General features: G+C 36.3%; 50 protein-coding genes, 2 pseudogenes and 1 riboswitch (1 of these 53 cut by a window edge). Of the genes and pseudogenes, 32 read left to right on the forward strand and 20 right to left on the reverse strand.

All coding sequences use genetic code 11. The features are described from left to right. Positions 1–1,012 carry the end of an ATP-binding cassette domain-containing protein gene (locus tag LQ188_RS21395; protein WP_230178142.1) on the forward strand. Its footprint begins 2,159 nt before the window's first position, so 1,012 of the gene's 3,171 nt are visible here — the last part of the coding sequence; its start codon lies beyond the left edge, outside the window; its stop codon occupies positions 1,010–1,012. A 494-nt stretch (positions 1,013–1,506) separates the two neighbouring features. Here the strand turns inward: LQ188_RS21395 and LQ188_RS21400 are convergent, their stop codons facing one another. Next, the gene (locus tag LQ188_RS21400; RefSeq protein WP_230178144.1) at positions 1,507–2,775 is read right to left on the reverse strand and encodes an ATP-binding protein; all 1,269 of its coding nucleotides are present in this window, start codon (positions 2,773–2,775) and stop codon (positions 1,507–1,509) included. Between the two features lie 214 nt (positions 2,776–2,989). Between LQ188_RS21400 and LQ188_RS21405 the strand changes: the two genes are divergently transcribed. The 5 genes from LQ188_RS21405 (at position 2,990) to LQ188_RS21425 (ending at position 6,028) form a co-directional block, all read left to right on the forward strand. Further along, positions 2,990–3,448 (forward strand): SRPBCC family protein, encoded by a 459-nt coding sequence (locus LQ188_RS21405; protein WP_230178146.1) that lies wholly within the window; start codon positions 2,990–2,992, stop codon positions 3,446–3,448. Between the two features lie 478 nt (positions 3,449–3,926). After that, on the forward strand, positions 3,927–4,166 hold the full coding sequence (locus LQ188_RS21410) for a hypothetical protein (RefSeq protein ID WP_230178148.1): 240 nt from the start codon (positions 3,927–3,929) through the stop codon (positions 4,164–4,166). Positions 4,167–4,435: 269 nt separating this feature from the next. Then, positions 4,436–5,026: a hypothetical protein gene (locus tag LQ188_RS21415; protein WP_230178149.1), complete on the forward strand. Its 591-nt coding sequence runs from the start codon at positions 4,436–4,438 to the stop codon at positions 5,024–5,026. Between the two features lie 13 nt (positions 5,027–5,039). Then, a complete protein-coding gene (locus LQ188_RS21420) occupies positions 5,040–5,351 on the forward strand; it encodes a hypothetical protein (protein WP_230178150.1) in 312 nt (103 codons plus the stop codon). A gap of 140 nt (positions 5,352–5,491) precedes the next feature. Beyond that, a complete protein-coding gene (locus LQ188_RS21425; RefSeq protein ID WP_230178151.1) occupies positions 5,492–6,028 on the forward strand; it encodes a hypothetical protein in 537 nt (178 codons plus the stop codon). 435 nt (positions 6,029–6,463) lie between these two features. On the opposite strand, the gene LQ188_RS21430 is transcribed toward LQ188_RS21425, so the two are convergent. Together LQ188_RS21430 and LQ188_RS21435 are read right to left on the reverse strand one after the other, a co-directional pair. After that, entirely contained in the window at positions 6,464–7,447 is a 984-nt protein-coding gene (locus tag LQ188_RS21430) for an ornithine cyclodeaminase family protein (protein WP_230178152.1), read from the reverse strand. A 34-nt stretch (positions 7,448–7,481) separates the two neighbouring features. Beyond that, positions 7,482–8,780 (reverse strand): MFS transporter, encoded by a 1,299-nt coding sequence (locus LQ188_RS21435; protein WP_230178233.1) that lies wholly within the window; start codon positions 8,778–8,780, stop codon positions 7,482–7,484. A 173-nt stretch (positions 8,781–8,953) separates the two neighbouring features. On the opposite strand from LQ188_RS21435, the gene LQ188_RS21440 reads away from it, so the two are divergent. Both LQ188_RS21440 and LQ188_RS21445 read left to right on the forward strand, forming a co-directional pair. Next, entirely contained in the window at positions 8,954–9,466 is a 513-nt protein-coding gene (locus LQ188_RS21440) for an XRE family transcriptional regulator (protein WP_230178153.1), read from the forward strand. 743 nt (positions 9,467–10,209) lie between these two features. Beyond that, positions 10,210–10,536, forward strand: coding sequence for a hypothetical protein (locus tag LQ188_RS21445; RefSeq protein ID WP_230178154.1), 327 nt, complete (start codon positions 10,210–10,212; stop codon positions 10,534–10,536). Between the two features lie 192 nt (positions 10,537–10,728). Here LQ188_RS21445 and LQ188_RS21450 read toward each other — a convergent pair whose 3' ends face one another. Continuing rightward, positions 10,729–11,919, reverse strand: coding sequence for an MFS transporter (locus LQ188_RS21450; protein ID WP_230178155.1), 1,191 nt, complete (start codon positions 11,917–11,919; stop codon positions 10,729–10,731). Positions 11,920–12,342: 423 nt separating this feature from the next. Further along, complete coding sequence (locus LQ188_RS21455; protein WP_230178156.1) at positions 12,343–13,137, reverse strand: alpha/beta hydrolase-fold protein; 795 nt, start codon at positions 13,135–13,137, stop codon at positions 12,343–12,345. Positions 13,138–13,434: 297 nt separating this feature from the next. Between LQ188_RS21455 and LQ188_RS21460 the strand changes: the two genes are divergently transcribed. From LQ188_RS21460 to LQ188_RS21495, 8 genes are all read left to right on the forward strand, one after another. Beyond that, positions 13,435–14,184: an ATP-binding cassette domain-containing protein gene (locus tag LQ188_RS21460; RefSeq protein WP_230178157.1), complete on the forward strand. Its 750-nt coding sequence runs from the start codon at positions 13,435–13,437 to the stop codon at positions 14,182–14,184. Beyond that, positions 14,177–14,839, forward strand: coding sequence for a methionine ABC transporter permease (locus LQ188_RS21465; RefSeq protein ID WP_101223248.1), 663 nt, complete (start codon positions 14,177–14,179; stop codon positions 14,837–14,839). Before LQ188_RS21460 ends, LQ188_RS21465 begins: the two co-directional genes overlap by 8 nt. 18 nt (positions 14,840–14,857) lie before the next feature. Then, on the forward strand, positions 14,858–15,685 hold the full coding sequence (locus LQ188_RS21470) for a MetQ/NlpA family ABC transporter substrate-binding protein (protein WP_230178158.1): 828 nt from the start codon (positions 14,858–14,860) through the stop codon (positions 15,683–15,685). Between the two features lie 334 nt (positions 15,686–16,019). Then, positions 16,020–17,894, forward strand: coding sequence for a T7SS effector LXG polymorphic toxin (locus tag LQ188_RS21475; protein WP_230178159.1), 1,875 nt, complete (start codon positions 16,020–16,022; stop codon positions 17,892–17,894). Between the two features lie 18 nt (positions 17,895–17,912). Then, a complete protein-coding gene (locus tag LQ188_RS21480) occupies positions 17,913–18,269 on the forward strand; it encodes a hypothetical protein (protein WP_230178160.1) in 357 nt (118 codons plus the stop codon). A 303-nt stretch (positions 18,270–18,572) separates the two neighbouring features. Then, positions 18,573–18,908 carry a tRNA-Val4 gene (locus tag LQ188_RS21485; RefSeq protein ID WP_230178161.1) on the forward strand — a complete coding sequence of 112 codons (336 nt, stop codon included), beginning with the start codon at positions 18,573–18,575 and terminating at the stop codon, positions 18,906–18,908. Between the two features lie 171 nt (positions 18,909–19,079). After that, the gene (locus LQ188_RS21490) at positions 19,080–19,535 is read left to right on the forward strand and encodes an SMI1/KNR4 family protein (RefSeq protein WP_230178162.1); all 456 of its coding nucleotides are present in this window, start codon (positions 19,080–19,082) and stop codon (positions 19,533–19,535) included. Between the two features lie 501 nt (positions 19,536–20,036). Next, positions 20,037–21,767: a hypothetical protein gene (locus LQ188_RS21495; RefSeq protein WP_230178163.1), complete on the forward strand. Its 1,731-nt coding sequence runs from the start codon at positions 20,037–20,039 to the stop codon at positions 21,765–21,767. 507 nt (positions 21,768–22,274) lie between these two features. Here LQ188_RS21495 and LQ188_RS21500 read toward each other — a convergent pair. Together LQ188_RS21500 and LQ188_RS21505 are read right to left on the reverse strand one after the other, a co-directional pair. Then, entirely contained in the window at positions 22,275–23,567 is a 1,293-nt protein-coding gene (locus tag LQ188_RS21500; RefSeq protein ID WP_230178165.1) for a DNA cytosine methyltransferase, read from the reverse strand. Positions 23,568–23,912: 345 nt separating this feature from the next. After that, complete coding sequence (locus LQ188_RS21505) at positions 23,913–24,335, reverse strand: very short patch repair endonuclease (protein WP_230178167.1); 423 nt, start codon at positions 24,333–24,335, stop codon at positions 23,913–23,915. Between the two features lie 1,345 nt (positions 24,336–25,680). On the opposite strand from LQ188_RS21505, the gene LQ188_RS21510 reads away from it, so the two are divergent. Genes LQ188_RS21510 through LQ188_RS21530 form a run of 5 tightly spaced genes read left to right on the forward strand, consistent with a single transcriptional unit; the run spans position 25,681 to position 35,632 of the window. Next, the gene (locus LQ188_RS21510; protein WP_230178168.1) at positions 25,681–26,643 is read left to right on the forward strand and encodes a hypothetical protein; all 963 of its coding nucleotides are present in this window, start codon (positions 25,681–25,683) and stop codon (positions 26,641–26,643) included. Then, a complete protein-coding gene (locus LQ188_RS21515) occupies positions 26,621–28,132 on the forward strand; it encodes a hypothetical protein (protein ID WP_230178169.1) in 1,512 nt (503 codons plus the stop codon). The genes LQ188_RS21510 and LQ188_RS21515 overlap by 23 nt, the downstream gene beginning before the upstream one ends. Positions 28,133–28,142: 10 nt before the next feature. Then, complete coding sequence (locus tag LQ188_RS21520; protein ID WP_230178170.1) at positions 28,143–31,706, forward strand: helicase-related protein; 3,564 nt, start codon at positions 28,143–28,145, stop codon at positions 31,704–31,706. Then, on the forward strand, positions 31,707–33,575 hold the full coding sequence (locus tag LQ188_RS21525; protein ID WP_230178171.1) for a DUF1998 domain-containing protein: 1,869 nt from the start codon (positions 31,707–31,709) through the stop codon (positions 33,573–33,575). It begins immediately after the preceding gene. Positions 33,576–33,622: 47 nt separating this feature from the next. Beyond that, positions 33,623–35,632: a DNA cytosine methyltransferase gene (locus LQ188_RS21530; protein WP_230178172.1), complete on the forward strand. Its 2,010-nt coding sequence runs from the start codon at positions 33,623–33,625 to the stop codon at positions 35,630–35,632. Between the two features lie 744 nt (positions 35,633–36,376). Here the strand turns inward: LQ188_RS21530 and LQ188_RS21535 are convergent. Next, the gene (locus LQ188_RS21535) at positions 36,377–38,041 is read right to left on the reverse strand and encodes an AIPR family protein (RefSeq protein ID WP_230178173.1); all 1,665 of its coding nucleotides are present in this window, start codon (positions 38,039–38,041) and stop codon (positions 36,377–36,379) included. Positions 38,042–39,592: 1,551 nt separating this feature from the next. Next, positions 39,593–40,048: a hypothetical protein gene (locus LQ188_RS21540; protein ID WP_230178174.1), complete on the reverse strand. Its 456-nt coding sequence runs from the start codon at positions 40,046–40,048 to the stop codon at positions 39,593–39,595. A gap of 98 nt (positions 40,049–40,146) precedes the next feature. On the opposite strand from LQ188_RS21540, the gene LQ188_RS21545 reads away from it, so the two are divergent. Beyond that, the gene (locus LQ188_RS21545) at positions 40,147–40,350 is read left to right on the forward strand and encodes a hypothetical protein (protein WP_230178175.1); all 204 of its coding nucleotides are present in this window, start codon (positions 40,147–40,149) and stop codon (positions 40,348–40,350) included. 431 nt (positions 40,351–40,781) lie between these two features. Further along, positions 40,782–42,243: pseudogene (locus LQ188_RS21550) on the forward strand (Msr family ABC-F type ribosomal protection protein). Between the two features lie 73 nt (positions 42,244–42,316). On the opposite strand, the gene LQ188_RS21555 reads toward LQ188_RS21550, so the two are convergent. Next, positions 42,317–42,811 (reverse strand): L,D-transpeptidase family protein, encoded by a 495-nt coding sequence (locus LQ188_RS21555; protein WP_101223517.1) that lies wholly within the window; start codon positions 42,809–42,811, stop codon positions 42,317–42,319. A gap of 204 nt (positions 42,812–43,015) precedes the next feature. On the opposite strand from LQ188_RS21555, the gene LQ188_RS21560 reads away from it, so the two are divergent. From LQ188_RS21560 to LQ188_RS21570, 3 genes are all read left to right on the forward strand, one after another. Further along, positions 43,016–43,354: a hypothetical protein gene (locus LQ188_RS21560; protein WP_101223228.1), complete on the forward strand. Its 339-nt coding sequence runs from the start codon at positions 43,016–43,018 to the stop codon at positions 43,352–43,354. 156 nt (positions 43,355–43,510) lie between these two features. Next, entirely contained in the window at positions 43,511–44,236 is a 726-nt protein-coding gene (locus LQ188_RS21565; protein ID WP_101223227.1) for a hypothetical protein, read from the forward strand. A gap of 163 nt (positions 44,237–44,399) precedes the next feature. Further along, positions 44,400–44,780, forward strand: a complete 381-nt coding sequence (locus tag LQ188_RS21570) for a hypothetical protein (protein WP_230178177.1) — start codon at positions 44,400–44,402, stop codon at positions 44,778–44,780. A gap of 105 nt (positions 44,781–44,885) precedes the next feature. On the opposite strand, the gene LQ188_RS21575 is transcribed toward LQ188_RS21570, so the two are convergent. After that, positions 44,886–45,755, reverse strand: a complete 870-nt coding sequence (locus LQ188_RS21575) for a 5'-methylthioadenosine/S-adenosylhomocysteine nucleosidase (protein WP_230178179.1) — start codon at positions 45,753–45,755, stop codon at positions 44,886–44,888. 182 nt (positions 45,756–45,937) lie between these two features. Next, a riboswitch (purine riboswitch) is annotated at positions 45,938–46,041 on the reverse strand. Between the two features lie 539 nt (positions 46,042–46,580). On the opposite strand from LQ188_RS21575, the gene LQ188_RS21580 reads away from it, so the two are divergent. After that, positions 46,581–46,919 carry a hypothetical protein gene (locus LQ188_RS21580; RefSeq protein ID WP_230178181.1) on the forward strand — a complete coding sequence of 113 codons (339 nt, stop codon included), beginning with the start codon at positions 46,581–46,583 and terminating at the stop codon, positions 46,917–46,919. A 103-nt stretch (positions 46,920–47,022) separates the two neighbouring features. Here LQ188_RS21580 and LQ188_RS21585 read toward each other — a convergent pair whose 3' ends face one another. Both LQ188_RS21585 and LQ188_RS21590 read right to left on the reverse strand, forming a co-directional pair. Continuing rightward, positions 47,023–47,376: a hypothetical protein gene (locus tag LQ188_RS21585; protein WP_230178182.1), complete on the reverse strand. Its 354-nt coding sequence runs from the start codon at positions 47,374–47,376 to the stop codon at positions 47,023–47,025. 156 nt (positions 47,377–47,532) lie between these two features. Next, on the reverse strand, positions 47,533–48,453 hold the full coding sequence (locus LQ188_RS21590) for an NAD(P)-dependent alcohol dehydrogenase (RefSeq protein WP_230178183.1): 921 nt from the start codon (positions 48,451–48,453) through the stop codon (positions 47,533–47,535). A 213-nt stretch (positions 48,454–48,666) separates the two neighbouring features. Here LQ188_RS21590 and LQ188_RS21595 point away from each other — a divergent pair. Then, positions 48,667–49,217, forward strand: a pseudogene (locus LQ188_RS21595) (dihydrofolate reductase family protein). Positions 49,218–49,433: 216 nt separating this feature from the next. Here the strand turns inward: LQ188_RS21595 and LQ188_RS21600 are convergent. The 5 genes from LQ188_RS21600 to LQ188_RS21620 form a co-directional block, all read right to left on the reverse strand. Next, positions 49,434–50,066 (reverse strand): NAD(P)H-binding protein, encoded by a 633-nt coding sequence (locus LQ188_RS21600; RefSeq protein ID WP_230178184.1) that lies wholly within the window; start codon positions 50,064–50,066, stop codon positions 49,434–49,436. Between the two features lie 64 nt (positions 50,067–50,130). After that, complete coding sequence (locus tag LQ188_RS21605) at positions 50,131–50,520, reverse strand: MerR family transcriptional regulator (protein ID WP_230178185.1); 390 nt, start codon at positions 50,518–50,520, stop codon at positions 50,131–50,133. Positions 50,521–50,546: 26 nt separating this feature from the next. Continuing rightward, complete coding sequence (locus LQ188_RS21610; RefSeq protein ID WP_230178186.1) at positions 50,547–51,293, reverse strand: SDR family oxidoreductase; 747 nt, start codon at positions 51,291–51,293, stop codon at positions 50,547–50,549. An 18-nt stretch (positions 51,294–51,311) separates the two neighbouring features. Then, a complete protein-coding gene (locus LQ188_RS21615) occupies positions 51,312–52,163 on the reverse strand; it encodes an aldo/keto reductase (protein ID WP_230178187.1) in 852 nt (283 codons plus the stop codon). A 73-nt stretch (positions 52,164–52,236) separates the two neighbouring features. After that, positions 52,237–53,607 (reverse strand): MFS transporter, encoded by a 1,371-nt coding sequence (locus tag LQ188_RS21620; protein WP_230178189.1) that lies wholly within the window; start codon positions 53,605–53,607, stop codon positions 52,237–52,239. A 775-nt stretch (positions 53,608–54,382) separates the two neighbouring features. Between LQ188_RS21620 and LQ188_RS21625 the strand changes: the two genes are divergently transcribed. The 3 genes from LQ188_RS21625 (at position 54,383) to LQ188_RS21635 (ending at position 55,463) form a co-directional block, all read left to right on the forward strand. Continuing rightward, complete coding sequence (locus tag LQ188_RS21625; RefSeq protein ID WP_101223218.1) at positions 54,383–54,874, forward strand: DUF6773 family protein; 492 nt, start codon at positions 54,383–54,385, stop codon at positions 54,872–54,874. A gap of 28 nt (positions 54,875–54,902) precedes the next feature. Further along, positions 54,903–55,100: a helix-turn-helix transcriptional regulator gene (locus LQ188_RS21630; protein ID WP_034309784.1), complete on the forward strand. Its 198-nt coding sequence runs from the start codon at positions 54,903–54,905 to the stop codon at positions 55,098–55,100. Positions 55,101–55,208: 108 nt separating this feature from the next. After that, the gene (locus LQ188_RS21635; RefSeq protein ID WP_101223217.1) at positions 55,209–55,463 is read left to right on the forward strand and encodes a sigma-G-dependent sporulation-specific acid-soluble spore protein CsgA; all 255 of its coding nucleotides are present in this window, start codon (positions 55,209–55,211) and stop codon (positions 55,461–55,463) included. A 43-nt stretch (positions 55,464–55,506) separates the two neighbouring features. On the opposite strand, the gene LQ188_RS21640 is transcribed toward LQ188_RS21635, so the two are convergent. Then, complete coding sequence (locus LQ188_RS21640; protein ID WP_101223216.1) at positions 55,507–56,148, reverse strand: hypothetical protein; 642 nt, start codon at positions 56,146–56,148, stop codon at positions 55,507–55,509. Between the two features lie 146 nt (positions 56,149–56,294). Continuing rightward, positions 56,295–57,158, reverse strand: a complete 864-nt coding sequence (locus tag LQ188_RS21645; protein WP_230178190.1) for a LysR family transcriptional regulator — start codon at positions 57,156–57,158, stop codon at positions 56,295–56,297. A 159-nt stretch (positions 57,159–57,317) separates the two neighbouring features. Here LQ188_RS21645 and LQ188_RS21650 point away from each other — a divergent pair, with 159 nt between their 5' ends. Beyond that, positions 57,318–57,596, forward strand: coding sequence for a DUF2798 domain-containing protein (locus LQ188_RS21650; RefSeq protein WP_230178191.1), 279 nt, complete (start codon positions 57,318–57,320; stop codon positions 57,594–57,596). Positions 57,597–57,671 lie beyond the last annotated feature (75 nt).

The following is a 57,671-nucleotide window of genomic DNA, read 5'->3' on the forward strand; positions in this document are numbered from 1 at the left end:
TGATGAGATCAAGAATGAACTCGGTCACGACATTAGTAAAAGCTATAATGAGATGACAGATGCCGAAAAGCACACCTTCTTATATGGGTATTGGGAAAAGTCCTTTTACGATAAAGCAGGCAAGGCATCGCGAATTTGGGAAGGATTCAATTTCATCATAGGGCGTTATATCTTCGTATCGAAATCAATCATTAAAGAGCAGATGAAAGAAACAAAAGAGATGATCGACTGTCCTGTCTGTCAAGGAACGGTCCTGAACCATCATAAAAAACTGATGTTTGGTGATACGGACATTCGCGAGCTCATCCAACAGCCGATTGATCAAGTCATCAAAATTGTAGGGAAGCTGCCGGAACTGGAAAAACTAAAAGCGATTGTGGGCGGCGATATCGCACTTACTGATGATGTCTCATTCCTTCCACGTGAAACAAAAGCGGCGTTAAAAATGCTCGAACTCGAACTAGCAAGCTTCGTCGGGTATGAAGTGGTTTTACAAAATACCCAGCCATTCTGGGGCAGCATTAAAGGCAATGTCGAAGCAATCAGCAGTAAAAATCAGATTACCATCTGTGACTTTGCCAATATTAACGAAACAAGAGAAACCATTATTGATAAATATTTCACCAATGGCAAATACAAAAAACTAACCTATGTCTATGAAGCATTCGGCTACAAAAAAATCGTCACCCAAATCAATAAAATTAAAGCAAGTCATAAATGCCCATTCTGTAATGGCAAGAAAGTCATTTCAGAAGACAACATCCATGACGGTGTGTATAAATTAACGATCCCTTGTGTGAGCTGTCATGCCAGTGGCATCGATGATGAAGGGCGTAAAGAAATCGTCGAAAGCATCGACGTGCAGACCTGGCTGACAGGGAAAGTGAAGGATGTCGTGGCTGAAAGTGAACGTACCGAGGCCGTTGCCGATATCCCCATATTCGCCCGGATTCGTGAATTGAACAAACGAGACATGATGGCGGTTTATCAATGCCTTGACCAGAAAAAATAAAATAAAAGTCCGCCGATAATGGCGGACTTTTATTTTGCGGACATAAGGGGTTAAGAGTCCGAATAGTGAGGTGAAGGTCGAAAAAAATTCGCGAACGGTCGTATATAGTGCAGGGTAGGTCGAATACTATGCCGGGTAGGTCGGATACTGAGCGTGAACGGTCGGATACTATGTGGTTTAGGTCGAATAATGTGCGTGAACGGTCGAATTCTATGTGGTTTAGGTTGATAAACTGCGTCATTGACCCAAAACAGTGCAGACAGTCGGCGGAAAGTGATTTAAAACAAAGTTGATTGGAACGGAAGGTGCGAGACTCCTGCGGGAAAAGCGTGTCCAAGGGAGACCCCGCAGGCGCAAAGGCGCCGAGGAGGCTCCCGGACCGCCCGCGGAAAGCGAGTGCCTGGAGTGGAAATCAACGGTCAATTTTAAAAACCTAAAAAACCTTAGACAAACTAAAAGTCCGCCGTAAATGGCGGACTTTTTTTATATGAGTGTTATTTTGCAGAATGATCTTCATGATAAACGGGAAGTGTTACTGAAATCGTTGTTCCCTTATTCAAAGCGCTTGTTATATGAAGTGTACCTTTCATCGTTTGGATGGTCTTAACAGCCACCATTGATCCTAACCCAGTTCCTTTTTCTTTGGAACTGTAATAAGGCTCGCCAAAACGATTTATTTGTTCTTTGTTCATTCCCACCCCGTTGTCACTGATTTCGATAATGATATCGAAATTATTTACATAGGAAACAATACTAAGCTCCCCGCCGTTTGGCATTGCCTCTATACCATTCTTGATGAGGTTTAGGAAGCATTGCTTGAAATGTTGAATATTCCCCCGGGTAATGCCTGGAGTCAACTGATTAGATATAGTAACTAAATTCATGCTAGCCAATGGTTTGATCATTTCAATTACATACCCTATTTCACGGTTAATTGAAATATTATCCACTTTCTCAAGTGCAGGTTTTGCAAATGCTAAATATTCACTAATAATGGCTTCTGCACTATTAAGCTCCCTGACAACATGCTCTATATATTGTTCTTTTACTCCCTGAGTGAGATCAGGAGTCTTCAGCAGTTGAACAAATCCTTTCACAACCGTTAAAGGATTTCTAACTTCATGTGAGATGCTAGCTGCAAGCTGACTGACTACCTCCATTTTTTCAAGCCTTATCATTTGCGTCCGGATTAAAATGGCATCTTTTAAAATTTCCATTATATATACAGCTAAACCGATAATGAAAGGAGGGAGGATGATAAAGTAAAATAAATACGCCTCCGTTATTCGAAAGTAATCAGACATAGCGAGTGAAATAAAGCTGGTTAGGATTCCTAGAAACAATATTAATAGTATGGAGCTATTTAGCTTATTTTTTCGATTGAAATTTTTGAATTTGGAAGAAAATAGAGCCGTTATAATATAGATAACGATATATACAATTAACGTAAGTAAATTGAAACCATAAAAAGCAAACCTAAAAGATAATATGATGACTAACAGGGCAGCGCCTACAGGCCAGCCACCATAAAGGGTTCCTATTATAAAAGGGATTTGCCGGAGATCATGGACACAATATTCATCAATATAAATAGGAAACTTCATACATAATATAATAGGAAAGCTCATGCATGCAGTGATAAGGGTCTTGCCATATTGACTTAACTTTTTGCCATGATCTAATAAAATGTAATAAATCAAAATGCTTACTAAGATATAAAAGAGATTATCTAATATGTTTTGATTAATATAAATAAAATTCATAGGATTCTCCTAAAAAAGTAACCGTTTGGTTTATTATACAAGAATAACACTAAAAAAGAGAGTCTTAATAAAGTAATTTTTTTACAGAAAGACATTTAAATTCTAAAAGAGTTGGTTAATGTATCTAATTTTATTAGAATTATTTAACGATTTATCAGTTCGAATTTGGTTTTACATAATATAGGAAATATAATAGAGGCAGAGGTGATTTTCATTGAAAAAATGGACAAAAGAAATAGAAATAAATGCTCCAATTGAACAGGTATGGAAGTTTCTTGATGGTTCTGTAGAAAATATGCAAAAAATCATGCCTCAAGTAGTTGAACAAAAGCCGGTTAAAATAACGGAAGAAGTGGTTGGAAGTGTATATCGCCAAAAATATAGAGAAGGAAAACGAACAGAAGAGTATGATATAGAAACATTGGAATATTTGAATGAGACTAATGAGAAAAAGCTTAAAGTAGGATTTATACTTGCTAAAATGTTTGAAATTACAGCTTTTTATGAACTAAATAAAATCAATGACAATAGAACTTCCTTTACATATACAGTCACCAGTCGCCCGTTAAAGTGGTTTTTAAAAATATTATTATTATTTGCTACCGATAAAGTGGTCGTTGAATTTTTAGACCGTGTCAAAAAGGTTGCTGAAGCCGAAACGGGTAACAATTAACTCCTCTTCGATAAAGCCAGAAAAATCTTCCCAGCCGGGCACGATTGTGGAGGAGTACAGATAGAAAATGATCCATCTTCTTTTGTGAAATTGTGACGTTCATTTCCACTCCAGGCACTCGCTTTCCGCAGGCGGTCCGGGAGCCTCCTCGGCGCTTTCGCCTGCGCGGTCCCTTGGACGCGTATTCCCGCAGGAGTCTCGCACCTTCCGTTTCAATCAACTCTGCATGAAAACTGAATCGACACAGCAACACAGATAGAAAATGATCCATCTTTTTTCAAGATGGATTCTTTTTATTTGTCGTAAAATATAGGGTCTGAGGAGGAGTTTTTGACTGGTGCTTACTCCAAATAGGGAGTTGCTTGAAGTTGTTTTTCTAAAGTTACGGTATCGGAGTAGGAGTAAAGGCAGGATTAGAAGATGATAAGTAATTCTAAAAAACAGTGGTTAAAACAAAATTAAAATTAGGTGGTGAATTTTGATATTGATGTCTACAAATAAAGAGAATTATAAAAAGGCTTTAAATTTCGGATTATTATTTTATGCGATATTCGTGGGGTTAAGTGGAACAATTTCCTTTGCAGTTCTATTATTTTGGGTTGTTCCAAAAGATCAAATATCAACAATATTAGTACCTTTACTTTTCATAGCTTTATTTCTCTATGGTACTTGTGCTTTATCTATACTTATTCGTTCAAAAATCAATAAAAATGAGTGATTATTAGTTGAAACTTTTACCAATATAAAAAGTGATTGATGGTGGCTAAATTTGATTACATAAAAAATAGTAATCATAGTTTTTTTCTTCAATGCATCTGATAACACATGAATATTTGGTTTAATTAATATTATTAAATATTCCATATATGAAAATCCTGAATTCAATTTTGGAATCTTTTAATCTGAGATTTTGGTTATTATGCCATTATGATAGAGCGTCTTACCGCTGCTTATAAGAAATACTAACAGGAAGAGGAGGGGGGGAAAATGGGTAAGAAAAAAGTTCGGTTACTTGCTTCACTATTATTTATAGTTAGTCTTTCTTTGATAGCTTCAGCTTGTTCTAATTCCAAGAAAGATGTAAATTCGGAGGATAAAAAGAATCTAAAGGTAATTCAAATGGATGGTACTTTTGCTGTAGATGTGGATGATCCAAATGAAACTGTAGGTGATGCAGATTACGTTTTTATAGGCCGAGTCGATGAAGATGTTGACACTCTATACAAAGATCCTGTAACAATTGAAACTAGTGACAGTGCTAAAGAGGTTTCAACACCGTATACAAATTACCAAGTTACTGTCCTGCAAAATATAAAGGGTGATCTAGTTACAGATACTTCCATACCTATTCAAAAGGCTGGAGGGATAAATGAAGATGGCTCTTCTGTTGTTTTGTATGAAGATGACACATTACCGGAAGAAGGAAAATCATATGTGTTTTTAGCGTATGCACAAGATGATGGTTCATTATTAGTATCAGGTCCCAATTCGAATGAATACGTTGAAGGTATTAAGCAAGATGTGAATAGCGGACAAATAGGGAAAGGTAAAGCTTCTTTGAACGAGGAAGCCACATAGGTAGTTTCTGAGTATGAAAATGCATATAAAAATGAAATACCTACAGATAGAGACCGTTCAGAATCTGAATTTGATGCTGAGCAATAAAAATTTAAATGCAGGTGCATTATGGGTAGCAGGTAAGGTAGCTAATGATAACACAAAAAATAAGAGGTATGTGCATTATGAAGCAATGAGAACTTCAAACTCTAAGGGGTTATGGGTTGGTCCAGGTAGATCTAAATCGAAAGCAATTTCAAGATTAAAAAGTGGATTAGATACTTGGAGTATTGGCTCATCAAATGCACTCAGTATAGCAAAAGGTGCTTCACCAACTGGACGATAAAGATTTGATTCAGCACATACTGCTGGTAAAGGAAAAGGTACATTTGCACATTATCATCCTCATGAATATGGTACTCACTCATTCTACGGAGGAGGTAAGCTCTGGTAATTTATCAAATTTATTTATAAAGGAAGTATTCTATGGAAAAAAAGCACGACTTCGCAAGGTTATTCCCTCCTAAAAGAATTGAGGAAGTAGCCTATATTTTAGGGCATGATTTAGAGGGAATAGAGATTCCTAAAGAAGATGAACGTATAAAATATATACTGGCTGATCCTTATGCTCCAGAAATGAAGCTGATTAAAGGAGTATATATAATCTATAATAAAACGATACTAGAATTACTCACAGGAAAAATTCATTCTATTAATAGCTATGAATTTAAATACCCTAAGAAAAAGAAAAGAAAGATTTCAGATACAGACATAGAATATGCACTGGACATGGCAACAATTGTACTACTTGCAAGCACAAATAATAAAATACTCACGACCTATTTTATTAGTGGTTCTGCTGAAAAACTAAACAGTATATTAAACTTATGTATTGGCTACTCCAAAGATTTAGAATGCGATGAATATAAAGCTAGTTTACAAAATTTTAAAAATGATATTGAAATAGTTAGTCAGATGGGATTATTAGAGAAAATATTTGGAAATGATTCTGGCGTAATTTAAGTAATTAAAGATTTCTGTATATTAAATAGTTAAACACATCTATTGCCTTACAATCCTAAAACCAACTGTTGTTGGCAGGGGTACGGTTAAAGCTAAAACTAAAACATTTGGTAAGTATTCTACAGCAATTGATGAAGTAAAAGTGATTAAAAAAGTTAGCAGTGATGCTGTATGTAGCAATGGATGAAAATCATGCGTCTGTAGTGCCGACCGCCATGAGCATTCCGTACCATTCGCCGATAAATAAAGAAAAACCAGCCGCCGAGACTTGGTGAACATCACCATTCTTTGCGGCTATTTTAATGATTAACGATCCATCGTTTCTATTTTTTCAATGCCAAATAACCGACGAGGCGACTTAATGAAGTAATTGAAAAGAATAAGTTATCATGAATTTCTTCTGGATTTAAATCAAATAATAGACCGCAGCTTCTGTTATACCTCAATCTCCATCCCGATGTTCCGTTCTTTCGATTGGCGGTAAACACCTTTTGCGACAGCGAGGTCAAAGTAAGCAGCACCGACCGATTTAAAGAAGGTAATTTCCTCTTCATTTTCCCTGCCTGTTTTGGTCCGCATTACAAGTTCAAAAAGCTCACCATGAATATCATTAAACGACCAATTTCCCTGATTGGCTGCAGAAATGAGTTCTCCTGCTTCATCCTTCACACCCGCCAAATCGTCAACGATAATTTTAGCAGCGCGTGAAACCGTGGTATTATCCACTTCTTTCATATCCGGCAAATAAGACCCGACCCCGTTAATGTGTGTGCCCGGCTTTACATCTTGTCCATTAAATACAGGCTCGTTCGAGCGGGTTGCACAGCATATAATATCTGCTTGACGAACTGCAGCTGAAACATCTTCGTAAACTTCTAAAGGAACGGTTACTCCGAATGCGCGCAGCTTTTTACCGAATTTCTCCGCTTTCTCTCGTGTGCGATTGACTAATAAAATACGTTCAATGTCCCTTACGGCTAACACACCAATTGCTTGTTCAAATCCCATAGCTCCTGTTCCAATAATCGTGAGAACCCGGGCATCTTTACGAGCAAGAAAGTCTGTGGCAATGCCACTCAATGCCCCCGTTCTGAGACGTGTTAAATAGGAGGCATTCAACAGTGCTAAATGTTCACCATTTTCTGCATCTGACAGTAAGATGACTCCCTGTGTCGTTGCCATCCCCCTTGAAGGATTCTTTGGAAAAATGGTAACGACTTTGACCGCCGAAACTATTTCAGATAAATCAGCGCTTGGCATGTAAAGTGCCGATGCCTCGTGTTGAGGGAAAGCAAGAACTGTGCGATGAGGGTTGTCTATTTTTCTAGCACCATGTGCACGTAATACGGCCTTTACATCCGATATTGCGTCCTTCATTCCATATGATTGTTGAATTTCCTTCTCATTTATTACCAACATTCAATTGTCCTCCTTGAAGTAAAAGAACCATGGATTACATGGCACTAGTATTATGCGTTTCGTCTAATTTCTGATTGCTGCGATCCTTAACTGCCCAAATCGCCACTAGGGAAAGGACAGATGCAAAAATAATATAGATGGCGACAGGAACATAGGAGTTATTAAATTTATTAAGTAAAGCAGTAGCAACTAGCGGCGCTGTTCCTCCTGCCAGAGCAGCCCCGATTTGATATCCAAGCGTGATGCCGGTATAACGAATCCTTGCATCGAAAATTTCCGAGAACATCGTTCCAAGAACAGCTGTGATGGGAGCCCAAATTACCCCTAAACCTATCACTGTTGCAATGATTAATAGGAGTACCGATTTTTGCTGCAGCAACCAGAAGTATGGGAATGCAAACAGTGCCATCCCAATCGTTCCGCCTATAAACAGCTTTTTGCGGCCCATTTTATCAGAAAGCATCCCCATGAATGGTATTAATATTGTCGTTATAATTGTTGCAATCATGACTGCAGTCAATGTAGCTGTCCGTGAGAAACCGAGATTCGAAGTAGCATATGATACGACAAATGTGCTGAAAATATAAAATGGCGCTGTTTCTACCACCTTGGCTCCCACGGCGATAATCACTTCACGCCAATAATTTTTAAGAGTTTCTACAATCGGCAGCTTTGGAACTTCTCCAGATTCCTTTACTTTTTTGAAAGACGGTGTTTCATCGATTCCTTTACGAATCCATAGGCCAAAAAATACAAGGAAAGCACTAAAAATAAATGGTAAACGCCATCCCCAAGTCATGAATGCGCTTTCAGGAAGCAGTGTCATAATAGATAAGGCAATGGTTCCAAGCAGCATTCCTATTGTAACACCCATCTGGGGAATAGCTCCGAACAAGCCCCGTTTTTCAGCGGGAGCATATTCAACGGCCAATAAAAGCGCGCCTCCCCATTCACCGCCAATTCCTAGACCTTGAACTAAGCGCAACGTGATTAATAAAATCGGCGCCCAAATACCAACGGCTTGATACGTAGGAAGAAGCCCCATCCCAAATGTTGCGACCCCCATTAAACTAAGTGTTATAACAAGTGTTTTCTTTCTCCCGATGCGATCGCCAATATGACTAAAGATCACTCCGCCAAAAGGGCGGATGAAGAATGCTAACGCAAAGGATGCATAGGAAAGCAACAGCCCTATTGTCGGATCCTCATTCACGAAGAATAGCTGGTTAAACACGAGAGCTGCAACGGTTCCATATAAAAAATAGTCAAACCACTCAATCGAACTTCCTACTAAACTCGCGATTAATATTCGCCGCATTTGTTTCTTTTCCATCATGAGTCACCCCTCTGAAATTGAAGTGTCACTTCAATTTATTATTTTCTTCATTTTAAATAATTTGAAATTTTCTGTCAACTATTTTTTAATAAGTTATTAATGACGGAGCATTCATCAAATTTTGTACTGTATAATGAAGATAGATACTATGTAAAAAAGGGGGCATCTGTATGCCTTTTGATTCAATTGGGAAAAAACTCAAATTATTGAGGAAAGAGCGAAAACTAACATTAAAGTGCCTTGCTGAACAAACAGGCGTTTCGATCAGCTTTTTATCACAAGTAGAACGAGGAAAATCAAGCGTCACATTAGAGTCATTAAAAAAAATCGCCGATACATTAGATGTCAGCCCAAGCTTCTTTTTTTCTGAGGACCGCTCCCAAGAAAATTCAGATTACAATCATGAACAATTTCATTATCAGAATTTATCCAGCGGCATTCGTGATGCTGTTTTTTCGCCTATTCTAGTCACGTTAAAGCCAGGGGAGAATAAAGGAAGCGCTTTTTCTCATAGCGGACATGAATTCTTATTCATTATCGAAGGGAGGTTAACAGTGGAAATAGAGGGGGAAAGAATAAAACTCCATGAACAGCAGTCGTTCATGTTCGATGCTAGAAAAGCCCATTACTGGTTTAACTTCTCGGATCAAATTGTCCGTTTTTTGGTGGTGTCGTCGAAATAACGTCACGGTATATGTCCAGTTAACGAAATAGTTGGTTGTTGTTGTAAATGAGGTCATATGTCGTACAAAAGGATAGATGTTAACAGGGATTGCTCACTGTTCATCTATCCTTTCTTTTTACCTTGTTAAATGTGAAAAAGTAAATCAAATTATTAAAGTAATAAATTATTTATCAAAGAATGCGGAGTTTTCCATATTTGAAAATCCTGAATTCAATTTTGGGATCTTTTAATCTGGATTTATGGTTATTATACCATTATAAAAAATTGAAAATGGATGGAGAGAAGAAAATGAAAATCAGTGGATGATTTGCCTAAGGAGTTACTCGAGGAACTTGAAGGTATTTATACCTTTTAAGAGAACCATGTATGAAGTAGAGTTTGAACAATTTTAGAGATGAAGATAGATACTTTGGATAATATGAATTAAGTTTCAGTCTCACTCTCACTCATATTTACTAAGGGTCAGGGGGATAACATATTGAAAAAGTTTTTATTATCATTATTAGGTGAAAACGACTCCGCCATTTTAATTGGCAGTGTTTTTGGATAGTCATAATTGTGAATAAAAGTAATTTTAATAGGGTTACAGGGTCAATACTTGGACGGCAACATCGGAATAAATATCTTCCACTTTATAAAAGTTCATGGAATTTAGAACCGTGGCAACCGGATAAAACAAAGGCTGGTATTTATATTAATACTTGTAATCCAACATAATTAATTTTTTGAAAGGGATATAAGATGCTAATTGAAAGTATGAGTGATTTTTTTTATGAGCCAGTATACATACCTATTTTAGTGCTGCTGCTTGGATTATTATATGTAGGTATTTTAGTAGATAGTTTTACAAAAGTTAAGTTTAATATCATAGGATATTTTTTAATAGGAATATCTATAACAACATATCTTCTTGTTGGCTTGTATATGACCGGAAAAGGATATTATTTAGACGGGCACGCTCCGGAAATGTTGGTTTTTGGGGGTTTTGGGTTTTTAGAGCTTACCTTATTAACTTATCCTTATATATTCCTTACATTGGCGGTAACTCTAGGAAAAAAGGGCATATAATTCAGGCGGCGTAAATCGCAATTGTCCGCTTGGTTTTTAGCACCTAGTTTTTTTAAAAAAAGAAGTATCAAAGAACAACTAACGTTCTTGATACTTCTTTCTCCATTTTATTTGAAGGATTAACTGTAATCTCGTTTGCCATGAAATGATGAGGTACCAAAGGAAGCATACCAAAGCGTTCTTAGCTTTCTCTTATGCTGCTTTCTTTTGTTTTTGGTCTAAGCGATAACTTAGGAATGTTAGAAGACTTGCAAAGATTGCAACCAGCCCACCGACCCATGTCACATTCAGCAAATTTCCCTGATGGTAAACAACTCCGCCCAGTGCAGAACCAAAGGCGATACCGACATTGCTTGCTACTGGCATTAGTGAAGCAGCTAGCCCTGTAGCTTTTGGTTGATAAATACCGGCAAGGTCTATCAAATAAAGCTGGGTGGATGTTGTTAAAAGGATGGCCATTAACGACATCAAGCCAATGTTAATCAATCCAAAGATAAAATGGTTTGTCGTCCAATATAAACTGATCAGAACGATTGCCTGCACGAGGAAAACAAACCGGAGGCGTCCGATAGGATTGTAGCTGGCAATTTTACCAGCAAGTATGTTGCTGAAAATGGAAATGAATCCGTAGCCAAACAAGATCAAACTGATTGAACTGCCTGGTGCTTCCATTCCTTTCAGGATCGGAACAAGATACGTATAAACGGCATACGTCGCTCCAAATCCAAGAGATGGAATGAAAAAAGCCATTAAAATTCGCGGGTGTGTTAACAAAGAAAATTGATCACGCATCGAACTGCGAATTGTACTTTGCATAGTAGGCAATACGAAGAAGGATGCCAAAAACGCAATAGCCCCGAGAAAAGTCGTTAACAGGAAGGATGCATTCCAGTCGTACCATTCAGCGATGACAGTGCCTATCGGTACTCCAATCACGTTTGCAAGCGTAAAGCCACCGAAAACGAATGAAATAGCAAGTCCGCGTTTAGCGATCGGCATGGTTTCACTTGCAACAACCATGGCAAGGGAAATTAAAACGCCTGTTACAATCGCAGTCAGCATCCGAAGTGCTAGGAGCATGATGTAGCTCGTCGAAATCACGCACAAAGCATTCAGGACGATGAACGAACCTATCAAAAACAACATCCATTTACGCTTTGGAAAATGACTCGTTGCCGACATCACGAGCGGTGTGGCAACGGCAAACGTAAGCGCAAACGCAGAAACGAGTGTGCCTGCTTTGGCATTTGTGATATGGAGACTCGAGGAAATATCGGTTAAGATCCCGACGATAACAAATTCGCTTGTCCCGAGAACAAATGTTAATAAAGTAAGTGTTAAGATGAGCAACCAATGTCGCTTGGTTAATTCTGTGGCGTGCATAAATACCTCTTTTCTTAGATGAATGTAAATGTGTCACAGGGTAGATAAACAATTTAACTATCATACCACAAAACATTTTTACGAGGAAAACCCTTGCTTGGTTATCGTTTGTTATTTCTTGCTAGAAAGCTTGTAGCTGAATCATTCACTAATTTTACCGTAACAGAACGAGCATGAGGTTACGCTGCATGCTGATTGCGATCATTGTATCGATCAAATGCGTTTGATAACTGTTGGAAGTATGAAGGGTTTATGGTAGGGGATGCAAGGTTATATATGCCATGCTGAATAGACTATCATTAAAGGAATTAGCAGTTGAGCTGTATGTTTCGCCAATAGATAAGGACCTTTGAAAAAGCAGTCCCCAAGACTGGAGGAAATTATCATTCTTGGGGGCTATTGTGATGCAATCGATAAGGCCAATTAACGATCCAACTTTTCGTTTTTAGTTTCTCTGCCATATAACCAACGAAGTGACTGAATGAAGTAGTTAGTAAAGAATAGGTCATCATGAGTTCCTTCTGGATCTGAGGCAAATAATAGATTAGATTCCAAATAGCCTTCCTTGATAAATTCTAGGTGGGCTTTCTTCGTGTAGTCAACCATATGCTTTTGTATCGTTTCTTTATAAATTCCCTCTAATTCCCCGACATATAAATAGAGCTGATGGCTTTGACGATTCACTGATGGTTTTAGATGGATATTTCCTTGTCGTTCAATCTTTTCTCCTTGAAGATAGCGAAGAACGTCCTCGTACCAAAAGGAAGCAGATAATGAGATAAATTGATGGAATACCTCTGGATAATAATAGGAGGCGAAAATCGAAACAAGTCCTCCAAGTGAGCAGCCGGAAATAGCTGTATGTGAAGGCTCGGGATTGGTAGCATAATGGGCATCTATATATGGCTTTATTTCGGTTACGACAGTATGTAAATAAACCTGCGCTCGTCCTTCAAAGGTGGAAGCATGCGGTGCAAGTGATGGTGCTTCCCATGGCGTATAGTCATTTTTGCGATCAATGGGTTCAATTCCAATAACGATAAGTGGTTCAATTTGCCCTGAAAGAATTAAATGATCGATATAGTTTGCAGCTTGCTTGGCAGTTTTACCGCCATCATGCATATAGATCGTTCGGTATGTCTTGGTTTGATCGTAACCTGAGGGCAAGATGACACATACCTCATAGTTGGCAATTTTCTCATCAAGGTACTGAATCATGTATTTTCTCCCCGTCCTTTAAGAATAATCATATTTTGAAGATTAGAAAACAACATTTGATAATGATAACCATTATCAATTATAATGTACACTCTAATATTTTGAAAGGAATAATCCGATTAATAGAAAAATCTAGTCATAAGGATGATAATAGGGTTGGAAGTCTTTAACTGTTAATTTGTGTCTTTGCATTAGGTCCTCCTTAGTTGATAAAATGATTTATCAGCTGTGTTTCTTTGATGAAACGATAATGTGGAGCGCTATACTTACCTTTCAACAAACAGAAAGTGGGATTTTATGATTAACCTGCATCAAGTGAGTAAAAAATTTTCACAATTTCAGGCTATTAAGTCTGTTACTTTAAAAATACCTAAAGGTGAAATTCATGGAATAATCGGAGCAAGCGGAGCAGGGAAATCAACCTTGCTGCGGCTAATGAATTTGTTGGAGACCCCAGATGCGGGCGAAGTGGAGGTGAACGGCCAAAGATTGACCACATTGAACAAAAAAGCACTTCGAGGGGCACGGAAGTCGATTGGCATGATTTTTCAGCATTTTAATCTTGTGGCAAATAAAACGGTTTATGACAATGTGGCAGCCTCTTTAGAGCTGGCAAATTATCCAAAGAAGGAACGTCGGAGCCGTGTTGTAGAGTGTCTCCAATTTGTCGGATTGGAGGGTGAGATGGAGAGATATCCTGCACAATTAAGCGGGGGGCAAAAACAGCGTGTTGCCATTGCAAGGGCATTGGCAAATAACCCGCAAGTGTTGTTATGTGATGAACCGACCTCTTCGCTTGATCCAAATACAACGGCTGAAATATTAGATGTGCTAGAGAACATAAACAAACGCTTCGGTGTGACGATTGTCATTGTTAGTCATGAGTTGGATGTCATTAAAAGTATATGTAATCGTGTATCGATCATGGCAGAGGGAGAGATTTATGACACGGTCTTAATCGAACCAACTGGGATTCAAAAAAGGAATAATCGTCCAGAATACTTTATCGAACAATTAGCAGAGAATGGTGGGCTAGGTCATGCCTGAGATTTTAGTTCAATATGAGGCAGAAATTTGGCAGTCAATTGGCGAAACCATTACCATGGTTGGTGTGTCCATTTTAGCTGCGATTTTGATTGGATTGCCAGTCGGGACCTTGCTATTTCTTTGTAGGAAGGGTCATTTGCTTGAAAATCCGTGGGCTTTCTCGATTTTAAATTTACTTGTGAATATTATCCGTTCATTCCCATTTTTGTTATTGGTTGTTTTTTTAATCCCGTTTACAAGGCTCATAATCGGCACAGCCATTGGTACAGCAGCTGCTTGCGTTCCATTAGCGATCATTGCCATTGCCCATTATTCGCGATTGGTCGAGCAATCTTTATTGGATGTGCCAAAGGGTGTGATCGAGGCAGCCATTTCCATGGGGGCTTCCGTTAAGGATGTCATATTTAAATTTCTTTACGTGGAGGCTCGTTCAGGGCTTGTCCTCGGACTAACAACATCGATTATCAGCTTTATTTCCTATTCAACGATCATGGGAGTGGTCGGAGGCGGCGGTATCGGCGACTTTGCCATCAGGTATGGCTATCAGCAGTTTAAAACAGAGCTAATGATTTATATGATTATCATTATGATTATTCTAGTACAGCTTATCCAATTTATTGGCACGGCAGTAGCCAGAATGATTGATAAAAGATAAATAATGGAGGGAAACATCATGAAAAAAATACTCTTTCTCATGGCAGCAATTATGTTGTTTTTAGTAGGATGTGGAAAGACGAATGAAGTAAAAGAGAAAGAAAATGCGCAGAATCAGGAGAAGGAAGAGGTAACATTGAAAGTGGCCTCACTCATTCCCCCAATGACGGAAATTCTTGAGCTTGTTAAACCAAAGCTGGCAGAGGAGGGCATTAACCTGGAAATGGTTGTATTAGGTGATAATGTGCAGCCTAACACCGCACTAGCGGCAAAAGAAGTGGATGTGAATTTCTTCCAACACGTTCCATATATGGAGGAATTCAATCGAAACAAAAATGCCGAGCTTGTACCGGTGAAACCAATTTATTTTGCCAATTATGGGGTGTATTCCAAAGAATACGATTCAATGGATAAATTGCCAGAGGGTGCCGTTATTGCCATTGCAAATGATGTGTCGAATATCGATCGTTCATTGGCATTGCTGGCACAGCATAAAGTCATCACTTTAAAGGAAAAAAAGGGTCCATACTATACAATGTCTGATATCACTGAGAACCCTAAAAACTATAAGTTTAAAGAAGTCGATTTATTAATGCTAGCGAGAACGTATGATGAAGCAGATGCGATCGTGATAACACCTGCTTACGCTGCACCGCTTGGTTTGACACCAAAAAATGACGCCCTTCTCACAGAAGGTGTTGAAAATGACTTTGCGATTACATTAGTGGCACGCAAGGATAACGTGGATTCTGAGCCAGTCCAAAAGTTGGCCAAGGCCATGACAAGCCCAGAGGTACGCAAATTTTTAGAAGAGAAATATAGTGAAACGGCCATTCCGGCATTTTAAGTTTGATACAAAAAAAGGGCTATTCCTTCAACAGGAATAGCCCTTTTTTTACGTGTCGGTTTAACTATGTGATCACCCATCGTCTAGTTGGCTCCTGGACAGCCCATTTTTGTACAATATTACAAAGCTTAAAGAAATATACTATTACCTATCCTCTTTGTACTAAAAACTATTTCCTTCATTATTAATCCGTTTAGTAAAAAGTCCCTTCATTTCTTGAATAAATATAGAAGCTCTTCTAAAATATATTTAGTCCATAATTTTACAGTGGATAAAAATATTACATACAAATGAAGTCTAGTTATAAGAAAAGAAGTTGAAAGGACTTTCCATTATGTCTATGATTTACGAATCTCAAACATTAGTTTCTGCCATGCAAACGCGTGTCGGACAATATAAGGACCTGAATGAACAGCTCACGGAATTAAAAAAAGGATTTGAGAGTATCGTTAATTTGGATGATGAGCTCCAGGGTCAAGGTGCAGAGGCCATTAAAGGGTTTTACAAAGCACAGATCGATGTCGTGGATTCTTGGCTGCGCCTGATCAATCGGCATGTTGCCTTTTTAAGTGGAATTCAAGGAGATACAATCGAAGCTAACCTGAGTGAAACCGTGGTTACGGTTCCTTTTTTAGAGGAAGAGCTGGAAAGCGCCAGTCGAAATTCCAAGGAAATGGTCACAGCCCAAAAAAATGATCTGAAAAAAATATTGACTGGAATTGATGATATCATTCAATTAGAACCTTTTTCCGATGATGCGTTCTTTGAAAATATCGAGAAGGCTGACAAGAAACGGACCGAAACGATAGACAAAGTAAACGAGATTGATCATAAGTGGACGGCTGAATATGCTAAATCCGAAGCAGACCAAGCGGCAGTGACGGCACTCATGGAGCAATTGAAAGTATCCAGTACAAGGGGAGGAGCAGTATCCCCGCTCTATTTTAATGCAGCAGCCTATAAAAATAGTGAAGCCTATAGAAACCTAGAAGTAAGGAAAAAAGAAACCGCGGAATATCTGAAGGTTAAGCAAGAGGAAGCGGAGAATCGCCGGATCAAAGAATTAAAGGCACAACTCGATCATGTAACAGATCCAGATGAGTTCCTCAAAATCGCCAAGCAGATCGGGTATGAAAACTTAGCGCCCACCCAGCAGCAATACGTCATGCAGCTAGAAGCGGCTAAGCAAACCGCAGACATTGCAAAGGGAATCGGCGTAGGCCTTTATGATGTAGGAAAAGACTTTGTGACAGGAGTTTGGGACTTTGTCACAGATCCAGGGGAAACGGTTGAAGGCGTAGCCAATTCGATCATGCACCCGATAAAAACCTATAAATATATATCCAAATCCATCTCCGACTCATATGAACGGGAAATGGTAAATGGCGATGCCTACTCGCGGGCTCACTGGGTATCCTATGCCCTCGGAACAGTCGTCACATCAGTAGTAGGAACAAAAGGCGCAGGAGCTGTTGCGAAGACCGGGGTAGCCACTACAAAAGCGGCTGCAGTAAATGGCGTTACGAAGGCAAAAGAATTCTCTATTCCTAACCTATTGCCATACAATCCTAAAAACCAACTGTCGTTGGCAGGTGGAGTACCTTATAATGTGGTTAATAGTACTGGATTAAAAGAACAGTTAATTTCAATGGCGAAAGTGGAGTCTGAGATTAGTTTTAGGGGTACAAGTGATGCTCTAGGTGTTAAAAAAGTATCAGTAGGAGAAGAGATTATTGCCCAAAGGGTACTGAAAGCAGAACTTGATTTAACACCTAAGCTTACACCATACAAATCTTTAAGTAGGGATCAGCAGAAAAAAATAAAAGAAAAAATAGAAAATCGTACAGTAACAAAAGAAGAATATAATAGATATCAATGGGATAAAAGATTTTCAAAAAGAAGAGCTGCAGGAGTTAATGAATTTTGGAAGCAAGAAAAGAAAAGGGTTTTAGATGCTAAACCTACAACAAGGGATTGGACTAATGAGCAGATACAAGAGATCTTAAAAGGAAAAAAACCTAAATATAATGAGCAATCAATAATTGGGCATCATACTTACAACGCTATGAATTACCCACATATAAGTAACAGAGGAGAGTTAATTTATCCTGTAACTAGCAGGGAACATTTAAAGGGGTGGCATGGTGGAAGCTATAGTAAAAATGCACCTGGTAGACCTGTTAATCCAAATTATTTAGAAGAATTTTAATGGAAAGGAGAATAATAGATGAGTAAAATGGCAATTAAGATAAATACTAATGGTCCATTTAGTAAATGTGTAGTACCTTTAAGAAAGTACACTGGTTTAGGAATTACAGACATAAAAAATAAAATTGAAAACAAAGATTTTTTTGCCGAAACGGATGCGAATGATATTGATGAAATGGAGAATTTAAAAGGGTTAGTTGATAATTTGTTGAAGTTAGGTGCAGAAGTAAAAATATTTGACAGTGATGAATATGGAGAAGGAATTTTCGATTATCAAGAAATTTCTTACGAAGAATTTATTAATAATATTGACCGATTAAAAGAAATTATGGAAGAATTACAAGATTACAATGATGCATTGTCAGACGAAGTTTAATTCGAAAAGATAATGCTATGAATTGGTCTCAATAACATTATTGTAAAAGTCATATGTTAAGAGTTTGTGTTAGAAATGCAACATAAGCGAGTGAAACTTTAAAGCACTTGATTGCCTTTTAGGCAACAGGTGTTTTTTATTAGATATTTATTATTTGGACGTTATGAGTGATGCTTTACTGATATTCATAGCTCATGAAGGTTGTACCATCATGGCTTTATGCTTTGTATTAAAGTAGAAATGTACATGAATAAGATGAATGAATAGCAACGGCATAAAAAAATCAAAAGGGGGTCATCGCGTATGAAGTATTCATATGAGTGTAAGAAAGATCCATTTGGCGATTTAGGAATAATTTTGCCGGAAGAAATTTGTCTTTTCTCAGATTTCATTGAGAATATTGCAACAGTAGACCAAGTAGATGAATATATAGAATATATCGAAAAGGTTTTAAACGGAACATATGAAGACTTTGAAATTGAATTAAATGCTACAAGTGTACTCATAAAAAAAGATGTAACAATTGTTGAAAACTTTTTTAGAATTGAAGAACCTCATGAAAATACGATAGAAACAAAGCAATTTATAGAATTACTATTAGTTTGGCGAGATAAAATTCCAGAAATATTCAAAGGATAAATTCTGCATACCTTGATTGATAAAAAGGATTTTTTTATAACTTATATAGAGATGTAAAGTTGCCCGAAAGGAATGAACGAAATAGTATAAATATCATCATCTCAAGGATTTCAAAGTATTAGAGCTGGAGAGCCTTGCGATACGGTATCTAAGATTAGAAGGGTGATTTGGTTGAATTATTCTAAGTTACAAGAATTTATAAAGGAATATGGTCAAGGTGATGATTTTACAGGTGGAGTAAGTGAAGAGAAAGTAAAAGAAACTGAACAAAAATTACAGTTCTCATTACCGGAAAGTTACAAATGGTTTTTAAAAAACTATGGTTCAGGAGGAAGTTTTGGTATTGATATAATTGGTTATGACTTAGTAGGTGCATCAGTAGTAGATGCCACTAAAGATTATCAAAAACACTATAAATTAATAGACGGGATAGTGGTTATAGAAAGTGTTGATGAATTTGCTTACTGTCTCGATACTAATAAAATGCAAAATGGAGAATGCCCAGTGATTATTTGGGATAACCAAGAAGGATATGGTTTTACCGCAGCTGATAATTTCATAGACTATTTGATTGAAAGTCTTGAAGAGGCAAAAGAAAACTGGGATGAAGATGAAGAAGATTGGTGAAAGCTGAGGGTAATAGTTATTTATCATGCTTTGTTATAAAGTAAGAAATATTTTTATATAAGAAGTGGATAGAGGCTTTCGAAAATCGAAGGGACTATATATTTCTATATTCATTTAGATTTATCGTACTCGGGATTTATATTAACATTGGGGATGATTTTAAGAAATTTAAAGTTTCGGGGATATCACAATTGTAACTGAAGATTTATATTCAATTTCAAATCTAACGATTGTTAGGAAGTTAGTTATGATTGTTTTAATTCTTTGATGGAATTTCTACAAAAAGTTAATAATTCTGTTCGGGATTTTACTAGTCATCTTTCTTGAAGTTTCAAACCCTATTATTCCTCACATGATAAAATAAACATTAATTTTATCATCAATTTTTGAATAAGACCAGTTTTGTTAATTTTGACCAATAATTAGCTGTATGCCATTAGATGTAATTTCAAATACGCTGTTAGCTAATATATAATAAATTGTTATAGAGGTGTGGTAAAAATGAAGAAAAACCCCAGACTTATTGGTGATAAACATGTAGAACTTGTTTATACAGCGTTATCTCAAACTTTAAAACAAAAAGATAATGATTTTTTTCCAAGTACGGTTAAACAAACTGTGCTTTTTATAAAATCTCGCTATCCAAATATTATATCTGTAACCTCAAAATTTGAAACTCAAAACCCAGACCGGTCGAAAGACCTGTATTTACATTTAGACAATCATAAAACGATAAGTGTTAATTTATTTTCATTAAGTAAGGGTCGGAGAATACAGCCGAAAAATCCAGGAGCCAAAAGCTTTTTTTCTAAATATTTTTTATCTGAACAATTACAGGATATGTTTAATGAAGCATTTGAAAAACATTATTTAAAGTTTTTAAAGGATCTAGTTGAATTAAAGGAAGAAAGTACACTTATCACCAATAAAAAAGAATTAAAAAGAATTGTAAAGAATTACTTTCCAAAATTCACAGAGGAAATAAACCATTATAGAAATAAATTTCTGTATAGCTTGCGTGAGAATTGCTTTTTTTTAATGAAAAATTTTTATAATGAAAGAAATGCAGGATTCTTTCATGCTTTTAACGAACTGTTTATGACTGAGGATTTTAACGTCATTACGTATTACGGTAAAAATGACGATGATGTAGTTGTTGAAGAATTTAATCCAGGCACCCCACAATTTACTGATATTAGATTATATAATTCTGGAAATGATTCAGTAGGAATTAAGTTTGGAGAGGTTGCATTAACACTTAGATTCAAGTTTGAAAGTAGTCCGACTTCATCAATAAAACTTGCTGTAAGTTTTGCGAACTTTCCAAATGAACCTGAAATAGAACACATCAATGATATTACTATTAAAAAAATGATGGTTTTGCTCGATACACATCAAAGTACTTCCAATAAGAATGATAGTAATGCTATTGGTAAGTGTCACGAGTCTCTTACATATTTTTATTTTTTGAAAGAATATCCTTCCATTGCTCAGGTAGATGGGAATAAATGTATAGGGTTGTTAAATAAATATTACTCCCTTGTAAGTGCAGAAACATTAGAAAGATTATATAGTTCGACTTCCACTATCGTTCCTGTTATAAAAGAAAAATTGAAAGAAAAATACAATACATACATGGTTGAAAGTATTGACTTAGTTCCAGATAGCTACATTAGTGATGCGCTTGATACAGGTGATATTAAATTAATTCTGAGAGTAAATGATGATTATATTACTGAAAGTATTTCGTTAAAAGCAATATCAAGAAAGAGTGCTAAGATCACTACGAAGAACCCTGGGATAGGGACGATTCTAGGACCAACATTTTTTAATATCGGCGATTTAAGGTCTAATGTTCAAGAGGTAAAAGCAAGATACTTAAACGGTGAGTTAACACATATGGAAAGTTTAGAGGTTATTGCAACAGAATTGGGTACCCCGCTTGAAAGGGCAACGCAGGAACAGTTGAGGCAAGGGATTGAGAACCTTTTCGGAAAGGCTATGATGGCAATTACAATTTATAATGAGAACGTAAGTTACTGCAGAGAACACAACGAGATTAATGGTCAAATAAAAGTATACACTAAGAAACCTACTGCAATACAAAATACTTTAACTTGGAATGAGGATTCGGAATCAGTTAGCCTTCGGGTAAAGTTTAGTAAAGGTAAACAACACGGATGGTCATCAATTAAATTGACTTCAGAATACAAATTAGGTTCATTTAAGTGAGTAATTCAAAATAGAAGCTTGTTGCATCTCTTAAAGAGGAGAATAAAAATGAGTAAGATAGATTTAAGAAAAATAAAATTTGTTAAAAGTCCGCTTAACTGAGGTTAAGGGAAGGGTAATTTATGTTTCTAGAGAACAAAACGTAACTTAACATCGAAAGGATAGTTAATGAACTTGAAATAGTTGGATAGTTGGCAAGCTTGTTATTTGATTCATTTCTATGGGTATGATAGAAGTAGTAAAGCTCAATATTACACTAAAACTAATAAAAGATATATCGGATTAATAAATAAGAATGATTTATTACCAAAGACAGTAAAAATGGGTAAAATGATGTAAAAGGCATTTAATCTGTGAAGAAAGTGAAGTAAAAGGCTGAGACGCTACTATATACAGTGCCTCAGCCTTTTGTTTTTTTATGCACTTTTTCAGCGCTCTTGAATAGAGCCTTTTTAGAGAGTTGCGCTATTTGGGGTACAGTTCATTCAATTATTGCAATTAGTTTTATCAAAAAAGATTTAATTGAAACTCTTCATTTTCTATTTGGATTTGTTCATTAGGAGACTTCTTTAAGTATTCAATTGCCCAGTCCGCAATAGGCATTGCCACTGCTTTTGCCAAATAAACGGGAACGGCATTGCCTATTTGTTTATATTGCTTGTCTAACTTATTGTTGAGTGATGCTTTCTCACTTGTTCCCTGACTAAATTTAAACCAATCCGGGAATGTTTGAATCCTTGCTATCTCTTTTACAGAGAGCCTCCGGTTCCGTTCTTCCCCATCAGGGAAAAACCATTTGTCTGTCCCTTCTTTTTGCATCGGCAGACCGCCGGGGTGCAAGGGGGCTTGCCTTCCAGACGCCTGAATTGTAAAGCTTTGCTCGTCCCATCCCTTTTTCCTGTTTCGAGACATATAAATTGATGAGTATGAGCCTGTATAATATGGACCTGGATCTTCTTTTAGATCCCCAATCGCTTCGCTTAACGTTTTAAATGGCAGAAGGTTTTTGCCTTCCCCGTGTGTAGGGGAAGGATACTCGTAAGTGAAATTTATATCTTTCCTAACCCCGACAATGATGACGCGCTCACGCAGCTGAGGAACGCCGTAGTCCCTGGCATTTAACAGTTTAAACTGGACATTATAGCCTGCAGAAGCAAAATCTTCTACTATTTGTTTTAAAACTTCCCCTTTCCCCAATGTCATCATACCTTTTACGTTTTCAGCAACAAACACTTCAGGCTGCGCTTGGATCAGGCTTCTTATAAAGTGCAAATACAAAAAGTTGCGTTCATCGTCTATTAACCGCGGTCCGGCTTCGCTAAACCCAGGGCAAGGAAACCCGCCTATAATAAGGTTGCATTTTGGAAAGTATTTTACTTTCCTTATGTCTTTTTCATGCTGCACAACATGGGCAGGAGCATTCAATTTATAGGATTGGTTGGCTTCTTTAAACATATCGTTAGTATATATGGTGTGAAAAATACTTTTTTCTCTTAATTCACTAAAAAGGTCTTTATCTTTAAATGCTTCAAGAGCTGTGTTTTCCCCGACAACTGCAGCCAATCCGGCTAACTCAAAGCCAAGATCAAGACCACCGCAGCCAGAAAACAAGCTAAGCACGTTTATTTTATCAGTGCGAAAATCAACTTTTTTAATAACTTCAAGGTCATCATGAGAATCGATAATCCTTGAAGATTCCTCAAATATTTTCTCCATTAACACACTTTTTACATCATTTATAGAATAGTTTGGTGCAGGCTTAAATTTGCCTCTTCCTTTTACTTCTAGTTTTATACTCATATTTAAACAACCTCCTGTTGCCCCTCTTGTTATAATAACAAATTTCAAACAAAAAGGCCAGCGTCAAATTCAGCTAATTAATAAAGTAAAGTATTTTACCATTTTCGCTATTCAAGAGGAAATACTGATGCATGTCCGCAAATTATGTGTAAAATGTAAAAAGACTTCGAGCAAATGTCCTGGAGCCACGCACAAACAGACTGGATAAATACTAAAAAGAAAGAAGGAGCAGCCCCTTCTTTCTTTTTAGCATACCAAAAAATTTAAAAAATATCATGGAAGAAATGGGGCGGGGGAGTGTTTTGGATTCCCTTGGATTTTTACTGGTTGAATTGCTTTAAACGTTTATTTTATAGATTTTTTTTGGGCTGAATCAATAAAACCTGCAATGGATTCAATCGTCGAATTAAAATCCTCCTTTAATTCATGCTCCCAAACACGCAGAAGGTTCCAGCCGTTCTCTTTGTAGAAAGAAGTGACTTTTTCATCCCTGTTTTTATTTTTTTTGTACTTGGCATTCCAATAATCTGTATTGCTCTTGGGAATTCTACCGTGAATGGGACAGAAATGCCAGAAGCAAGAATCAATGAAAATTACTACTTTATACTTTTTTATAGATATATCTGGTTTGCCGAGAAGGGTCTTAGCATTTCTTCTAAAACGATAGCCACGTTGCCATAATGCACACGAAATGATGTTTTCTAGTTGAGATACTGACTTTATGGACTTCATAATATTGCTTCTAGTTTCTTTTGACATTTTGTCCATTCGGCCACAACCTTTCTAAGCGGTTTTATAAAATCATTCCCTATAAAGGAATGAAAAAACGTTTATTTATTTGTTTTTGATAAATTTTTTAGTTACTCTGCTCAGTAGAATGACCTTATCTTCATTTAATAAAGTATGGCTGCTAACACACAAAAGGCGTCTAATAAAAATCCAAATGCCAATTTCAATTACATCTCTAAAGCTTTTTTCATATGGTCACAAGTATTGAGATAAAAGCCCTATAGTAACTATAAAAAAATATTAACGTAATTCTATACTCTGCAGCCCTAATTAGTTATTAATTTATCCCGATATGTAAAAAAATTATGTGTTTTGCCAAGGTCCTTTCAAAATGGTTATTTTTTTATGGGAATAGTTGGAATTAATTTATCTCCGTATTATCAATCTCCAGTATGAGAGCCACACTAGGAACAAACTTAGCTTGGGTAGGAGACGAATACATCTTTCTATAGAGAACTACTCTAGTCCCATAATCATCAAAGTTTTTCTCTTGCTAATTCAACTGGGCATGACAAATTACTGGTTGAAATTAAAGATGAAATCTCCATAACAAATTATAAAAACATATAATTGACCAAAGTATAGATCTTTTTAATAATGGGCAACGCATAATAACATTCCCCATCAAATACATTTAGTATTGAATCTTCCTGTTGGATTCGTTAAATCGGATTTTTCAATTCACTATCTTAGAATTGAGCGCAAAACCCACTCCTTGAATAATGGCTTCAGACTGGTCCTTTGCCCCAAGGTGGGTAATCGGGTATGGAATGCAATTCTCGAACTAAACGCAGAAGCTCTTTTGAATTTTTCACAAAAAATATTGGGGTAACGTGTATTTACTTGTTGCCGACTTTTAATCTGTGTAGCTTCTCCATAACATAAACATTCTGAGTGGCAATAGTACTTTCATAAAGTATAATCAAAAGTAAGAGTAACTAGGAAAAAACTCCTGTATGAAAACTTTGCTATAATGGTCACAAAAAACGTTCTAGCTCCGATATTAAGAACAACTGGCATCGACTGAAATAGGGTGTCCTAAAGGGTTCACCAGCACCCAATGTGCGTGCTTTTGAAAAAGCTATGATAAGAAGGACATCAGTCATCGAGTGAGATCGGATGTCTATACAACTGGATAGAATCAAACTTTTAAACTGTGTTCAAAAATGAGCATTCTGGATAAAGTGACTGAACACTAACAGTCTTTAGCTTCCCTGGGTATCAATCTACTGCTCTAATTTCTCTTTAAGAGGCAATAGTTGAAGAACTGATTTGATAGTTAAAGAGGATATTTCGATAATTTTAATTTGGGGAGGGAATAGTGATGTCTTTAAATGAATGGAAATATAGAAGCTGCAAAAATAATTTTGAATTTTTGGAAAATTGGATGAAATTTAGTGTGGAATTAGCTAACTATGTTAAACAGGCAGACCAACCTTTAAAAATATACATATCTGTACCTTCTAATTTATCGTTTTCTTATTTTTTTGTACTAGGAGCTATAGATTATGATTTTAAAAATCCATCTAAAGAAATGTTATTAGAGCAATACCTTAGTTTACAAAAAGGCCAAAGGATCCTATACAAGACTGGAGAAGAATGGATAGCTCATTCCGTTATAGAAGTAAGTAAGATCCCTAATTCTGAGATAAGAGCTATAGTGGTGAAATCTCGTTTAAACTCTATTAATTATATACCAGAAAAAAGATGGTTTGATTATGTAAGAATGTATGACGATGAAATAACTAACGTTAGAAACACTAGGCGAGTGAGCAATATAAAGAACTTAAGCGAAAATATTAAATTGAAAAACTTATATTCTGAGAACACTCTTAATTTGTTAATGATGCAAAATACGGCGAAAACTTATTTATATGCTAACAAAAAAGAATGGAAAGATAATAAATCTGTCATTGGACTTGAAATTGACGGAAAACCATTTGAATTAGATGAACTATTGTTTGATGGTACAGAAGGTACATTTAAAAACCTTTCATTTATCGAGCAAAACCATGACTCGATTATTCCTGATGAATCAACAATAATATTTGTCGGCAGTAGTAGAGCGCTTAGGAAGATGGATCAATTTAAACAAAAGAAGTGTGTATTTATTGTAGATCAACATGATTCGAATGAAAAATCCGAAGAGTTTGAATATAAAATTGAGCAGGAATTTTTAATTGGGAAAGGCCAATCTTTTAATAGAGACATTTTAGAATATATGGATAACAATCAAGTTCAAATCCCGAAAGGAGTGGAAATCTTTGCTTGGTTATCGAAGAGCTGATATAGATTTATCAAATAAATTATATTCCTCATCAGTAGAGATTGAATTTATAAAGGTTGAAGATGATCTTATAGGGCAATTAATGCATACATTGAAAACGCTGAAGCATGAGGTCAAGATGTACTATGAGCATGATCAACTCCTATTGGAAGAAACCGAGTCATTCGTAAAAGTATGTCGTAATTTGGTAAGTTCAGTTCGTAGCTACAGTACTTACCTTAAAGAGCATAATGAAATTATTGTAAAGTATTTTACTTTAACGAAAAAACGAGTTTATGCTGACTTGTTCACTAAAAATGTAGAGCCTATTGTAAATTTAATAAAAATATTACGAAAACATCAAAATAATGCCTATATTGACGTTTTAATGAGATTAACAAATGAAAAACATCTTACTTCAGAAAACACCTATATTATAACTAAACAAAGGTCCTTAGATGAATACATTGATATTAATGGAACGAGATATAAAGTAATGCGAGATAAAGAGTTTGTGGATTTAGGGATTTTTGCAGATATTGTTATATTTTTAGGGACCCCTAGCTATTTTGATCGAAAGTTCTCAGAAATATTTTATGGAAAACAGACTATGTTTCTAGGGTATTCCTGTTTTGAAAACCAATTAGTACAAAGAAGATCCTTTTCAGATTTAATTGACCATAAATTTTTAATAAATACGATTTATAAAGATGTTACATTTGAAAAAGGCTTTTCAGGCTTGAATTTTAAAGAGATATTCGTGAAAAGCAAAGAAAAAAATTCCGAAGAATCTGTAATTAACCATTTTGAAAACATTGTAGATATCCCTCTAGAAGAAAAAGTAGAAGTGAAATTTGCGACCATTTCTCACGGTAACTACATTTTTTTGCCACTTAGACAAGACGTAAATGTCATTGACAGAGATTCCCTAAAGATTTCTCAAAAAAAAGTAAGAGAGTTATCCATGGGGGATTTATTAGTATTTCGAAATCAAAATGCATATAACTTAGTTCGAGAATTAGCTGATAATTTTATGGGCATTAATGCAGAACGATATCGAGATAGCTTAGAAAGATGGAAAAAAAGATTACGCTTTAATGTGAAAAAAAAAGGTATAGAGAAAGTTTCTAGGATTTTAATAGTACGTTATGGAATCTCAGTTGCTAAAGCAAATAATATTAAAAATTGGATGGACAGTAATTCCATTAAACCTTCATGTTTAGATGAATTGTTAGTGGCGTTTAATTTTGATTCACAAGAAAGAACAGAAATATTAAACGCAGCGAGTGCAATCTTTAGTGCACATATTTCAGCTGGTCATCATATATCCCAAACTTTGATGAATGAATTAGATAAAAGTTTAGAAAGTGTAATCGATGAAAACGGATTTTATACATTTAATTCGAAAGAGTTTGAAGGAGCTTCTTTTAATATTGAAGAAATAAAAAGAATTTCTAATGAAACACATTTTATTCCAGAATGCGAAACATTAAAGATTATTAAAGGATGAGGTATAAGATATGAATAAAAAACTAGAAAGTGCTTTATATAATCGAGAAAGTATAATTAATGCCATTGAGCAAGAAATTGTAGGACCCAGTGACATTCAAAATGCTAAAAAGCCTTTAAATGTCATTGGCAATACTACATTTGATAATTTTGAGGACTTAAATACTAATTATTATTGGAATAAAGCGGCTTTAAGAGAAGAAGTAATTCAAAGAGACAGTCCTTCTCGAAGATATGCTACAGGAATGTTATATCCTATAAAGCTAGAAGATACAGAGTTGGAAGAAAATGAACTGGTAATTGATGTAGTTAACGATGAGTTACAAGCTGAGTTTTATGATCAAATAGATAAAGTAAATGCAGAAGAATTAGAGGAAGAATCAGGTCTAGATGATGCTGCCCCTAAAATTCAGCAGAAGGATTCAATGCCTTCAAGCATGGGAGTGACATTTTGTTTATCTAAGGATACTAAAGTTTTTACAGTTAAATTTGAAGGTGGAGTATACGAAAAACATAAGATTTATGCAGATATTATTCACAAAGATGAAGATAATGGCAAACAAAAACATTATAAGTTTGATGAGTATTGGTGGTTGCGTACATCTGTTTCCGCCGAGAAAGAGATTGCTCTATCAGAATTTGAGTCTGGAAAAAATATTAGTGTAAAGCAATATTCCCTACATGTTTACGACAAGGTAGAGAACAAAATTGAAAAAATTAATTTGGATTTACATATTCAGTATCGAGTAAAAGAAAAGTACACGTTATTAACTGTGACTGTTTTAAATGTGACTCAGCCTCCGGGGAGGCATAATGTAAATGAGTATACAGTGTTTCAATCCCATTTAAACATTTCCGCTGAGCCAGGCAGCTTTTTAAATTATCCCAAAGTTTTTCAACGCAACTTAGATTTAACTAAAGATGAGTGGAATAATGAGTTGCTATTTAAAAATAAATTCAACTATGCATTCGGTCATGGCTGCTCAGTTACTTGGGATCAATATGTAGGAAACATATCGGAAATTAACTCTACATTTATCCCCAGGTATGAAACAGAGAGCCTGACACCGGATGTTATTTTGAATATTGGTGGCAAAGAGGTAGATTTAAGAATCGAAATGCAAGCGTTAATGAATGTGAAAAGTTACGATGAGTTGCTTCAAATCTTGCAGCCTTTAGTAACAGGCTATAAAGATTGGATTGCTAAGCGTGAAGAAGAGATACAAGACCTGCAGCAAGAATTAAAAGAAGCTGCTGAAAACAATTTGGAATTTTGCAAAAAGAGCTTAGATAGGATAGAAAAAGGCCTAAAATTGTTAAAACAGCCTAAAGTGCTCCAAGCCTTCAAAATGGCTAACCAAGCGATTTTATTACAACAAATTAATGGCAAAGCGCCACGAAAAGCTTACTTTGAAAAACATGATACAGGATTAGAGCTAGTCCTCGAAAAAACATTTGCTGATGTAACAAAAAAGATGAAAAATTTAGGCTCGTGTGATAATAGCTGGCGTGCTTTCCAAATTGCATTCTTCTTATTATCAATTCAATCATTAGTAGAAAAAGATTCATTTGATCGAGAAACAGTTGACTTAATCTGGTTCCCTACTGGCGGCGGTAAAACGGAAGCATATTTAGGGGTTGCGGCGTTTCAAATGTTTTACAGGCGCTTGTTAGACCCGACTGATGCAGGCGTAGATATTATGATGCGCTATACCTTGCGTTTACTAACAGCGGACCAATTCCAGCGTGCTTCCAGATTAATTTGCTCTATGGAATATTTGCGTCGAGAACATGAAAAAGAGCTTGGAAGCACACCTTATTCGATTGGAATTTGGGTAGGCTCAAAAACTTCTCCTAATAGCAATAAGGAAGCGTTAAAACAAGTAAAAGCAATGAGTAAATCAAAAGGTCCTGAGAACCTAGTAGTGACAAGATGCCCTTGGTGTGGATGTCAAATTGGTAAAGCTGAAGTAAAGGGAAAAGGTGTTAAGCGTAACGAAAGCAAGATAATCGGTTTAAAGAATGAAAATAACCACTTAATAGTGGTATGTCCAGATGATCAGTGTGATTTCCACGATGAAATCCCGGTTTATTTCGTGGATGAAACTATTTATGAAAAGCAACCGACTTTCTTAATTGGTACTATCGATAAGTTTGTCCAGTTAACATGGAAACCCGAAGCCAGAAAATTATTTGGCTTGAATGAACTAGGAGAACGTATTGTATCTCCACCACAAATTATTGTCCAGGACGAACTACATTTAATTTCAGGACCACTGGGAACACTTGCAGGTCTTTACGAAGTGTTAATTGAGGAATTATGTATTGATGACCGTGGAGAGGTGCCAATTAAACCGAAAATCATTTCTGCAACAGCGACTATTAAAGAGTTTGAAGAGCAAGCCAAATGTCTATTTGGAAGAACAAGCGCAAGGTTATTCCCGAGCCCAGGTATCGATATTGATGATTCGTTTTTCTCTAGAGTGGCTGTTAATGAGAGCGGGAAACCAATGCCAGGCCGAAAGTATATCGGCGTTTTCACATCTAGAGTTCGTATTTTAATGGCGCAAGTAATGACGTATTCAGCTATTTTACAGAAGGTCGAGGGCTTGCCTGAGGACGAGCGAGATCCGTTTTGGACACTGCTTTCTTTTTATAACAGTTTAAGAGATTTAGGGGCAGGATTAAATTTATTTAATAGTGATATTCCAACGTATATTGATGCATTAATTAAGAGAGAAGGATTCAGCAACAGAAGATTTTTAGGTGCCCCACTTGAATTAACATCCCGTAAACAAAGTAATGAAATTTCTAAAACAATAGATGATTTGAATGTTCCTTATATTGCGAAAGATAATAAAGGGCGCACAAAAGCACTAACATCATGTTTAGCTTCAAATATTATTGAAGTAGGCGTCGATATTGATCGTTTATCATTAATGGGCATCATCAGTCAGCCTAAAATGACAGCCCAATATATTCAAGTAAGTGGACGAGTGGGAAGACGTCCTCAAGAAAGACCAGGATTAATTGTAACAGTATATTCTAATCAAAACTCACGCGACAAATCACATTTTGAGCACTTTAATGAATTTCACCAAAGACTCTATGCACAAGTAGAAACAACAAGCCTAACACCCTTCTCTACTGCTTCCTTGGAACGCGGATTAACAGCTGTGCTGATTGGGTTCTTGCGCCAAAGGATGGATATGCAAATGGCAAACTATCCTACAAACAAAGAAATAAAGCGTGTAATGAAAGATGAACGTTTTACCGCATTCCGTCACCGTTTCAAAGAGCGTGTTAAATTAATTGACCGGGATCAATTAGGCGTCTTTATGGATATTTTTAAAGTTTTTATGAATGGAATATTACAAGGTCGCTATGAAATTTGGAGAGTTTCAGATACGGAACGTGGATTAATGTATCAAGCTGGCAATTTAAATGATGGAGAAAAATATGCTGGCAGCATTCCTGTAATTAATACGTTGAGAAGTGTAGATGCTGAAAGCAGAGGATCTATTGTTTTACTAGATAAAGAGGAAGACGAATTTGTATGGGAGGAAGATGACTAAATGAGATATTTGCCAATGAGGCGCTCTAAACTGGTTGGAACAGAAGGACCAGGTTCGCTGGTAATTAGCCCTGAAGGTGAAACAGCCGTTGTAGGCGCTCTAGATCTTTGGTTTAGAGATTTTAATGGAAATAAAGCAAAAAATATTGAAGAATTTGCAGTAAATGAACCACGTTTAAAATCAATATTGAAAGTTGATAAATTTTACACGCCTCCTGAGTTTAGGAAGAGCTCTGCAAATGCTATGGAAGTTGTTCCAAACAGTAATCTAATAATGCCTTTAATGCGTTTTCCTAGATGGCATTATTGTAGTTCTTGCAAGTCGTTAAGAGAACTAGAGCTTGATCAAACTTCAGTTTATTTAGATTGCCCAAAATGCAATACAAAAAGATATTACAAACAAGTTCCTTTTGTGGTGATTTGTGAGCATGGTCATTTGTCCGATTTTCCTTGGCGCAAGTGGGTTCATCGTGATGAAAATACTACTTGTACAGGAAATTTGAGAATTCGCATGAGTGGCGGTACAACACTTGATTCCTGGAGGATTGAGTGTGAAGGGTGCAAAGGCAACCGTGGGTTACAAGGAGTTACAACTTCAAGTAATGAAAAGAAAACGAGCCTTTTAGGAGACACTTTAAATGAAAGAGGAGCTCGAAAATACACCTGTGAAGGCGAACGCCCATGGTGTGGAGAAGAACAGGAAGAATGTTCCGCAGCACCAGTAGCAATATTAAGAAACTCCATAAGTGTTTATATGGCGAAAAAAATTAGCGCTCTAGCAATACCAGGTAATTATAGTGAAAACGTTGATCTGATTGTATCCAAAATTCAATCTCCAGCTAAGTATTTATTGCGAACAAATCTTGCGCTTTTAGATGAAATAGAGAAGAAGACTCAGTTTATAAGAACAAATCTCAGGTTTGAGTTGAAGGAAGAGATAACTGATCAGGATATTCAAGAAGCCCTGATGTATATAGAAGCTGGAGAAGAATACGAATACACTGACGAGGAGTTAGAAAAACCAGGGCTATTAATTAAACAAAAAGAATTTGAAAAGCTTGCGTCTGCAGTAAACTCAAAAGAACTAAAAGTTGAATCTGAATGGGTTTATGAAGAGGATGTAGAATATGAAAATAATTATTACAAACCGTATTTAGAACGTTTATCTAGGGTGCTGAAATTAAAAGAGACAACGGCTTTATATGGTTTTGATCGCAAGGATTACAAAAACAATAATGATTACAGTAGTTACTATCCTTCTCTTTATAAGGATTATGACAGTTCTAATGAGAAGTGGCTGCCTGTAAATGAAGTATATGGTGAAGGTATCTTTTTGCAATTGAACCTAACAAAAATTGAAAAATGGGAGGGTTCCGATGGAGTAAAGGAATACTTCCAGCGTTACCTTCAACGAGTGGGTCATATTGAACACCGAGATGATACAATTCTTAAACCAAGAAATATCATGTTGCATACATTGTCTCACTTTTTAATTGATGAACTTGCCAATGTCTGTGGTTATAATCGTGCATCGATTAGAGAAAGACTTTACTTAGATGAGGGGCAGGCAGGAATTTTAATTTATATTTCAGCAGGCGACTCGGAAGGCACTTTAGGTGGTCTTGTACGATTAGGTTTACAAGAAAAGTTTTTCCATGTCTTAGACAAGGCCAAAAATAACGCAGAGTGGTGCAGTTCTGACCCAGTATGTACAGAGCTCGGAAAAACACAAGGACAGGGTGTAAATAACTTAAACGGTGCCGCTTGTTATAATTGTTCCCATATCCCAGAAACCTCTTGTGAATATTGGAATTTGTATCTAGATCGAAACTTACTTATCGATAAAAAGATAGGTTATTTTAAAGATTAAAATATAAAATCATTAATCTATTAATAATGAACCCATGCATCCACTGTATGGGTTCATTATTAACTTATGAAGGAATAGGTGAAAGAATGGCCAGCGACAATGAATTAGAGAAAAAAATACTAGCATTATTTAATAAAAAGAATTCCTGCTTTAAATTAAGAAATGAAATATTCCAAATTAAATTTTCTGGTAAACCAGTCGGAAGCAAAAAAAAAGTGGATGGTGTAAATCCAGGTGGGGAACCTAAAACAGATGTCTTCGTACGGGGAGAAAACAGTAAAGGAGTAATAATAGACCTGAAAATTTCTGTTAAACAATTAAATGCTCAATTTATAGAAAATAAATTATCAATATTTCGTGCTGAAGCTATTTTAGGCAGTAACTGGAGGGAAAGAGTCTTAAAAGCAATATATAATTTAGAAGAAAGATTTAAGCAGAAGAATCTCATATATATTGATAAGTTAAGACGTACAGAAGCAGGGGCTTTTTCGCTAGGATGGATAATTAACTTTATGAATTCTGGAAGTGGGGAACTAGCAACAAGGTTTGAATTAAGCAGAGATGAACTATTGGAAATCTATGCAGGATACAAACTTCCAGAGACTAAAAAAAACGTTGCAATACAAGTAGAGAAAGGGAATCAAACAAGCGTAATAAAGAATTCAGGAATTGCAGAGTTTATCGTACATAGTGATGTAAATGCCATTAATTCTATACAAGACGTTATTGATAACCTTCAACATATTGAAGAGTATGTTGATAAAAATCCTAATACATACATCGCTTTTAAAGCGTTAAATTATCGAACATTGAAAGATGGAAAAGCTAGAGATACGCCAGAATTCGATGGGGACAGACCTTTAGGGATATATGTTGATTGGGGTATAAAGGAGGGAAGGTTATTTCCTCAAGTTCATTTAGAAGACCCACTTGAATATAAAGGCAATTTGGTAGCTAATAGATTAAAGACAAGTCTAGAAAGCCTCGGAATTAAGTCTACATACGATATTAGGTCGGATAATGTTTACAATACCCACTTTGTATGGTGCAAAGATGCAAGGTGGCCAGAAAAAGAAAATTTTAATATGATTTTCAAGCCTAATGAAATATCAAATGCGTTTAATGTATTAAACTTAAATCCAAATGATAAAGGGCTAGATTTAGGATTTAAATTATCTAAAATGTTCAAGATGAATTATATAAATTCCGACATTAAACACGGTAAACAGTTAAGCTTTGGATTAGATAGCACTAAAATTAAACATTTAGATAGTATAGAGACAGATTTAATTATAGGAAAAGCATTTTTCCCTTTATTAAGTCTAAGAAAATCTCGGTTAAACGAAGATGCATATGAGGGTTTAGACAATGAAATTTTAGACTATTTAAAATATGTTCAGCCAAAGATGTTTCTTTTCACTAGTTTAAAAAGTATATTGAAGGTTCATAATGGAGATTTAATGAAGGATTTCTCTAGCAAACTTGCTAATCAAGGTTTTAAAGTCCAGTATAAATTACTTAATGCTAGAGACTATGGAGTTGCCCAAAATAGAAGTTTTGTTTTTATTGTAGGTGTACGTGAAGACTTAGACTTTAAATATGAGTACCCCCTTCCTAAATATGGAGAATGTTTACAACCTTATGTCACTTTGAGCGATGCAATAGGAGATTTAGATGAAAATCCAGGACCATATTATAAAGGGAAATTATACTCATATTATAAACAGCAAAACCGTAAGAAAGAATGGTCAGATGAAAGTTTTAATGTAAATGTACCGATATTTAGAACTCCTTTACACCCAAGTGGTAGCTCGTTAATAAAAAATGAAAATAATGAATGGATTTTTCCTGATGGGGAAGAAAACTACCGCAGATTATCAATAAGAGAAATATCAAGAATTCAAAGTTTTCCTGATTGGTATACAGAGCAGAAAATTGAACAAAAAATGCCACTATCAGCTTTGCATCTACAATTAGCTTATTCAGTGCCAGTTCTGCTAGCTCAAGCAATTTCAAATTCAATAGTGGAATGTTTGTTGAAATCTAATCTTCGTTAATTAATTTCTTTATCTCTTCAATAATCAGTAGATGTCCTAAATACTGCCCTAAGGAAAATGGTTCCAATATTCGTACCCAGCACAATCAAATTGAAAAACTATGCAAGATTTCAAAATACGATGAGATTCAGGATTGTGTGGAGCTTTCGTAGAATCTTAATATCAATTAGTTTCCATCACGAATAAATTTCATGAACATTGAACATTATAAAATGTTCTTAACCCAAAAAGGCAACATATGTAAGGTTACCTTTTTAATTATAAATACTTCAGTATCAACATTTGTTGGAATATGGTATTTCTTCAGTCTGTCTCGATGATCAAGCAGAGAAGTGGCGGACTGCTGACCTCTACGCTGCCAGAGGGGAGAGGGCTTTAAAGGTAGTTATATATGTTTAAATAAGTAAAAAAGTCCCCATATATCAAGGGGAATTCGATTTTTGATCAGTTAAATAAAATAAGTTTAATCAAAAATATTAATTCTGTGCCCAGTTTGGTGGACACTTCTGAGAAAAGGTATGGGTGGTTACCTAACTTTTCTTTTCCTAGTTCTTTTCATGGAAAAGATCTTTCAGTCAAGTTCTATCATATACTACTTTCATATTAACAACAGTGCAAAAGAACATAATCCAGCTAGAGATTATGTTCTTTAATACAATTTTTCCAAACACTTTTTCTGATAGTTTGCGGCAATCAGTATATTGGTGGTGAGTTTAGGTCTTTATTCATATGTTACTTAGGAAGTTAATTTAAAAAGTACTTATCTAATTCTTCTTTAAATCCTTTCTGGATTAGCTTTCTTGAATCTGATAAATTTTGATCTTTCTTATATTCAATCAGTGCTTTTTCAATAAGCTCTATATTACTCTTTATATCTGAATTAAAAGTATTAAGGTATATTACATAGAAAACTTTTTGTTCATATACAATGTAACCAGTGTTTTCATATTCCTCTGTAATTTCTAGATATTTCTCGATTAATTTAACAGCATCATCTATATCAAATTTATTTTCACCAAAAATTTCTTCGTAATACGAATCAAAGATTCTTTTCTTTTGATTACTAGCCCGATCTGGAAAGCCTTGTTTAGAGTATAATAATTGTCCAAATTTCTCCATAGAGATTCTTTCTTTATAAACCTTATCATTATCACCAAAATCCCCAACTTTTCTAACATATAAAATATCATAATCTTTTAGTATCTCTTCAATCTTTATTTGTAGAGAGTCTAATGATTTGAGATCAACTGGTGATATTGCGTTCTGACTATTGGTGAATTCCGCAATTTTATTAGTTAGCCCCTCTTGATCACCTGTTTTAAATACCCTTACTAAAACATTGGCTTTATTTAATATTTCTTCATCATACATACTGTCTTTATAATCGTATAGCGTTCTAAGTGTCTGACCACCATTTACGACTTGAAAGTCATTTAATTCTATCTTGAATTTTTGATTTCCATTTACTGGGGTAACTTCGATATCCTTTGATGTCATAGTTATTCCATTATTGTACATAAAAAATTTAGTCGGCTCTAACTCGAGTGTTTTGAATATATTCTTATTAAATTTTGTTTTTCCTAAATAACCACGAACATTATCAAAAAGTACGGAAAAATCTAATTTTAAGCCTTTTACTTCTTTCATCTCTTCATAATTATATTTATTTCGCATCTGTTCAGAAGAACTAGTAATTCTTATTAACTCTCCTATTGACAATTTGATTAAATATGACTTACTTGAAGATAGATCTTCTTCTTCATACGATAAAACTGAATTTCTATTTAACAGTAAAGTAGCTTTTATAGGTTCTGGTCTTTTAGATATAAAATTGCTAAAGTCTCCAAGAGTATAAGTGACTACATCTAATCCGTACATAGATTCTAAATGCTTAATAGCTTCAATATCAACTGAAAAACCTTGATTTTCATTAGAAACCATATATAACCTCATACTCCAAATATCATCCGATTTTAACTTTTTAATTATTTCATCAACAAATTCTTTAGTTTTATTTGTTAAACCGCTACTATCCAAGCTTAAAACTGCATTTACAAATTTCATACTAATAAGAGTATCATTTAAGGAAAGACCTTTACCAGGATTGAATTTTTCGCGAAATTTGAAATTAAAAAGATTAATAGTTTGATTATCCTCATCAATATCAATAGCGTCTATTCCTAAATCATCATTAGCTTGATTAAAAACAATACTATTGAATTCAGTATCGTTAATCTTATCTTTTAATTCCGTAATATCTTTATTATTAGTAATACATTCTAAAGCAAAAAGATAGAACCCTAAGCGTGCTTGTTCTATCTCAGCTACTTCTTTCTTTAATTTTAAATATTGATAATACATTTTTGACTTTTTCTTTACTATTTTAAAATCATTTATATCTGCCATCATTATCACTCCAAATAAATTTTAGAATCTACTGTTGATTATTGCAATTTAATCCTTTATTTATGTAATATACCGTAAGCTTAATTTATTTTTATTCAAATATCAATTCAATTTCTCGATAAATTTTTTTTAGAAGATTTAGATTTAAAAAATGGCTATCCTATATACGATTTATTAACTTTATTTATACTTATATAAAACGATTTTTGCTTATTAAAACTTTACGCCTCTCCAAACTTCTCCGGATTACGATTAATCATATTAATAACACGTACAATCCCACGTGGAAATTATCCAGATTATCACTAAATAATTCAGTTACTCTTCCAAGCGGACGGAATGGAGCTTCTTGTAATACTTTCTTTTCAAGAGTTTCATTTTTTTACTACATAATCGATGATGGTTTGACAAAACGAAGTTGCAAAACGTTCAGTTTTTCTTCATTAGAGAACTCTTGAAATGCCGAATTTGTTGCTTGCTGATCTAAACCTATAACTTGCCTCACTAACTTGGTAATCGGAGTGTCACCGAATTCTTTTTTATAATCTTTTGGTGTTCTTAATTCGCTCCACAAGATTTCTAGCATTCTTTGCTGTTAGCTTGGCAAGTTCAATGGAATACATTACACTATCAAATCGTTTGGCAAGTTCGTCATCTACAATAGAGATGATGAGCGGGGAAATATGTACATGAATTTCACTTACATTTGTCACATTAAGTGCTTGCCAATTTGAACAGTTTTTATATTTATGGAAAACTGCAAATGCATTCTCACTTGAAAATTTCATCATTTAGAAGAGAAGAGGAAGTTCTTCTAATACATCATCAATTAATTCGTTTCGATGTCTTATGTATAGCTTTTCCTGAAAATCTAAGGTTTGAAGTTCTTTAATAATATCTACCTTTAAATTAAAAACTCGCTCTGTTAATCCTACCAAAGACCTTTCCTTCAATCCCTTTTTGATTCTGATGTAAAAATTTGATATTTCACAAATAGTCAAATGTTAATAAATAACTTTTTATTCAAACTATTACAAATATGTTGTAACGAAGACGGGTAGCGCGACCAAAATACTTGCCGAAATTTCGATTTAGTACGAACTTTCTTGGACGAGAGCAAAAAGAAATGAACATCACCCGCAGATACCCAGCCTATTTAATGATCAGCGGCGTCATGATCATCATGGTTACACTGGTGTTTTATTATTGGCCAATCAATATGAATTAAAAAAATGGCAGGGGAAACCCCTGTCATTTTTTTCTGTAACTGGCTAAATTCCAACCTATGTATCACTATGACTACTTTCCTATGAATATTCACTTTAAAATTGGGGTGTTATCCTTATATTAACATAAGTTAAAAATAGCCCAATAAGCTAACATGAGGCTGACAACTAGCAAGATTGGTTGGTACAACTAATAACTCTTAATCAGAAGAAGAACCATTGCCATCTTGAAGGGATGAGTGGTTCTTTTTCCGTTTCTTGGGGAACGCTGACATAAAGATTGGTTGCTAGGAAGGCTCTCTCTGGAATACTCACTAATATTAGGTATTCACTTCAGCTGTTCGATTACAACAACTTTGTCCCATTCTTTGTTTTCATAATCGGATTCTTCCCAACCCACTCGGAATATATCGCCATAGTTTGGCTGGAATCCCATGGTAGTAAATACTTCTGTTTGATAGTAAATACCTTCGCCTTTGCCCTCTATTTTCTCACCACGTATATGCCCGTTTTTGATTTCACTGATTTCAAATGTCTCGGTAATGATATTCTCTCCACCCTCAGTAGCCATACGCCTTTCTTTACCCATATATACCTCTGATGTTTGAGTGTCCAGTTGTATTACTGGCATTTCCTTGATTTTCGCTAGTCGGTTTATTTCTGCAATAATCTTTTGGTCTTGCTTGTTATCTTGCATTTCATCCGCATTATGAAAACCAATTGCGTATCCACCTAAACCTACTAATGCCCCTGCTACTGTAAAAGCTAAAACTGTCTTCTTCATATGTATTTCCACCTTTTCTATTGCTCTTACCTACTTACTTATTAATAATAACATGCAAAACTTAATTATCAGATAATTACCTTGTAGGGTGTGAAATTTTGAACAAAATTTGGGGGGATGTTTTAAAAACCCAAAATCAAACAAAAAGAACCTCGGCGTCAGGCTATCCTCTTCAGTCTCCCCGTTACCTTCACGAAAAGGGCGCTAGAGTTAGGGTTGGTAAGGGAATACCAACCTCTGTTGAAAAAAAGTCCAGAGTTATTAATCATCCATTATATAAAACAACAATTATTGACTATTAGAAATTACCTGGTTAAAATAGGGGCAAGATTTGAAAGGAGCGATAAACGTGGCATTTTTACAACTATACTGATATACACACATATTATGGAAAAAACCACTTTTTATAAGGGGTTATTTGCTGTGTGTATAGGATGGATATGTTGTAGAGGTTTTGTCGTTCTGCCGGATATCTATGTCGATTTTTTCCGTACACAGAGCCCTTCTGTGTACTTTTTTGTTTTGGAGCGATTTAACTTGATGATGTTACTTTTCTATTGATGCGAGTTTAGGAAATTAAGCTCATATCGATTACAGGGTATTCAGCGGTGACTATAAAATAGGGAGGAATGTAAATTGCAATTTCTATTATTCTTTTGATGCGGGCTTGAAATAGAAGCTCGTATCGATCCAAGCTATCGATACGAAATCACAAATTTCGGAGGTAGCGAATATGGAACAAATATGTTTTGAATTAGAAAATGTCGAAGTGACTTATTTAGATAAAGAGATATTGAAGATTGATCGATTGGCTGTACATCAATTTGACCGCATCGGCATCGTCGGGAAAAATGGTACAGGGAAAAGTACGTTATTGAAGTTACTTGCTGGAGAAATTCAACCAACAAGCGGAAAGGTAAAGGGTTACGTTGATCGTGGCTATTTTGAGCAAGTTGAAGCGCCTGTTGTTGCAGAAGCTGATCCAGCGTTACTGGGAAAATTGGCAGTTCCGCGAAATTCTGCGTCACTAAGCGGCGGTGAGAAACGAGGCTGAAGCTTGCCCAATTGTTTACCCACTATAATGAAGCGTTGCTTATCGATGAGCCGACAACCCACTTGGATCAAGACGGCCTTTTGTTTTTACTTGATGAATTACGCTATTACTATGGTGCGCTTGTCTTGATTAGTCATGACAGGGCTGTACTGGATGAACTCGTCACAACGATTTGGGAAGTGCATGAAGGCGAGGTACATGTATATTCAGGGAATTACAGCGAGTACATGGCACAGAAGCAGTTAAAACGTGAACAACAGACGCAGGCTCATGAACAATTCATTAAAGAAAAGAGCCGGCTTGAAAAAGCGGCGCAGGAAAAAAATGAAAAAGGCTGAAAAAATCGCTCAGGCTGGAAGATTGTCAAAAAAAGAGGCGAATGCAAAGCCGAATAAGTCGTTTATGACGAAATCGAAAGGCACAAGCCAAAAATCCGCACAACGCGCAGCGAAGGCAATTGAGAATCGAGTGGAAAAACTTCAGGAAGTGGAAGCTGTAAGCTGTACAAGAGGAAAGGCAAATCGTATTTCGCCAGTCAAAGCAATTGGAATTGCATAATAAGTTCCCGATAATGGCGGACCGATTGACTCTTCAAGTGAAGGAGAACGTATTATTGGATGAGGTGAGTTTCCAGCTGCCGCTCGGTAAAAAAATAGCCATCACAGGTAGCAACGGCAGCGGTAAAAGTACTTTGCTGCACCATATTGCGAATAATGGTATAGGTTTAACGGTTTCTCCAAAAGCAAAAATGGGTTACTTCCGTCAAATGAGCTATAGATTTGCAAAAGATGAAACGGTTCTGCAATTCCTGGAGAATCGCTCAGAATATGATGAAGGATTTTTAAGAAGCGTCCTGCATTCGATGCAGTTTACTGGGACGGATATACTGAAAAGCGTTCAGTCCTTAAGTGGCGGAGAAGCGATTCGCCTCCAGCTTTGTCAGTTGTTCTTAGGGGAATACAACATTCTGTTATTGGATGAACCGACCAACTTTATGGATATTACTGCCATTGAAGCATTGGAACGATTCATAGCTGGATATGAAGGGACGATAATATTTGTATCCCATGATCAAGCGTTCATAAAGCATGTTGCCGATATTCAGTATCAACTTCAGGCGAAAAAATTTGTTCAAGTGTGATTTTTAAGATTATGGCAAAATAAGCCGATGGAACAATTCCGTCGGCTTATTTATATAAGAGTAACTAAGCACATTAAGGATGAATCGTAACCGGTGTCCCGATTGGAACAATCCTTGATAATTCCTCCACGTCCCGATTATGCATGCGAATACAGCCTTTTGAGACGGCTTTACCAATCGAGCTGGGGTCATTCGTTCCATGAATGCCGTAGTGCTCCTTGGATAGACTCATCCACATGGTACCGAATGGGCCTCCGGGGTTGGGGGCTTTATTGATAATGATGAACTGTCCTACTGGTGTACCGAACAGCATTCTTCCAACGGCGATTGGATATTGTTTCTGCAATACTCCATTTTTTAGCAGTCTTAGCTTACGATTATTAACGGACACATCAATCTGAAATGGAATGGTATCAGCAGGAGGAAAACCAGGGATCATGATGGGTTGACCAGGATAAATGACATTTGGGTTTATTGTCGGGTTAGCAGCGATGATTGCCGATAGCGGTTTCCGGTAGTCCCTGGATATCTGTGTCAGTGTTTCACCTGGTTTAACTGTATGAATCAGTCTGAACACCTCCATAGGTTATAGTTGTCATGTTTCATTCTATGTGATTTTTCAAAAGTGTTTCGTAACTCGTCGTAAGCTGTTATCAATTTTTAATAAAACTTATATGTTAAGTAACTAAGCCGAAAAGAAACCGAAATGAACATTTGATAAAATAAGTTTTTATGGAGATGGATTTTTGTTAGTTAAAGAGGGGGAATAAAGGTGGAGGAACATGTGAAAAAGGCTTTAGTAGAATGGAATGAAGAAATTAGTGATGTGTTAAATGGGATAGAAAAAGAGTATGATGAAGTTAAGCGTGAACTTCAGGTTTATTCCTATAAATTCAATATTACCAAACAGGTTGTACAATCCACTATTAATGATGAAATTATTCGAAGCATCCGCGAGCTCTATCATAAACCTTTTGAACAAAAATTGAACGAATTGAAAGAATCGATAAAAGAGCTGGAAGAAAAGAGAAAAGTTTTTCAAATGTTTGTCGATAAAATCGAAAAGGTTAGTGAAAGAGAAGAAGGAAAACCGCAAATATCAGTCATATAAGGCAGCGAGGAGCAGGATACTCTACCATTCTATACACAAAAACCATGGCAGCGAATATAACTGCTTTTTTTTGCTGGAATTGCCAAAAGCGCCCCCTTGTTTACCCTAACATCAACCCGGGTACACTATCCTATAAAAAGGAAATGGGGGAGTTCTATGTGGAATGCGGTCTTTTGGGGAGGGGTTTCGGGTTCTGCCGTCCTGCTTGGCGCACTTGCCGCAATCTTCATACCGATCAAGAAAAACATCATTGGCTATATCATGGCTTTTGGTACGGGTGTATTGATTGGTGCCGCGGCATATGAGCTGCTTGCTGATTCGGTGAGTGATGGTGGAATCTGGGCGACGGGGATCGGATTCATAGCAGGGGCCGGCGTGTTTACTGCCTTGGATTTTCTTATTTCCAAAAAAGGTGCGGATAAAAGGAAACGGTCCAATAATAACTCTTCGAAGGAAGCGGGCCTAGCCATTTTCATCGGAACCGTGATGGATGCCATACCGGAGTCGATCATGATCGGCGCAAGCTTAATAAGCGGTGGCTCGGTAAGCTGGCTATTGGTCATTGCCATCTTCATCAGTAATATTCCGGAGGGGCTCTCAAGTACAACAGGTTTGCTCAAAAGTGATTACTCCAAGAAGAAAATCATGCTGCTGTGGTTTTCCGTCCTGATCATTTCGGCATTATCCTCGATGTCGGGCTATCTATTCCTCGATCATGCCCCGGACTATGTCCTGGCAGCGATGGCAGCCTTTGCAGGCGGGGGAATCATCGCCATGATCGCCTCAACGATGATGCCTGAAGCATATGAAGACGGAGGGCCGATCACGGGCATATTCACCGCTGCTGGCCTGCTTATATCTTTGGTTCTGGATTCGATGTGAGATTGTCCCCTTGGAAGGAAGGGGGCAATTTTTTTGTGAAAATTCTATCATACAAGGAAATGCACAAGGAATCTATCTCGAAAAAAGAATTGTTGGTGTTAAAATATCATTTCAAATCATACACTCTTCATATAGATTTTTAGACATTGAGGAGCTGTTAGAAATGAACTTCGAGATGCAAATAGCGAATATGTTAGCTGATAATTTAAAAGGGTTCATTACATTTGTCCGGGAAAATCATGAAAATGAAAACAACTGCTTTTGTTTAAATAAAGATAAATTGTATCAATTGAAGCTTCTTGTTGACGAGTTTAAATTTCAAGTATTGGCAGATGAACTTAAACGAATCAATCGGTTTACCTGGGATGAAAACTACACGCATTTATTAGTTGATAGATTCAGAAAAGGGATGGGGATCATTGAAGAGTACGTTGAAAATAACTACAGTGATTTATTCATTTTTACCGCTAGACTTTATACGTTGAATAACCTCAGCTTATTATTTTGCAAGGAGGAAGAATCGGGCACAGCCCTCCGCGAATAAAAGAAGAGCACATATTATCGTATATAATATGTGCTCTTCTTTATTTTACTATAGGGATAGTTGACCAAAAAGATTCTAATTCTTATATATGCTCCGAGCCCGCTCTTATTTGCTTGGCATCGTAGAGATATATTTTTTAACCACTTCATACACATATTCTTGATTGGCCGCTGCAGTATTAGGGTTATATTTACCGCCGTTCACTTTATTATTGGATAGCACTCGTATACCTAAGAAGGGCACATCGTAAGCTTTGGCGATTTGTGCTGCCGAAGCTCCTTCCATTTCTTCCACGGATGTACCATATTTCGTATGGAACCACTTAATCCGATCCACTTCATTATTCCAAACGTCTGCAGAACCGATAGTACCATCGACAATCTTACCTTTTGTGTAGGTATCCTTAACTGCATGAGCAGCTGCGAGTAAATCCTTATCTCCCTCGAAGAAGCGTGGTTTTTCAGCATTAGGATCTTCTCCTGCACTTCCTTCAGAAGCCATTAGGTCCATTGGTTTCCATATGGTTGGATCGATTCCTTCGTTTTCAGCTTTATCTGCCGTTTTTAATGAACCTAGGTTTACCGTTCTTTCTCCTAAAACAATATCAAAAACGTTTAAGCTTGGGTCATGTCCACCTGATGTCCCTTGATTGATGATGGCAATAGGGTTATATCTTTCAATTGCCACTGCTGTAGCGGCAGCTGTGTTTTCCATCCCTTTACCTGTTTTGGCAACGATTACAGGATAATTGTCTAAAGTTCCAATATAAAATACAAAATCTCCTGATTTTTCTTCTTTAACATTTTTTAACCTTTTCGCGAAATTTTCAGCTTCAATTGGCATTGGACCTTGAATCATGATAGGCCTTTGAGTCTTTTTTTCGACCGTTTCATTTTTGGAAGCAGAACTGCATGCTGCAATTACCGACACGAAAAGTAAAGCAATGATTCCTAATATAGTATACTTTTTTAACATGTTTTTTCTCTCCTTAAAAACAAATTATCCGATTGTTTGAAACACTCGCAAATATGGTCCAAAGAAAAAGGTCCAGAACGGCAGAATGATTACTGCCTTCTAGACCTACGATAGTCAAAGTATAGATAATCAAGCAAAAATGAAGCGAATGCTAAATCATTAGCTGCTCAAGAAAGCGGGCAGCTGAATATACTTTAACTCGTAGTCTAGTTCTTTCACTGGGAACTAGGTAGAAACGCTCAGACCATATTTCCGAGCATATACGAGTAAATTACAATTATTACTTTGCTAATATAACAAACAAATGATAGATAATCAATAAAAAAGTGAACATTAAAATATAAATATAATTTAATGTTCGTGTTTAGGTGGGTGTAATTCGATAAAATCATAATTATAGCTTCTTGTTGAGGAGTTCAAGTTTCAAGTATTGGCCGATGAGCTTAAACGAATCAACAGGTTTACCTGGGATGAAAATTACACACATTTATTAGTTGATAGATTCAAAAAAGGGATGGAGATCATTGAAGAGTACGTTGAAAATAACTACAGCGATTTATTCATTTTCACCGCAAGACTTTACACATTGAATAGCCTCAGCTTAACCTTTTGCAAGGAGGAATCTCAATAATCTTCCCACCTATGGATAATATTTTTTAATGAGTGCGGGATAATAATTTATATATGTTAAAATCTAATAGAATTTATCTGAGTATTTGGCGTTATGAATTAATTATTATATTTTACTTTTTCGTTGCGTTTTGGCATCTTTTTGAGATAATCCACAATTAATGCCTCGAATAATAGAGTTAGGGAGATGAAACAATGATAGTAAGTGAAGGAATGGCGAGCTTATACAGGACTTTCGAAAGAAATGGTTATGATAAAGAAAAGGAGACCAGTAAGGCTACAGAATTTAAAAATATCCAAACTGGAGAGGTAATATACTTATTGCCTACTCAAGAGATAGGTATTGTTTTGAGTCCAAAGACAGTAGAAAACAATGAAGATTTTAAAAGTGAAAAGAAGTATCATAGTACTGCATTAAAAAAATTTCCTAAGAGAGTGAATAAAGGCCAAACTCCGATACATTATGGGTATTCTTTTAAATTTAAATCAATAGGTGAGTTAGAATCCTTTTTAAAGAGATTCAATGAGATGTGATAATGCTAAATTAAAATCGCTCTTTTCTCCTTAAACCGAGCCGGATTACGAATCAGTAATCGGGCTTACTCTAACTAGTTTCCTTGCAAAGGGCTGCAAGTATTTAGGTGATCGCCCATAAAAAGATGGCTAAAGCGATTATTGAAGAGATGATACCAAGCACTGCTTTACACTTTGATGAAGCGTTCAACCATGTAAAGAAGCTGCTCACTATCATTCCAAATGAAATAAGCACGGCGCTAATCACTTTCACCCATGTCGTTTCAAAAATTGGTTCGACCAACAAGAATATCAAACTGAGTGCGACTAAACCATATGTAGCGATAAAACGCTTACTCGTAAAATCAGTCTTCACTTCATTTCGTTCTTCTTTTGACATCTTTTTATACTCCCGCCACATCATGAAGGCTGGAATCCCTAACATTAAAACTAATCGTACGATTGCATCCGTATTCATTCTATCCTCCAGAAATTACAGCTCTCATCCATATACGTTTGTTCCTGGAAAAATTTTCAACATCTTCCTGCATAATGACATCCTACCCCTTCAGATCCAATTGTCTAAGGGGTATTTACATGTCCAAGAGGTAGTTATAACATTTGCAAGGTTTTGTCAGGGTTCATCATGTACAGTTATCACGACATTTCCCTTTTTATGTCCTAGTTCTACGTATCTATGAGCCTCGGGTATCTGTTCCAGCGGGTAGCGTTTATCAATGACCGATTTTATCTTTTCAGTTTCGATTAGCTCCTTGAGAAATAGTAAATCTTCCGTGAGTACCTTTGCTATTCCTTGCCCTTCAACGGACACGTATCGCCCGTTCGGGGTTAGTGCTTTTTTGCATGTGACTTTTGAGCTTTTCCCGACTGCATCAAAGATGATGTCATATCGCTCTTGTCTTTCCGTGAAATCCTCTTCTGTGTAATCAATCACTTTATCTGCTCCCAATGATCTCACCAAATCAAAGTTAGCGGCACTGCATACTCCGGTAACTTCTGTTCCAAAGTATTTGGCAAGCTGTACCGCGGAAGTCCCTACAGAACCGGATGCACCGTATATGAGGACTTTATGTCCGTCCTGGATATTGGCTTTTCTAAAAAAATGCAGAGCTGTCGTTCCCCCAAAAGAAACGGCGGCGGCTTCCTCATAGGTCATATTGACGGGCTTTATTGCGATTGCCCCGTCTTCAGGTAAGCATGTGTATTCGGCATGGGCCCCAAAATTCATTCCAGTCATGGCAAAAATCCGGTCGCCTTTTTTGAATTTTTTCACATTGCTCCCTGTTTCCTCTATCTCCCCGGCTAGCTCCACTCCGAGTATCGGTTTTCGCGGTTTTCTAAGCCCCAGAAAGATCCGCATCGGCAGCCATAATAAGAAGGGACTCTTGAAGCTTCGGACTCTTATGTCCCCTGAAGCCACTGTTGCCGCATGAACCTTCACCAGAACTTCGTTTTCCTTGGGAGTTGGTTTTGCCACCTCTTGGAGTTCCAGTACATCGGGTGATCCGTATTTTGTGCATACCATTGCTTTCATCGCAAGTCTCCTTTAGTTTTTGATTCAGTCTTTTAATACTATGATTTAAGCTGAACTATAAAACTACATGTAAACGAAACGGAAGAAACTTTTGTATGAAGCTTAAAAGCATTAGGTATTTGTCCGGCATCGGTCAGGGGCTGTAACGCTGAGCGGTCGAAACCTTATGATTTTATAACAAGGGACATTCTATAAGACAAAGGAGATAAAAGTATGGCCATTAACGAAAGACCGAGAAGTATAGTTTTAGATTTAGCAGTTACTTTAGATGGATTTATTGAAGGGCCGAAAGGAGAAGTTTGACTGGTGCATTATGGACTCTATTTCTTAAATGATATGGATACTATTTTTTATGGGAGAAAAAGCTATGATTATGGGGACAATATACTCCGTAAAATAAGGTATCTAATACTGAAAAAGAAATTTGGAAATTAGTTCATGGCAAAGAAAAATTCATGTTTTCCAAAACAAAAAAAGCATTGATGATAAAGTAACAATCATAAATGATAATATGGTTGAAGAAGTAAATAAATTAAAGAAAAAGCCTGGTAAAGACATCTGGCTTTATGGCGGGGCAAGTCTTATTACATCTTTTATAAGATTGGGGCTGGTTGATGAATTTAGGTTATCTGCACCCTGTTATTTTAGGGGAAGGAAAACCTTTGTTTGTTGACATAAAGGAGAGATTGAACCTAACACTGGTTGATACAAAAAGCTTTTACCCTGGCGTTGTTCAACTTTGCTATCATCTTAATGAAGGATAATTGACTAAATGATCAAAATTTTTATGAAAAATTCATAATTAGATAAAAAAAGTAACTCCATTTTAAAAAAAATGGAGTTTTTGTATTTGCTGTTAATGGAAGGGGATTTATAATCAATCTTTATTCTAAAGCTACATTTTGGTCCAATTTACCTTGCTGGTCACATCGAGCTGTAACCTTTTCTGTTATAAAGAATTTCCCTTTTTTGAATACAAACTAATAGAACGATGGTTTTTCAAAATCGGTATCTGGTTCGCTGACTCCTAAACTTTTGCAAATATATTTCGTGCTATCAGCAAGTAAATCCATAATCAAACGAGATACAGCCTGACGTGTAACTTGTGCACCTATAAATGGTTCACCTTTTTCTGTCAGTTCATATTCTTCATTACCTTCTTGGTCGTAAAGCCAAGTTAAACGTAGTAGTGTGTAATCAAGGTCTGAATCTTCGACTACCTTGGCTGCAGATTTGTATAAGGGTGCACTGGATCCAACCATTGCATCATTCCAGCGGCCAAATGCACCAGTGACTTCATCATAAATACCTAAAACTGTTGCACCAATGAGACGTTTTACACCAGCTTCATCCATTGCGGAAACAATGGATTGTGTTGCTTGAGCGTCACGCATATCATTTAAATAAACAATATCTATTTCAGACATTGCTTCGACAAGTTTAGATTTATCATGAAAGTCACCATCGATTATTTTTACTCGTTCACTAGATACTTTTAAACGAGAATTTGCCTGTCTCGCATATAAAGTGATTTCTGTATCTGATTCATTGAGCAAGCGTTCAGTTAACATACGAGAAACTTGACCAGCTGCACCTAAAATCAAAACTTTCATTTATCCTTCACTCCGTTTCGCATATAGTCAAAGCATCGAGTATGAATTTTTTCGTGTGCAACTATCATTCATCAAATTCACGAAGCCCTTTTTCAGCTGGAACAACATGACTTTCGTAGTTATCAATCTTATAATTCAAACGATCGAGTGCACTTTGCATTAAATTAATACGTTTTTGCATCTCGTCACGTTCGTCACATAAAATTCCCACACGAGCTGGGATATTAGCATCGTCACCATTTTTGAACAACTCAATGTACTCGATTAGTGCTTCAATGGATACCCCTGCTTCACGCATATGACGGGAAAACTCGATCCAACGGATGTCCTCATCGTCTAAATCACGTACACCGTTCTTATCTCTTTTTACTGGTGGTATTAAGCCGATACGTTCGTAATAACGAATCGTATCAGCAGACACACCAGTTTTTTCACTTACAACTTTGATGTTCATGTAAAATCCACCTTTTATGTTTTTTATTAAGGTAATTGGATAGTTGGACGAATAATAATTTCATTCATTGCAGTATCTTCAGGAGTATCCATTACAAACGCTACTGTTTCAGCAATACGTTCAGCTGGAATGGCCACTACACTGTAAAGTGAATCGATACCGCCTTTAAGGTCTGTATCGGTAATTGTGTTTGGCAATTCCGTTGCTACGGCACCTGGTGAAAGAATTGTCACACGGATATTGCTTCCTGCCTGAGCTTCTTCCTGACGAAGTGCTTCAGAAATCGCACGTACTGCGTATTTAGTACCACTGTATACACCGCCACCTGGGTGAGTCTGGTGACCGGCAACAGAAGAAACATTAATGAAGTGACCAGATTTTTGTTCACGCATAACTGGAAGACCAGCTGCGATTCCGTAAAGGACACCTTTAATATTTACGTCGACCATTTGTTCCCATTCGTCCACATGAAGTTTATCGAATGTTGAATGGGGCATAAGACCAGCGTTGTTTAACCAAACGTCGATTCGTCCAAAAGTATCTACCGCAAGTTTTGCGAGAGCTTCAACGTCACTGCGTTTTGTTACGTCAGTGCTGGCGTAAATTACTTCGCCGCCTTCAGCTTTGATTTTGTCTGCCAATTTTTGAAGACGTTCTTCACGACGAGCACCGAGAACAACTTTGTCTCCGCGTTTTGTTAATAATTTTGCAGTTGCTTTGCCAATACCTGATGATGCTCCTGTAATAACGATTACTTTGTTAGGTTCTATCATTTTATTTTCCTCCAATTCTTAACGTTCTGCTTTCATTGAACCAAGTGCTTTTACCATCACTGGATCTCTGTGTGAGAAGAAGCTGCTTTTATTTGTATCAAGTGTGGCAATTGTTTTTATATCATTTTCGCTTAATTCAAAATCCCAAATATCGTAATTTTGAGCGATACGTTCTTCATGAACGGATTTAGAAAGAGCTGAAATTCCGCGCTGGATTAGCCAGCGAAGGACAACTTGAGCGACTGATTTGTTGTATTTTTTACCAATTTCTATTAACACTTCATTTGTGAAGAGACCGTTTTTTCCTTCTGCAAACGGAGCCCAAGCTTGTACAGCTACATTATATTCTTGGTGGACTTTTAAAGCTTCTTCTTGCTGTAAGAAAGGATTCACTTCAATTTGGTTCACTTGTGGAGTTATTACATTATGAAGAATTAAATCAACCAAACGATCAGTATGGAAGTTACTTACACCGATTGCACGAATTTTTCCTTCTTTATAAAGTTCTTCAAGTGCGCGCCATGAGCCATAAATGTCTCCATATGGTTGGTGGATTAAGTACAAATCAAGGTAATCAAGCTGCATGAGTTCAAGCGTTTTCCCAAATGCCGTTTTTGTCGCTTCATAGCCTGTGTCACTCACCCAAAGTTTTGAAGTGACAAATAATTCTTCACGAGGTACATCACTTTTCTTGATTGCATGACCCACAGCTGATTCGTTCATATAAATTGCAGCTGTATCAATCAAGTGATAACCAGCTTTAATTGCTGTAAGAACACTTTCTTCTGCCTGTTGAAGATCAGGGATTTGGAAGACCCCAAAACCGTTAAGTGGCATTTTTACGCCATTATTTAATGTCACATATTCCATGTTTTTTACCTTCTTTCTTTTAAGTGTAGTTCAGTATAAACCTTGGAGTTCACTCCAAGGCAAGGGGACATATTCAATTTTTTATTTCTTTCTTCATAACTGGAAGTATCAGTGCAACTACAAGAATAATTGCAAAAACCAGCATGACACTACCGCCTTTTAATGCGACATTTACTTGAGTTACTAATCCGCTGCTGGCTGATATACTTGAAATTGCTACTAATATTGCAAGACCAAGTGATCCGCCAATTTGGTGTGCTACGTTTACGACACCGCTTGCAGCTCCAGCATCACTCGCTTCAGTATGAGCAATACCAGCAGCAGTTAAAGGACTAAGTGATAAACCTTGCCCGAAACCAATGAAAATCATTGGAAGTGCAACGCTAGCAATATAACTGCTATTACCGGAAACAAAACTTAACCAGAACATGCCGATTGTTGTAATTATTAGACCGCAAAGTAGAACACGACCGTTGTTAAAGCTTCGAGTAAAGAGCGGAACAAGCATAGCGGAAATAAAATTAGCGACTGTCATTGGAAAGAATCCTATACCGGCTTGTAATGGTGAAAATCCATAGATAGATTGTAAAAATTGAGTTATAAAGAACCAAAATGCCATCATGGCACCCAAGAATAGCATGCGTGCTAAGTACGCACCATTGCGTTCACCACTCTTAAATAGACGGAGTGGCATGATTGGTTGATCTGCACGTTTTTGCGTGTATACAAAAGTAATAAGTAAAATTACTCCCACAGCAATAGAAATGAGAGCAATCATTAATTGCTCCTCTAAGGTTACAATTCCATAAACAAGTCCAACAATCCCCAATAAAGAAGTGGCTGTCCCTGCTATATCGAATTTTCCTGCAATAGTAGCAGATTCCTTGATATGCTTTTTCGTTAGAATGTACATGACGATACTAATTGGTACATTAATGAAAAATGCGTAACGCCAAGATAACCAACTGGCAAAAATACCGCCAAGAACTAAACCGGCACTTGCACCAATACCAGCAACTGCGCCATAATAAGAAACAGCCTTCGTACGTTCTTCACCCTCCTCAAAGTGATCCATCAATAATGCAAGAGTGGATGGAGCAAGAAGTGCCGCACCAGCACCTTGAAGTGCACGTGCAATAACTAACCAAACGGCATTCAGTGCTGTACCAACTAATAGTGAACCCAAACCAAAGATAATTAATCCAAGAATAAACATTCTTCTACGCCCGAAAATATCTCCGGCACGTCCACCAAGCAGTAACAAACCACCAAAAATTAATGTATAAGTGTTTTGAACCCAAGTTAGATTGCTTTGAGATAAGTGAAGTGATTCTTGAATTTTAGGTAAAGCAGTAATTACTACAGATATATCTAAAACAATAACGAAATAACTAATAAGAATAATACCTAAAATAATGGATTTGTTTTTCGCCTTCTTTACCATTTTTCTTTCCTCCATTTCAATTACATGTATCACTTTAAACCTTGGAGTTCACTTCAAGACAAGAGAAAAGTTTAAAAAAGGTAAAGAAATTCTTAAATAAAAAACGAAGATAATTAAGATTGCCCTTGTAGAGATGGATCGCATTTGACACTTAGCCACCCAATAAATATCCTTGTTAAAAGTATTATTAAAAACTAGACATTTTTCCTTATTCACCTATACTGTCCTGTTACTATAAGTACATTCCTTCACAACAATGATTAAAATCATGAATTCACGAGTAAAACCTTGAAATTCACGAGTAAAACCCCAAAACTCACGAGTTAAAGCTTAGAATTCACGAGTAAATCCCCAAAACTCACGAGTAAAAGCTTGAAATTCACGAATAAAACTCACGAGTAAAAGCCTAGAATTCACGATATCGACGAAAATGCAGGTTTATCTCCGAAAAAGTAGATATATCGACGAAAACTGCAGGTATATCTCCGAAAAAGTAGATATATCTCCGAAAATTGCAGGTATATCTCCGAAAATTGCAGGTATATCTCCGAAAATTGCAGGTATATCTCCGAAAATGGAGATATACGAGTAAATCCCCAAAACTTTAGAGTAAAACCCTAAATAGGGTTATTGAGGTATCCAAACTTGATGTTTGGATATCTTTTTTTATACATATTGCAATTTATAAAATATAAAATGTAATATATATGTTGCGAAAAGTTAAATAAAACATATAATAAGGGTAAGCGATGGAATTATTGGAGGTCGATCAGAGATGAATCTATTCAAACGAACGAAAAAGATCACGGATGAGCGGGTTGAGAATGTTAGAAATAAAATTTATAAAGAAATGTATTACGTCATTTTGGCCATTTGCCTGGTGAGTGGACTTTTCAAACTATATAAATATGGTGCAGGCAGCGGGGAGTTATATCTGGAGTTCGCGATCCTTGTTGTAGGAGGGCTGTATTACTTAGCTCGTTCCATTTTCTTAGGTGTATTCTGGGATGAGGTGGAGATGCATGACCGCACAAGCAAAACACCGATGAGCAGGAAGACGATTCTTGGGACGGTTGCTTTAGCACTCATCATCGCTATATTCATGGGGGTGAATAGTGCTGTATCCTATGCCGATAGCAGTTCCCAGGGCGTATGGTATTTTGTATTGGTATCGTTTGTATCCGTTATGATCTATTTGCCGATTTTACTTCTGTTTTTTGGTGGTATATACTTGCTGGCGAAGAAAATCGGAATGAAGAATAGCTAAGATAATAAGAAATAGTAGGTGCGTTCCCTTGAAAAATATAAAACTGAAGCTTGCGAGAGTAGAAAAGGACTTGTCACAAGAAGAACTGGCCAAGATTGTCGGGGTATCCAGGCAAACGATAGGATTGATTGAATCCGGAAAGTATAATCCCTCATTAAGTTTATGTGTCGGAATTTGTAAAGCATTATCCCGCACATTGGATGATTTATTTTGGGAGGAAGACTGATTAGGGTATCCATTGACTTGGATATCTTTTTTTTAGGAATTTATCATCAAAAAATGGGGGAAGGTATAGCATGTAAGCAAAAATCTAACATTCGAGAGGGATGGTTTGATGGATCGTACGATTGGCTACTTACGTGAGATATTGTCTAACTATACGGACCAATATCCTGAAGCGCAGGAAATTTATAATAAAATCAAAAGCGGACATTTTCATTCTGAAGAAGAACTCGTCAATAAACTATCCGGTAAAGAAGCCAGTCTCCTTAACCATATTCTTCCTCAGGAAATTAAACATGCGAAGGAAGCTAGTGATACGGAACGGGTCACGCAATTATCAGAGGTATATGAACTGATTATTATATGATAAAACCTTGTCCATGATGATCATGGACAAGGTTTTATTGGTTTTATTCCATTTCACTAAGTGAATCCATATGACTGGCTATCATGGCGATGATCGTGCTTGCTTCTTCCTTGCTGAAAATGAAATTCGTTTCATCCTTTATCAGGTCATCATCAGCTGTCCGAATCCGATTGATCCGTTTCAGTACACCATCACCTGTTTCCTGGACGATACCGAATTGATAGGTGACCTCGACTTCATTATCCTGGATATAGGCAGTCACTTCAGGCGTTTCCCAATCTACATCGATTTCGTATATTTCGGAATCGTTGCCGTCTGGATCATACAAATCATCATTATCATCATCCATATCATATTCGTAATCATCATCTTCCTCTTCCAAATAGTTATGGAAGCTCTCATGGACAGCATCGACGATATCTTCAATGTCCGAAAGGATGACCTTGCTGATCTGCCCTAAATCAGGCTCGAACGATTCCATATAAAATTCTTCATTGTACGGATCAAAAAACAGCGTGGCAAAATAATCCCGCTCATTGTCATCCAGCTCTGTATAAAACTCGATACGTGGATGCTTAGACCCGCGCTCCACGATCAAACTGCCATTGCGGTCGTATTTTTCACAAATTGATTTAAGATGATCCTGCAATTCCCCGCTTACTCTGTCAAACCATTCTAATGACATCAACATCCACTTCCTTTCGAGATTATTATTTCCCAGAAAAGCCGAACATGACATGCCATTTAAAGGCAACTGCAATTTAACTTCGCATCAGGAATGTCCGTTATAAAAAAAGAATGTAAAGGGAAAATAAGATAAAAGCAATAACGTTAGATTTCCCTATACCTTTCAATAATAAAGTCAATAAAATACCTGCTTGCTATTGGCAATACCCTTTTATCCTTGTATGCCAAAGTAATTGTTCGGATAATAGAAGGAGAGATGGCTTTCGTTACAATATTATAGGGACATTTATTTAAGAGCAGCTTCGGTAAAATCGAAATGCCAAGCTTTTGTTCAATCATGGACATAATCGCATAAGGATCATATACCCGGTATTGTGTATCAGGTTCAAAATTGTACTGTTTAAAAATTATTAATGGTTCATGTATAACTCCCTCATCCAACAGGATATAAGGATCTTTTAGCAATTCCTCCAAGGAGACTTCTGTGGATGATGCTAAAGGGTGATCTACTGGCATTACAGCCACCATTTCATCTTCTTGCAAGGGAATCGTAGTTAAATCCGTAACGTTTGAATTCACAAAGCCAAAGTCTACGCTGCCTTCTTTAATCCAGTTTGAGATTTCCGAATAATTTCCTTGATGTAATTCAAAATGAACAGTCGGGTAAAGTTCCTTGAAATCTTTGATCAATCCCGGTATCCAATGACATGTAACACTGGAAAAGGTGCCAATTCGAATAAGACCGCTTTGCAGTCCCTCCATCTCTTTATGCTTTTCAGTCAGTTCCCTATGTGAATTACAAATCTTCCGGATATATGGCAAAAATTCCTCGCCATCTGGTGTCAGAGTAATACCCTTTCGAGAACGTAAAATAAGAGTGGTGGAAAGCTCTTCCTCTAATGAATGCACCATTTGGCTAATGGCGGACTGTGTATAGCCAAGTTCTTCAGCAGCTTTTGTAAAACTGCCTGTTTCTATGGTTTTGATAAATGCATAATAAGAATTCAATCTGACTAACCCCTTTGCATTAGTAATTCTAATAGACCTATTATAAAAATTGGTTTTACTAATGTAAATGGAAGAAATAAAATATAGTTGGGAACAGAACAACAGAAAATAAAAAAATCAAGGAACCTAAAATAGATCAGGAGTTGAAGTAGAAAAATAATGAATATTAACGTTAAATACACAAATATTATTTATGCATTTTTAATGGCATTTAGTATGTCCTTTTTTATTTCATTTATATTAGTCTCAATAAATAGGGGTTATGATCATCTATTCCTAGCTACTTGGTTAAAAACTTGGTCACAGGCTTTTATCTGTGCTTTCTTTGGAGCTTACTTTTTCCCGAGAGTAATACAACAAATAATGAGAAGAATTAATTTTGTAGAAAAACCGTTAATAATTGAGAAAGATTTTTTGGTGAGAGAAGAAGACAAATGATATTGGCCAGTAGATAATCAAAGGATTTCCTTAAAAACAGTAAAGAATATGGATTTTAAAAAATACTGATATAGA

The organism is Peribacillus sp. Bi134 (genome assembly GCF_918698065.1).
Lineage (GTDB): Bacteria > Bacillota > Bacilli > Bacillales > DSM-1321 > Peribacillus.

Bases quoted from the DNA above. Each gene is read 5' to 3' on its own strand.
- LQ188_RS21570 (WP_230178177.1), top strand. From the start codon at position 44,400: ATGAACTTCGAGATGCAAATAGCGAATATGTTAGCTGATAATTTAAAA.
- LQ188_RS21450 (WP_230178155.1), bottom strand. From the start codon at position 11,919: ATGCACGCCACAGAATTAACCAAGCGACATTGGTTGCTCATCTTAACA.
- LQ188_RS21650 (WP_230178191.1), top strand. From the start codon at position 57,318: ATGAATATTAACGTTAAATACACAAATATTATTTATGCATTTTTAATG.
- LQ188_RS21485 (WP_230178161.1), top strand. From the start codon at position 18,573: ATGAAGTATTCATATGAGTGTAAGAAAGATCCATTTGGCGATTTAGGA.
- LQ188_RS21620 (WP_230178189.1), bottom strand. From the start codon at position 53,607: ATGGTAAAGAAGGCGAAAAACAAATCCATTATTTTAGGTATTATTCTT.
- LQ188_RS21480 (WP_230178160.1), top strand. From the start codon at position 17,913: ATGAGTAAAATGGCAATTAAGATAAATACTAATGGTCCATTTAGTAAA.
- LQ188_RS21535 (WP_230178173.1), bottom strand. From the start codon at position 38,041: ATGATGGCAGATATAAATGATTTTAAAATAGTAAAGAAAAAGTCAAAA.
- LQ188_RS21600 (WP_230178184.1), bottom strand. From the start codon at position 50,066: ATGAAAGTTTTGATTTTAGGTGCAGCTGGTCAAGTTTCTCGTATGTTA.
- LQ188_RS21520 (WP_230178170.1), top strand. From the start codon at position 28,143: ATGAATAAAAAACTAGAAAGTGCTTTATATAATCGAGAAAGTATAATT.
- LQ188_RS21510 (WP_230178168.1), top strand. From the start codon at position 25,681: ATGTCTTTAAATGAATGGAAATATAGAAGCTGCAAAAATAATTTTGAA.
- LQ188_RS21470 (WP_230178158.1), top strand. From the start codon at position 14,858: ATGAAAAAAATACTCTTTCTCATGGCAGCAATTATGTTGTTTTTAGTA.
- LQ188_RS21455 (WP_230178156.1), bottom strand. From the start codon at position 13,137: ATGATTCAGTACCTTGATGAGAAAATTGCCAACTATGAGGTATGTGTC.
- LQ188_RS21475 (WP_230178159.1), top strand. From the start codon at position 16,020: ATGTCTATGATTTACGAATCTCAAACATTAGTTTCTGCCATGCAAACG.
- LQ188_RS21590 (WP_230178183.1), bottom strand. From the start codon at position 48,453: ATGAAAGCAATGGTATGCACAAAATACGGATCACCCGATGTACTGGAA.
- LQ188_RS21615 (WP_230178187.1), bottom strand. From the start codon at position 52,163: ATGGAATATGTGACATTAAATAATGGCGTAAAAATGCCACTTAACGGT.
- LQ188_RS21635 (WP_101223217.1), top strand. From the start codon at position 55,209: ATGGATCGTACGATTGGCTACTTACGTGAGATATTGTCTAACTATACG.
- LQ188_RS21640 (WP_101223216.1), bottom strand. From the start codon at position 56,148: ATGTCATTAGAATGGTTTGACAGAGTAAGCGGGGAATTGCAGGATCAT.
- LQ188_RS21420 (WP_230178150.1), top strand. From the start codon at position 5,040: ATGAAAATGCATATAAAAATGAAATACCTACAGATAGAGACCGTTCAG.
- LQ188_RS21525 (WP_230178171.1), top strand. From the start codon at position 31,707: ATGAGATATTTGCCAATGAGGCGCTCTAAACTGGTTGGAACAGAAGGA.
- LQ188_RS21445 (WP_230178154.1), top strand. From the start codon at position 10,210: ATGCTAATTGAAAGTATGAGTGATTTTTTTTATGAGCCAGTATACATA.
- LQ188_RS21605 (WP_230178185.1), bottom strand. From the start codon at position 50,520: ATGAACATCAAAGTTGTAAGTGAAAAAACTGGTGTGTCTGCTGATACG.
- LQ188_RS21625 (WP_101223218.1), top strand. From the start codon at position 54,383: ATGAATCTATTCAAACGAACGAAAAAGATCACGGATGAGCGGGTTGAG.
- LQ188_RS21435 (WP_230178233.1), bottom strand. From the start codon at position 8,780: ATGGAAAAGAAACAAATGCGGCGAATATTAATCGCGAGTTTAGTAGGA.
- LQ188_RS21440 (WP_230178153.1), top strand. From the start codon at position 8,954: ATGCCTTTTGATTCAATTGGGAAAAAACTCAAATTATTGAGGAAAGAG.
- LQ188_RS21415 (WP_230178149.1), top strand. From the start codon at position 4,436: ATGGGTAAGAAAAAAGTTCGGTTACTTGCTTCACTATTATTTATAGTT.
- LQ188_RS21400 (WP_230178144.1), bottom strand. From the start codon at position 2,775: ATGAATTTTATTTATATTAATCAAAACATATTAGATAATCTCTTTTAT.
- LQ188_RS21610 (WP_230178186.1), bottom strand. From the start codon at position 51,293: ATGATAGAACCTAACAAAGTAATCGTTATTACAGGAGCATCATCAGGT.
- LQ188_RS21575 (WP_230178179.1), bottom strand. From the start codon at position 45,755: ATGTTAAAAAAGTATACTATATTAGGAATCATTGCTTTACTTTTCGTG.
- LQ188_RS21505 (WP_230178167.1), bottom strand. From the start codon at position 24,335: ATGGACAAAATGTCAAAAGAAACTAGAAGCAATATTATGAAGTCCATA.
- LQ188_RS21425 (WP_230178151.1), top strand. From the start codon at position 5,492: ATGGAAAAAAAGCACGACTTCGCAAGGTTATTCCCTCCTAAAAGAATT.
- LQ188_RS21495 (WP_230178163.1), top strand. From the start codon at position 20,037: ATGAAGAAAAACCCCAGACTTATTGGTGATAAACATGTAGAACTTGTT.
- LQ188_RS21430 (WP_230178152.1), bottom strand. From the start codon at position 7,447: ATGTTGGTAATAAATGAGAAGGAAATTCAACAATCATATGGAATGAAG.
- LQ188_RS21530 (WP_230178172.1), top strand. From the start codon at position 33,623: ATGGGTTCATTATTAACTTATGAAGGAATAGGTGAAAGAATGGCCAGC.
- LQ188_RS21465 (WP_101223248.1), top strand. From the start codon at position 14,177: ATGCCTGAGATTTTAGTTCAATATGAGGCAGAAATTTGGCAGTCAATT.
- LQ188_RS21460 (WP_230178157.1), top strand. From the start codon at position 13,435: ATGATTAACCTGCATCAAGTGAGTAAAAAATTTTCACAATTTCAGGCT.
- LQ188_RS21540 (WP_230178174.1), bottom strand. From the start codon at position 40,048: ATGAAGAAGACAGTTTTAGCTTTTACAGTAGCAGGGGCATTAGTAGGT.
- LQ188_RS21585 (WP_230178182.1), bottom strand. From the start codon at position 47,376: ATGAATACGGATGCAATCGTACGATTAGTTTTAATGTTAGGGATTCCA.
- LQ188_RS21500 (WP_230178165.1), bottom strand. From the start codon at position 23,567: ATGAGTATAAAACTAGAAGTAAAAGGAAGAGGCAAATTTAAGCCTGCA.
- LQ188_RS21565 (WP_101223227.1), top strand. From the start codon at position 43,511: ATGTGGAATGCGGTCTTTTGGGGAGGGGTTTCGGGTTCTGCCGTCCTG.
- LQ188_RS21580 (WP_230178181.1), top strand. From the start codon at position 46,581: ATGATAGTAAGTGAAGGAATGGCGAGCTTATACAGGACTTTCGAAAGA.